60 protein-coding genes, 2 pseudogenes and 1 riboswitch (2 of these 63 running past the window's edge) are annotated in these 55,702 nt (G+C 70.9%); of the genes and pseudogenes, 20 read left to right on the plus strand and 42 right to left on the minus strand.

Annotation, left to right across the window (positions count from 1 at the left end; genetic code table 11):
* Nucleotides 1–531 carry the 3' portion of an Rv1352/Rv1906c domain-containing protein gene (locus tag LX16_RS09430; protein WP_147136149.1) on the plus strand. 426 nt of this gene lie to the left of the window's left edge, so only the last 531 of its 957 coding nucleotides appear in the window; its start codon lies off the left edge, out of view; its stop codon occupies nt 529–531.
* An 18-nt stretch (nt 532–549) separates the two neighbouring features.
* On the opposite strand, the gene LX16_RS09435 is transcribed toward LX16_RS09430, so the two are convergent.
* Nucleotides 550–1,098, minus strand: a complete 549-nt coding sequence (locus LX16_RS09435) for an HIT family protein (RefSeq protein WP_147136154.1) — start codon at nt 1,096–1,098, stop codon at nt 550–552.
* A 147-nt stretch (nt 1,099–1,245) separates the two neighbouring features.
* Here LX16_RS09435 and LX16_RS09440 point away from each other — a divergent pair, with 147 nt between their 5' ends.
* Nucleotides 1,246–2,751, plus strand: a complete 1,506-nt coding sequence (locus LX16_RS09440; RefSeq protein WP_147136156.1) for a potassium/proton antiporter — start codon at nt 1,246–1,248, stop codon at nt 2,749–2,751.
* 32 nt (nt 2,752–2,783) lie between these two features.
* On the opposite strand, the gene thrS is transcribed toward LX16_RS09440, so the two are convergent.
* The 3 genes from thrS to LX16_RS09455 form a co-directional block, all read right to left on the minus strand.
* Entirely contained in the window at nt 2,784–4,784 is a 2,001-nt protein-coding gene (thrS, locus tag LX16_RS09445; RefSeq protein ID WP_147136159.1) for a threonine--tRNA ligase, read from the minus strand.
* A gap of 112 nt (nt 4,785–4,896) precedes the next feature.
* Nucleotides 4,897–6,117: a GNAT family N-acetyltransferase gene (locus tag LX16_RS09450; protein WP_147136162.1), complete on the minus strand. Its 1,221-nt coding sequence runs from the start codon at nt 6,115–6,117 to the stop codon at nt 4,897–4,899.
* A 12-nt stretch (nt 6,118–6,129) separates the two neighbouring features.
* Complete coding sequence (locus LX16_RS09455) at nt 6,130–6,318, minus strand: hypothetical protein (RefSeq protein ID WP_147136165.1); 189 nt, start codon at nt 6,316–6,318, stop codon at nt 6,130–6,132.
* A 222-nt stretch (nt 6,319–6,540) separates the two neighbouring features.
* On the opposite strand from LX16_RS09455, the gene LX16_RS09460 reads away from it, so the two are divergent.
* A complete protein-coding gene (locus LX16_RS09460; RefSeq protein WP_147136168.1) occupies nt 6,541–7,161 on the plus strand; it encodes a GNAT family N-acetyltransferase in 621 nt (206 codons plus the stop codon).
* Here LX16_RS09460 and LX16_RS09465 read toward each other — a convergent pair.
* Nucleotides 7,069–7,440 (minus strand): YrdB family protein, encoded by a 372-nt coding sequence (locus LX16_RS09465; protein ID WP_211354369.1) that lies wholly within the window; start codon nt 7,438–7,440, stop codon nt 7,069–7,071. The two genes, LX16_RS09460 and LX16_RS09465, sit on opposite strands and share 93 nt — an antisense overlap.
* A gap of 161 nt (nt 7,441–7,601) precedes the next feature.
* Nucleotides 7,602–8,255, minus strand: a complete 654-nt coding sequence (locus tag LX16_RS09470) for a hypothetical protein (protein WP_147136171.1) — start codon at nt 8,253–8,255, stop codon at nt 7,602–7,604.
* Between the two features lie 128 nt (nt 8,256–8,383).
* Between LX16_RS09470 and LX16_RS27515 the strand changes: the two are divergent.
* Nucleotides 8,384–8,527: pseudogene (locus LX16_RS27515) on the plus strand (helix-turn-helix domain-containing protein); the annotation flags it as partial.
* Between the two features lie 433 nt (nt 8,528–8,960).
* Here the strand turns inward: LX16_RS27515 and LX16_RS09480 are convergent.
* Entirely contained in the window at nt 8,961–9,365 is a 405-nt protein-coding gene (locus tag LX16_RS09480) for a VOC family protein (RefSeq protein WP_147136174.1), read from the minus strand.
* 35 nt (nt 9,366–9,400) lie between these two features.
* Nucleotides 9,401–9,790: a RidA family protein gene (locus tag LX16_RS09485; protein ID WP_147136178.1), complete on the minus strand. Its 390-nt coding sequence runs from the start codon at nt 9,788–9,790 to the stop codon at nt 9,401–9,403.
* Between the two features lie 71 nt (nt 9,791–9,861).
* Between LX16_RS09485 and LX16_RS09490 the strand changes: the two genes are divergently transcribed.
* A complete protein-coding gene (locus LX16_RS09490) occupies nt 9,862–10,755 on the plus strand; it encodes a LysR family transcriptional regulator (RefSeq protein WP_147136181.1) in 894 nt (297 codons plus the stop codon).
* 26 nt (nt 10,756–10,781) lie between these two features.
* On the opposite strand, the gene LX16_RS09495 is transcribed toward LX16_RS09490, so the two are convergent.
* The 3 genes from LX16_RS09495 to LX16_RS09505 are packed head-to-tail and all read right to left on the minus strand — an operon-like array spanning nt 10,782 to nt 14,354.
* Entirely contained in the window at nt 10,782–13,244 is a 2,463-nt protein-coding gene (locus tag LX16_RS09495) for a VIT domain-containing protein (protein ID WP_147136184.1), read from the minus strand.
* Nucleotides 13,241–13,843, minus strand: a complete 603-nt coding sequence (locus LX16_RS09500) for a MerR family transcriptional regulator (RefSeq protein ID WP_147136187.1) — start codon at nt 13,841–13,843, stop codon at nt 13,241–13,243. Before LX16_RS09500 ends, LX16_RS09495 begins: the two co-directional genes overlap by 4 nt.
* Before the next feature lie 31 nt (nt 13,844–13,874).
* Entirely contained in the window at nt 13,875–14,354 is a 480-nt protein-coding gene (locus LX16_RS09505) for an SRPBCC domain-containing protein (RefSeq protein ID WP_158645541.1), read from the minus strand.
* A gap of 137 nt (nt 14,355–14,491) precedes the next feature.
* On the opposite strand from LX16_RS09505, the pseudogene LX16_RS27520 reads away from it, so the two are divergent.
* Nucleotides 14,492–15,052, plus strand: a pseudogene (locus LX16_RS27520) (TetR/AcrR family transcriptional regulator); the annotation flags it as partial.
* Nucleotides 15,053–15,105: 53 nt separating this feature from the next.
* Here LX16_RS27520 and LX16_RS27525 read toward each other — a convergent pair.
* The 8 genes from LX16_RS27525 to LX16_RS09550 form a co-directional block, all read right to left on the minus strand.
* A complete protein-coding gene (locus LX16_RS27525; protein ID WP_147136193.1) occupies nt 15,106–16,689 on the minus strand; it encodes an N-acyl-D-amino-acid deacylase family protein in 1,584 nt (527 codons plus the stop codon).
* 117 nt (nt 16,690–16,806) lie between these two features.
* On the minus strand, nt 16,807–18,573 hold the full coding sequence (gene aspS, locus LX16_RS09520; protein WP_147136196.1) for an aspartate--tRNA ligase: 1,767 nt from the start codon (nt 18,571–18,573) through the stop codon (nt 16,807–16,809).
* A 109-nt stretch (nt 18,574–18,682) separates the two neighbouring features.
* On the minus strand, nt 18,683–19,765 hold the full coding sequence (locus LX16_RS09525) for a peptidoglycan recognition protein family protein (RefSeq protein WP_147136199.1): 1,083 nt from the start codon (nt 19,763–19,765) through the stop codon (nt 18,683–18,685).
* A gap of 167 nt (nt 19,766–19,932) precedes the next feature.
* Nucleotides 19,933–21,132, minus strand: coding sequence for an MFS transporter (locus LX16_RS09530; RefSeq protein ID WP_147136202.1), 1,200 nt, complete (start codon nt 21,130–21,132; stop codon nt 19,933–19,935).
* A 121-nt stretch (nt 21,133–21,253) separates the two neighbouring features.
* Nucleotides 21,254–22,441 carry a MerR family transcriptional regulator gene (locus tag LX16_RS09535; protein WP_147136205.1) on the minus strand — a complete coding sequence of 396 codons (1,188 nt, stop codon included), beginning with the start codon at nt 22,439–22,441 and terminating at the stop codon, nt 21,254–21,256.
* 86 nt (nt 22,442–22,527) lie between these two features.
* Nucleotides 22,528–23,073: a TrmH family RNA methyltransferase gene (locus LX16_RS09540; protein ID WP_147136207.1), complete on the minus strand. Its 546-nt coding sequence runs from the start codon at nt 23,071–23,073 to the stop codon at nt 22,528–22,530.
* A gap of 70 nt (nt 23,074–23,143) precedes the next feature.
* Nucleotides 23,144–24,355, minus strand: a complete 1,212-nt coding sequence (locus LX16_RS09545; protein WP_147136211.1) for a hypothetical protein — start codon at nt 24,353–24,355, stop codon at nt 23,144–23,146.
* Nucleotides 24,356–24,370: 15 nt separating this feature from the next.
* Nucleotides 24,371–24,727 carry a hypothetical protein gene (locus tag LX16_RS09550; protein WP_147136214.1) on the minus strand — a complete coding sequence of 119 codons (357 nt, stop codon included), beginning with the start codon at nt 24,725–24,727 and terminating at the stop codon, nt 24,371–24,373.
* A gap of 232 nt (nt 24,728–24,959) precedes the next feature.
* Here LX16_RS09550 and LX16_RS09555 point away from each other — a divergent pair, with 232 nt between their 5' ends.
* Nucleotides 24,960–25,430, plus strand: coding sequence for a universal stress protein (locus tag LX16_RS09555; protein ID WP_147136217.1), 471 nt, complete (start codon nt 24,960–24,962; stop codon nt 25,428–25,430).
* Between the two features lie 16 nt (nt 25,431–25,446).
* On the opposite strand, the gene LX16_RS09560 is transcribed toward LX16_RS09555, so the two are convergent.
* The 7 genes from LX16_RS09560 to hisI form a co-directional block, all read right to left on the minus strand.
* Nucleotides 25,447–26,619 (minus strand): FAD-dependent oxidoreductase, encoded by a 1,173-nt coding sequence (locus LX16_RS09560; protein ID WP_147136220.1) that lies wholly within the window; start codon nt 26,617–26,619, stop codon nt 25,447–25,449.
* A gap of 6 nt (nt 26,620–26,625) precedes the next feature.
* Nucleotides 26,626–27,624 carry a prolipoprotein diacylglyceryl transferase gene (gene lgt, locus LX16_RS09565; RefSeq protein ID WP_147136223.1) on the minus strand — a complete coding sequence of 333 codons (999 nt, stop codon included), beginning with the start codon at nt 27,622–27,624 and terminating at the stop codon, nt 26,626–26,628.
* A gap of 17 nt (nt 27,625–27,641) precedes the next feature.
* Complete coding sequence (gene trpA / locus LX16_RS09570; protein ID WP_244615741.1) at nt 27,642–28,460, minus strand: tryptophan synthase subunit alpha; 819 nt, start codon at nt 28,458–28,460, stop codon at nt 27,642–27,644.
* Complete coding sequence (gene trpB / locus LX16_RS09575) at nt 28,457–29,671, minus strand: tryptophan synthase subunit beta (protein ID WP_147136226.1); 1,215 nt, start codon at nt 29,669–29,671, stop codon at nt 28,457–28,459. Before trpB ends, trpA begins: the two co-directional genes overlap by 4 nt.
* The gene (gene trpC, locus LX16_RS09580; protein WP_147137398.1) at nt 29,668–30,471 is read right to left on the minus strand and encodes an indole-3-glycerol phosphate synthase TrpC; all 804 of its coding nucleotides are present in this window, start codon (nt 30,469–30,471) and stop codon (nt 29,668–29,670) included. The genes trpB and trpC overlap by 4 nt, the downstream gene beginning before the upstream one ends.
* Nucleotides 30,472–30,696: 225 nt before the next feature.
* Nucleotides 30,697–31,215: a Trp biosynthesis-associated membrane protein gene (locus tag LX16_RS09585; protein WP_147136229.1), complete on the minus strand. Its 519-nt coding sequence runs from the start codon at nt 31,213–31,215 to the stop codon at nt 30,697–30,699.
* Nucleotides 31,212–31,574 carry a phosphoribosyl-AMP cyclohydrolase gene (gene hisI / locus LX16_RS09590; protein ID WP_244615742.1) on the minus strand — a complete coding sequence of 121 codons (363 nt, stop codon included), beginning with the start codon at nt 31,572–31,574 and terminating at the stop codon, nt 31,212–31,214. Before hisI ends, LX16_RS09585 begins: the two co-directional genes overlap by 4 nt.
* 122 nt (nt 31,575–31,696) lie before the next feature.
* On the opposite strand from hisI, the gene LX16_RS09595 reads away from it, so the two are divergent.
* The 5 genes from LX16_RS09595 (at nt 31,697) to LX16_RS09615 (ending at nt 35,966) form a co-directional block, all read left to right on the plus strand.
* On the plus strand, nt 31,697–32,323 hold the full coding sequence (locus LX16_RS09595; protein ID WP_147136235.1) for a TetR/AcrR family transcriptional regulator: 627 nt from the start codon (nt 31,697–31,699) through the stop codon (nt 32,321–32,323).
* Nucleotides 32,324–32,350: 27 nt separating this feature from the next.
* Nucleotides 32,351–33,085 carry a TIGR03089 family protein gene (locus LX16_RS09600; RefSeq protein WP_147136238.1) on the plus strand — a complete coding sequence of 245 codons (735 nt, stop codon included), beginning with the start codon at nt 32,351–32,353 and terminating at the stop codon, nt 33,083–33,085.
* Nucleotides 33,086–33,151: 66 nt separating this feature from the next.
* Entirely contained in the window at nt 33,152–33,943 is a 792-nt protein-coding gene (locus LX16_RS09605) for a response regulator transcription factor (protein ID WP_147136240.1), read from the plus strand.
* A gap of 1 nt (nt 33,944) precedes the next feature.
* Entirely contained in the window at nt 33,945–35,369 is a 1,425-nt protein-coding gene (locus LX16_RS09610) for a sensor histidine kinase (protein ID WP_147136244.1), read from the plus strand.
* A 39-nt stretch (nt 35,370–35,408) separates the two neighbouring features.
* The gene (locus LX16_RS09615; protein ID WP_147136246.1) at nt 35,409–35,966 is read left to right on the plus strand and encodes a DUF6886 family protein; all 558 of its coding nucleotides are present in this window, start codon (nt 35,409–35,411) and stop codon (nt 35,964–35,966) included.
* 56 nt (nt 35,967–36,022) lie between these two features.
* Here LX16_RS09615 and LX16_RS09620 read toward each other — a convergent pair whose 3' ends face one another.
* The 9 genes from LX16_RS09620 to LX16_RS09660 all read right to left on the minus strand — a co-directional run bounded on the left by LX16_RS09620 (nt 36,023) and on the right by LX16_RS09660 (nt 44,309).
* The gene (locus LX16_RS09620; RefSeq protein ID WP_147136249.1) at nt 36,023–37,219 is read right to left on the minus strand and encodes an SPFH domain-containing protein; all 1,197 of its coding nucleotides are present in this window, start codon (nt 37,217–37,219) and stop codon (nt 36,023–36,025) included.
* Nucleotides 37,219–37,653: an NfeD family protein gene (locus LX16_RS09625; RefSeq protein WP_147136252.1), complete on the minus strand. Its 435-nt coding sequence runs from the start codon at nt 37,651–37,653 to the stop codon at nt 37,219–37,221. The genes LX16_RS09620 and LX16_RS09625 overlap by 1 nt, the downstream gene beginning before the upstream one ends.
* Before the next feature lie 58 nt (nt 37,654–37,711).
* Entirely contained in the window at nt 37,712–38,491 is a 780-nt protein-coding gene (locus LX16_RS09630) for a hypothetical protein (RefSeq protein WP_147136255.1), read from the minus strand.
* Nucleotides 38,492–38,506: 15 nt separating this feature from the next.
* Nucleotides 38,507–39,538: a ferrochelatase gene (locus LX16_RS09635; protein ID WP_147136258.1), complete on the minus strand. Its 1,032-nt coding sequence runs from the start codon at nt 39,536–39,538 to the stop codon at nt 38,507–38,509.
* A 61-nt stretch (nt 39,539–39,599) separates the two neighbouring features.
* Complete coding sequence (gene fabI, locus LX16_RS09640) at nt 39,600–40,382, minus strand: enoyl-ACP reductase FabI (protein ID WP_147136261.1); 783 nt, start codon at nt 40,380–40,382, stop codon at nt 39,600–39,602.
* 41 nt (nt 40,383–40,423) lie between these two features.
* A complete protein-coding gene (locus LX16_RS09645) occupies nt 40,424–41,128 on the minus strand; it encodes a beta-ketoacyl-ACP reductase (protein WP_147136265.1) in 705 nt (234 codons plus the stop codon).
* A gap of 128 nt (nt 41,129–41,256) precedes the next feature.
* Nucleotides 41,257–42,207, minus strand: a complete 951-nt coding sequence (locus LX16_RS09650) for a VWA domain-containing protein (RefSeq protein ID WP_147136269.1) — start codon at nt 42,205–42,207, stop codon at nt 41,257–41,259.
* On the minus strand, nt 42,204–43,166 hold the full coding sequence (locus LX16_RS09655; protein WP_425304421.1) for a DUF58 domain-containing protein: 963 nt from the start codon (nt 43,164–43,166) through the stop codon (nt 42,204–42,206). Before LX16_RS09655 ends, LX16_RS09650 begins: the two co-directional genes overlap by 4 nt.
* Nucleotides 43,167–43,187: 21 nt before the next feature.
* Nucleotides 43,188–44,309: an AAA family ATPase gene (locus LX16_RS09660; RefSeq protein WP_147136275.1), complete on the minus strand. Its 1,122-nt coding sequence runs from the start codon at nt 44,307–44,309 to the stop codon at nt 43,188–43,190.
* Between the two features lie 198 nt (nt 44,310–44,507).
* Here LX16_RS09660 and LX16_RS09665 point away from each other — a divergent pair, with 198 nt between their 5' ends.
* From LX16_RS09665 to LX16_RS09690, 6 genes are all read left to right on the plus strand, one after another.
* Nucleotides 44,508–44,714 carry a hypothetical protein gene (locus LX16_RS09665; RefSeq protein WP_147136280.1) on the plus strand — a complete coding sequence of 69 codons (207 nt, stop codon included), beginning with the start codon at nt 44,508–44,510 and terminating at the stop codon, nt 44,712–44,714.
* Between the two features lie 38 nt (nt 44,715–44,752).
* Nucleotides 44,753–45,256: a PH domain-containing protein gene (locus LX16_RS09670; protein ID WP_147136283.1), complete on the plus strand. Its 504-nt coding sequence runs from the start codon at nt 44,753–44,755 to the stop codon at nt 45,254–45,256.
* On the plus strand, nt 45,253–46,611 hold the full coding sequence (locus LX16_RS09675; protein ID WP_147136286.1) for a PH domain-containing protein: 1,359 nt from the start codon (nt 45,253–45,255) through the stop codon (nt 46,609–46,611). Before LX16_RS09670 ends, LX16_RS09675 begins: the two co-directional genes overlap by 4 nt.
* Nucleotides 46,608–46,940: a hypothetical protein gene (locus LX16_RS09680; RefSeq protein ID WP_147136289.1), complete on the plus strand. Its 333-nt coding sequence runs from the start codon at nt 46,608–46,610 to the stop codon at nt 46,938–46,940. The genes LX16_RS09675 and LX16_RS09680 overlap by 4 nt, the downstream gene beginning before the upstream one ends.
* A 125-nt stretch (nt 46,941–47,065) precedes the next feature.
* On the plus strand, nt 47,066–47,911 hold the full coding sequence (locus LX16_RS09685; protein WP_147136292.1) for an alpha/beta hydrolase family protein: 846 nt from the start codon (nt 47,066–47,068) through the stop codon (nt 47,909–47,911).
* A gap of 53 nt (nt 47,912–47,964) precedes the next feature.
* On the plus strand, nt 47,965–48,174 hold the full coding sequence (locus LX16_RS09690) for a hypothetical protein (protein ID WP_147136295.1): 210 nt from the start codon (nt 47,965–47,967) through the stop codon (nt 48,172–48,174).
* A gap of 43 nt (nt 48,175–48,217) precedes the next feature.
* On the opposite strand, the gene LX16_RS09695 is transcribed toward LX16_RS09690, so the two are convergent.
* The 7 genes from LX16_RS09695 to LX16_RS09725 all read right to left on the minus strand — a co-directional run bounded on the left by LX16_RS09695 (nt 48,218) and on the right by LX16_RS09725 (nt 53,561).
* Entirely contained in the window at nt 48,218–48,961 is a 744-nt protein-coding gene (locus LX16_RS09695) for an SIR2 family NAD-dependent protein deacylase (protein WP_147136298.1), read from the minus strand.
* Nucleotides 48,939–49,943, minus strand: coding sequence for a DMT family transporter (locus tag LX16_RS09700; protein WP_147136302.1), 1,005 nt, complete (start codon nt 49,941–49,943; stop codon nt 48,939–48,941). The genes LX16_RS09695 and LX16_RS09700 overlap by 23 nt, the downstream gene beginning before the upstream one ends.
* Nucleotides 49,940–50,779 carry an ATP phosphoribosyltransferase gene (gene hisG, locus LX16_RS09705; protein ID WP_147136306.1) on the minus strand — a complete coding sequence of 280 codons (840 nt, stop codon included), beginning with the start codon at nt 50,777–50,779 and terminating at the stop codon, nt 49,940–49,942. The genes LX16_RS09700 and hisG overlap by 4 nt, the downstream gene beginning before the upstream one ends.
* 126 nt (nt 50,780–50,905) lie before the next feature.
* Nucleotides 50,906–51,169 (minus strand): phosphoribosyl-ATP diphosphatase, encoded by a 264-nt coding sequence (locus LX16_RS09710; protein ID WP_147136309.1) that lies wholly within the window; start codon nt 51,167–51,169, stop codon nt 50,906–50,908.
* Between the two features lie 59 nt (nt 51,170–51,228).
* Nucleotides 51,229–51,699 carry a 6,7-dimethyl-8-ribityllumazine synthase gene (gene ribH / locus LX16_RS09715; protein WP_147136312.1) on the minus strand — a complete coding sequence of 157 codons (471 nt, stop codon included), beginning with the start codon at nt 51,697–51,699 and terminating at the stop codon, nt 51,229–51,231.
* 36 nt (nt 51,700–51,735) lie between these two features.
* Nucleotides 51,736–52,968, minus strand: coding sequence for a bifunctional 3,4-dihydroxy-2-butanone-4-phosphate synthase/GTP cyclohydrolase II (locus LX16_RS09720; RefSeq protein ID WP_147136315.1), 1,233 nt, complete (start codon nt 52,966–52,968; stop codon nt 51,736–51,738).
* Nucleotides 52,965–53,561, minus strand: a complete 597-nt coding sequence (locus LX16_RS09725) for a riboflavin synthase (RefSeq protein WP_147136318.1) — start codon at nt 53,559–53,561, stop codon at nt 52,965–52,967. Before LX16_RS09725 ends, LX16_RS09720 begins: the two co-directional genes overlap by 4 nt.
* 87 nt (nt 53,562–53,648) lie before the next feature.
* Nucleotides 53,649–53,792, minus strand: a riboswitch (FMN riboswitch).
* A 447-nt stretch (nt 53,793–54,239) separates the two neighbouring features.
* Here LX16_RS09725 and erm point away from each other — a divergent pair.
* Both erm and LX16_RS09735 read left to right on the plus strand, forming a co-directional pair.
* A complete protein-coding gene (erm, locus tag LX16_RS09730) occupies nt 54,240–55,037 on the plus strand; it encodes an ErmE/ErmH/ErmO/ErmR family 23S rRNA (adenine(2058)-N(6))-methyltransferase (protein ID WP_147136321.1) in 798 nt (265 codons plus the stop codon).
* A gap of 57 nt (nt 55,038–55,094) precedes the next feature.
* Nucleotides 55,095–55,702, plus strand: the 5' portion of a protein-coding gene (locus tag LX16_RS09735; RefSeq protein ID WP_147136324.1) for an SDR family NAD(P)-dependent oxidoreductase. It continues 163 nt past the right edge of the window; only the first 608 of its 771 coding nucleotides appear in the window; the start codon lies at nt 55,095–55,097; its stop codon lies beyond the right edge, outside the window.

Consider the following 55,702-nt stretch of genomic DNA (forward strand, 5'->3'; position numbering starts at 1 on the left):
GCGGTGCCCGAGGCCGCACCGTCCTCGGCGCCCGGTGGGGGCGCACCGCCTCCACCGCCACCGGCACCTCCCGCCGCCTCCTCCCCGCGGCTGGAGCCGTCCGCCGTGGCGGGGCTGGTGTTCTGCGGTGTCATGTCGGCGATCCTGCTGGCGGTGGGGGTCGTCACGATCGCACAGTCGGACCATCAGCCGGTGATCGGCGCGGCACGACAGCAACCGGGGCTGCCGGTGCCCGTGCCGCAGCCCGGCGTGCCGTCGCAGGCCACCGACCCCGACACGACCGTCAGGACCGAGACCCGCGGCAACGGCACGTTCCTCATCGGGAACGACATCGAGCCCGGCGACTACCAGGCGACCGTCCCCGCCGACTCGCCGTTGTGCTACTGGGAACGGCTGTCCGCCATCAGCGGCGAGGTCGGCGACATCATCGCCAACGGCGTCGCCGAACCGGGCGACCACCTGACCGTGACACTCCTCGACTCCGACAAGGCGTTCTCAAGTTCAGGCTGCGGTCCGTGGCGGAAGGTCTGACGGCCGCCGGTCACGGGGTCACGCGGTGTCCCACGCCTCGGCGAACAGCCGGCGGGTGTCGGACAACAGTTCCGGCAACACCCGGGTACGGCCGATGATCGGCATGAAGTTCCCGTCCCCGCCCCAACGCGGCACGAGGTGCTGGTGCAGATGTCCCGCGATGCCCGCCCCGGCGACCTTGCCCTGGTTCATCCCGATGTTGAAGCCGTGCGCGCCGGAGATCCGCCGGACCACCCGCATGGCACGCTGGGTGAACGCCCCCAGTTCGGCCACCTCCGGCTCGTCGAGGTCGGTGTAGTCGGGAACGTGCCGGTACGGGCACACCATGAGGTGCCCGGCGTTGTACGGGTACAGGTTCAGCACGCAGTACACCAGGACGCCCCGGGCGACGATCAGACCCTCGTCGTCGGACAGCTTCGGCATCTCACAGAACGGGCAACCGACCGGGTCGTAGTCGGGCCCGGTCGGTTTGTTCTCACCCTGGATGTATGCCATCCGGTGTGGTGTCCACAATCGTTCGAGGCCGTCGGGGACCCCGGCACCACGCTGCGTCTGACTGTCATTCACGCGGTGATCCTATGCCGCGTGCTCGGGGATCGGCCACACGCGAGCCGTCGCGTGGCGCATCCGGCCGGTACACGGTCCGGTTGCCTGTTCGACATCCACACGAATCGCCGCTCTGACACGATGTCGTGCATGGGAGAGGGGTGACGGATGAGCCTGACACAGCTGTTCCTGGTGCTGCTCGCCGCTTCCCTCACCCTGCTGGCCAGCATCGCGGCGGTCCGCTTCGCCGACCGCATCGGGCTTCCCGCCCTGTTGGGGTTCCTCGCGCTGGGACTGCTACTGGGTGAGGACGCGCTCGGCATCAACTTCGACGACGCACAACTGACCCAGAACGTCGGGATGGTGGCGCTGGCGCTCATCCTGATCGACGGAGGACTGACCACTCGCTGGGCGGACGTGCGCGCGCTCATCCTGCCGGCGGGTGTGCTCGCCACGTTGGGTGTGCTGGTGAGCGCCGTCGTCGTGGCCGTCGGTGGTCACTTCCTCGTCGGCCTGGACTGGCGCAGCGCCATGCTGTTGGGCGCGATCGTCTCGTCGACGGACGCCGCGGCCGTCTTCTCGGTGCTCCGCCGGCTCCCCATTCCCGGCCGGGTCTCGGGGCTGCTCGAAGCGGAGTCCGGGTTCAACGACGCGCCGACCGTCATCCTGGTCCTGCTGCTCAGCGCCGCCCGGGTCCCGGACTCGCCGTGGGACGCCGCCCTCAACATCGGGTACGAGCTGTCGGTCGGGGCGGTACTGGGTCTGCTGGTGGGCATGGTCGGGGCGTGGTCGGCGCGCCGGATCGCGTTGCCCGCCTCCGGCCTGTACCCGCTGGTGGCGGTCGGTTTCGGAATGGTGTCGTTCGCGGCCGCCGGGACCATCCACGCCAGCGGCTTCCTGGCGGCCTATCTCACCGCCATGGTGATGGGCAACTCGCGGCTGCCGCACCGGGCGGCCACCCGCTCGTTCGCGGAGGGCGCGGCCTGGCTGAGCCAGATAGGACTGTTCGTGATGCTCGGTCTGCTGGTCGACCCCAGTGACCTGCCACCGGTGATGCTGCCGGCGATCTTCCTCGGCGCGATCCTCCTGCTGGTGGCCAGGCCGGTGTCGGTGGCGGCCTCACTGGTGTGGTTCCGGATCCCCTGGCGCGAACAGGTCCTGATATCCGTGGCGGGGCTGCGCGGCGCGGTGCCGATCGTGCTGGCGACCATCCCGGTGGTGGCGGAGGTGCCCGACAGTCTGCAACTGCTGAACATGGTGTTCGTACTGGTCGTGGTCTTCACCGTGGTGCAGGGGCCCAGCCTGGCGCCGACCGCGCGACTGTTGGGGCTCGCCAGTCCGGGCCAGGCCCGCGACGTCGAGATCGAGTCGGCGCCGTTGGACGTGCTCGGTGCGGCGCTGTTGACGGTGGTGGTCCCCGAACGGTCCCGGTTGCACGGCCTGTACCTCTACGAGCTGCGGCTGCCGAAACGATCGGTCATCAACAGCATCGTCCGGGACGGCAGGCTGTTCGTACCCAGCGAACACGATCGGCTGCGGGTGGGCGACGAGCTCATGATCGTCACTATGAACGACTCCCGGCTGGCCACCGAGGCGCGGCTACGGGCACTGGGCAGGCGCGGCAGGCTCGCGCGCTGGCTCGGCGAGACCGGGAGCGAACTACCGCACCGGTGACGGTGCCGTCGGGCGGCACCGTCACCGGTGCGTCACGCCGCGGACGGCCCCACGTTGGTGCGGGACCGCACCACGTCCACCACGTGCCGGACCGCCTCGCCCACCGGGACGCCGTTGCGTTGCGAGCCGTCGCGGTAGCGGAACGACACCGTCTGGTCGGCCTGGTCGGTGTCGCCGGCGAGCACCATGAACGGGATCTTCTGCAACTGGGCGTTGCGGACCTTCTTCTGCATCCGGTCGTCGGAGACGTCCACCTCGCCGCGGATGCCGTGGTCGGTGAGCTGCGCGAAGAAGTCCGTCAGGTAGGGCACGTTCTCGTCGCGGATCGGGATGCCGACCGCCTGTACGGGAGCCAGCCACGCCGGGAACGCCCCCGCGTAGTGCTCGGTCAGGACACCGAAGAACCGTTCGATGGAACCGAACAGTGCCCGGTGGATCATGACCGGTTGACGCCGGGTGCCGTCGTCGGCGGAGTACTCGAGCCCGAACCGGGCCGGCTGGTTGAAGTCCAACTGGATCGTCGACATCTGCCAGCTCCGCCCGATGGCGTCCTTGGCCTGCACGGAGATCTTGGGGCCGTAGAAGGCCGCGCCACCCGGGTCGGGGATCAGTTCGAGGCCGGACTCCTCGGCGGCCTCACGCAGCGCCGCCGTCGCCTCCTCCCACTGCGCCTCGTCTCCCATGAACTTCGGGGAGTCGTCGCGAGTGGACAGTTCGAGGTAGAAGTCGTCGAGTCCGTAGTCGCGCAGCAGCCGCAGGACGAACGCCAGGAGTTCCTTGATCTCCCCGGTCATCTGCTCCTTGGTGCAGTAGATGTGCGCGTCGTCCTGCGTCATCCCCCGCACGCGGGTGAGGCCGTGCACGACGCCCGACTTCTCGTACCGGTACACGGTCCCGAACTCCGACAGCCGCAACGGCAGCTCCCGGTAGGAACGTCCCCGCGACGCGAAGATCAGGTTGTGCATGGGGCAGTTCATGCTCTTGACGTAGTAGTCGGCGCCCTCCATCTGCATGGGAGGGAACATCGAGTCGGCGTAGTACGGGAGGTGGCCGGAGGTCTCGAACAGGGCGCCCTTGGTCAGGTGCGGAGTGTTGACGACCTGGTAACCGGCCTCGGCCTGCCGCTCCCGCAGGTACGACTCCATGATGTGCCGGACGATCGCGCCCTTGGGGTGGAACACCGGCAGACCCGAACCCAGCACCTCGGGGAAGCTGAACAGGTCCAACTGGGCGCCCAGCTTGCGGTGGTCGCGTTTGGCGGCCTCCTCCAGAAGGTGCAGGTACTCCTTCTGCGCGTCGCGTGACGGCCACGCCGTGCCGTAGATCCGCTGCAACTGCGGGTTCTTCTCCGAACCCATCCAGTACGCGGCGGCGCTGCGCATCAGTTTGAACGCCGGGATCATCCGGGTGCTGGGCAGGTGCGGGCCCCGGCACAGGTCGCCCCAGACCCGTTCGCCGGTCTTGCCGTCCACGTTGTCGTAGACGGTGAGGCCACCGCCGCCGACCTCCATCACCTCGGGGTCCTCGACGTCGCCCTTGACGTCCACCAGCAGCAGCTTGTACGGCTCGTCCGCCAGCTCGCGGCGGGCCTCGTCCCGGGACTCGTAGTCGCGTCGGCTGAACCGCTGCCCGGACTTGACGATCTCCTGCATCCGCTTCTCGAGCTTCTTCAGGTCCTCGGGCTGGAACGGGGTCTCGACGTCGAAGTCGTAGTAGAAGCCGTCCCGGATCGGCGGACCGATGCCGAGCCTGGCCTGCGGGTACAGGTCCTGCACGGCCTGGGCCAGCACGTGGGCGCAGGAGTGGCGCAGCACGTTGAGGCCGTCCGGGGAGTCCATCGGGACCGGTTCGACCTCGGCGGGGGCCTCCGGCGCCCAGGAGAGGTCACGCAGCCCGCCCTGTTCGTCCCGCACCACCACGATCGCGCGGGGTCCGGTGGTGGGCAGTCCCGCTTCGGCTATCGCGTCGGCGCACGTAGTCCCGGCCGCGACGACGATCGAGTCGAAAGCGGGAGACTTGTCGGGTGCGGACACGATGGCCCTCCTTCATCCGGTGACGACGGTGATCACGCCGCTTCGGGCGCGGAGACCATCGTAATAGGCGGCTCACCGCCGTCCGAGCCGCCGCCCTGCGAAGGGGTCGGGTTCAGAAGATCTCCACGGGACCGGGCGCGACCGGCCAGCCGAACGCGGCGGCGGTCGCGGCGAGCGCACCGGCGCGATGCTCGACGACCCTGCCGGTGCCGGCGAACTCGCCCAGGCCACGGCCACCCAGGTACACACCCGCCAGGACCGATTCGCGCATCGACAGGTCCGGCGCGGCGTCGGTCCGTTCACAGTGGACCTCGTCGGCGTCGGCGGTGAGCCGGAAGCGCCCGGAGTTGCCCGGCGTGAACTCGTCGGTGACGTCGAGCACGACGTCCACCGGCACCTGGTACCGGCGGCGAGTCAACGCACCCGGGACGTCCAGGATCCGCAACCACAGCGTGTCGTGCCAGGTGGCGGTCAGGGCCCGCGGGTTGCCCACCCGCTGCCACACCGGCTCGCCGGGGCTCAGGTGGTGGTAGCGCAGCCGGACGGCGAGGTCCATCGTGAGCAGATGGTGCCACAGCGACTCGTGGGCGGCGCCGTCCACGGCCACCAGCTCCTCCAGCTCCACCTCCGCCGCCGCGCCCGCGGCGTCGAATCCGCTCTTGCCCCGCCAGGCGGCGTAGCCGTCCACGCGACCGTCAGCGGCACGGTGCACCACCAGTTGCCGGGGTGTGCCGCCCGAACGCGCCTCGGGTGGGTCCGCCAGCCGAGCGGTCCAGTGCCGCTCCCCGCGTCCCGAGACGCCGGGCCGGGTGCGTTGGAACTCGGCGAGTACGGGCGGGAGCAGGTCGGCCGCCTCGGCGGCGGTGATCTCGTGAAGTGTTCCGGGGTCCTCCACCGGCAGCGGGCGCACCCGTGGCAGGTCCACCGTCGCGGCGAACCCGGTGCCGGCGTACTCGTATCCGTACCTGCGGTAGATGGCGGGATCGGAGGCCCACAACGCCGCGACCGGTTCGGTCGCCTCGTCGAGCTGGCGCCGCATCAACGCCGACAGGACGCCCCGCCGCCGGCTCGTCGGCGCGACTCCGACACCTGTCACGTGGGCCGCCGGAACGATCCCACCCGGCACCGACAGGGTCCTGGTGAGGGCCCTCGCGGTTCCGACCACCTCACCGCCGGACTCGGCCACCAGTGTCCGCTCCGGCTCGAATACGGCACGTTTCTCATCGGTCGGCGTGAAGGGGAACATCATCGCGGTGGCGAAGCGACCACTCACGACCTCGTAGTCCTCGGCGGTCGCGGACCGCACCACCGTCCCGGTCCCGGTTCCGGTCATCGACTGATCCTCTCACCCACGATGTACGGTCGCGCCGCCGGCGCAGGGCAGTGCCGCGGTGGCGCGCGCCGGGCCACCGCCCTTGCGGCGGTGCCTTCCGAGGTATCGCGGGCGGCGGCGCACCACCGAGAGCACTCCGGTCGTGGCGGGGCGCTCCGGTGTCTCGACGGCGGGGATGTCCCCGCCGGCCGGTTCGGTCATGTCGGGCGTCCTTTCAGGTCTGCGGCGCCGGGGGCGCGGCGCGTGGCCGAACTGTATGCGGGGCGACGCCATATTGGACAGGGATTTGCGAGCCTCGTCACGCCGGGAACAAAGCACCGACCGGACGTCACCGCAGTTGGCGCGGGAGCCGGCCCGCTCCGTCGAGACGGACGCCACCAATAGGAGTTGCCGGGTGATGCGCCGTTCGGCACGATATGGGCCATGCGTATACGTGTCGCCGTCGAAGCCGACGCGCTCGCGATCACCCGGGTCCGCACCGCCTCGTGGCGGGCCGGCTACGCGGGCGTGATGCCCGGCTCGGTGTTGGACGCCCTGCCGTCGGAACCCTCGGACGGATACCGGCGGTTCCTGGCGGCACCCGACCCGGGGCACGCGGTCCTGGTCGCCGAACAGGGTTCACGGGTGACGGGATTCGTCATGTGCGGGCCGTACCGGCGGCAGCCCGACTCCTCCCCCGCCGACACCGCCGAGGGCGGTGAGATCTACGCGGTGTACGTGGATCCCGGTGAGTGGGGCGGCGGTACCGGCAGGGCACTCATGACGGTGGCGATCGAGGAGCTGTCGCACCACGGGCTGCTCCCGGTGCGGCTGTGGGTACTGGTCGAGAATCCGCGTGCCCGTCGGTTCTACGAGCGGTTCGGTTTCACCGCCGACGGCGTCACCGCCGACTACCGCCCGGAGCCGGGCACGGCGGTTCCGGAGATGAGGTACCGGTTCGACGGGAACGGTTCACCTGCGCGACAGCAGCCAGGCGACCCGGTCGCGGGCGAGCAGCAGATAGGCCACGAGGACCACCGCGAAACCGAGACCCCACAGGGGTAGCCGGGCGGCCCACAGCGCCACCGGGCCGCCCGCCAACACGACGAGTTCCACGGCCAACCGGACCGCACCGGGCACCGGCACCGGTGCCCGGCCGGAACGGGACGGATCGTCCGGGACCGCGAAGGTCCCCCACACCACCGCCGCGGCGATCGGCAGACCGACCGCCACGACGAGGCTCCACGGCCCCGAGAGTCCACACAGCCCGTAGACGACGTAGGACGCGAACGCGGCCATTTCGAGCAGGAACCGCACGCCGAGCATGGCGGGGTGTAGCGACACTCGTCCTCCCATTCCCCCCGGCGGTGGGGCCACCGCCGGGCGGGGCGAATCGTATGCGGCGCAGTGGTCGCCCCGGTCACCGGCACCTCGTGTGGCCCGGTGCGGCACCGGCCGCGTTCACACGTGTCGGGGTCGTGCGATGTCTTCGGACGCTGCGGTACTCAACGGACGCCCACCGGGGTCGCGGGACGGTCCACGGCGACGGCGGGGTCCGCCGCCTCCCGCCACATCCGCCGCCCCACCGGCCAGAACGCCGCCGCGAGAAGCACGGCCGCGACCGCCTGCGGAAGCCGCAGTGGCACGTCGACGAGGCGTTCGCCTCCGGCGATCAGCACCGAGGTCGCCACCCCGGCAGTGAACCACCAGGACATCCGGCGTCGCACCCCGAGCTGGACTGCCTGCACCAGCAAGGCGACGAACAACATGACGGGACCGAGTACGTAGACCACCGGTTCCACGCCCGGCACATCGTGGATGGACTCGGACATCGCCTGCATCTCGGACCGGTCGGTGGTGGCGAAGCCGACGACCAGGTCGATGACCATCTGGGCCAGCATCGCGGCGGCTCCGGCGAGGCCGACGACCAATGTGGTGCCCGCGACCAGGCGGCCGCCGAGGCCGGCGGGGAGCGAGCGGCGGAAGAGCGTGATGACGACGACGGCCAGTCCGATGTTGTCGAGCACCCAGGCGACGTGCGCGACGGTCCAACCCGGCTCGGCGCCTCCGGCTCCTCCCAGGCGCATGACCGCCCAACCGATCAGGAGCAGCAGCGGCGCGGTCATGAAGGACAGGGCGGCGATTCTTCGATGAGTCATGGCGGAGAGCCTAGCCGTGCAGAGAAAATTCTGCAAGTAATTCTCTGCACAGCTTGTTCGGCATCACCGCCTCCAACCGGTATGCTCCCGACATGCCGGACAACCCCATTCCGATGTCGACCGCGGCCATGAAGGCACTCGCCAACCCCCTGCGGCGCCGGATCCTTCGGCGGCTCGGCAGCCACGGCCCGGCCAACTCCACGACCATCGCCCAAGCCCTCGGGGAGAACACCGGCACCACCAGCTACCACCTGCGGAAACTCGCCGAAGCAAGCTTCATCGCCGAGATCCCCGAACGCGCCAGGGGCCGGGAACGGTGGTGGCGGATCGCCCCCGCCGACCGCCGCGCCCCGAAGGACCTCACCGCCGAGGACGCCGCGCTCGCGGAGGACGTCCGGCGACAACGACTCGCCGAGGACGTCGCGTTGTTCGACGCGCACTTCGCCCGCGGAGAACCGGACAACGCCTGGAGCGAGGGCTCCCGCTCCACCAGCCACCTCACCAGGGAGGAACTCCGGCAGTTCCACGACGACTATCTCGCCCTGCTGCGGCGATACGGCCGCGACGCCGAGAACGCCGCCCCCGGCGCACGACCGATCCTGTTGCGCTGGTTCGCCTTCCCGGACCCGGAGGCCGACCGGTTACCGAGGCCGCGGGCCGCCGACCGCACCGGCTCCGGAACCACGGCGGACGGGACTGTGCCGGTCAGTCCTCCGTCGGTGAGGGGGCGACGATCTCCGCCTCGAAACCGTCCCTGTCCGACAGATACGCCGCATGGTGGGAATCGCCGCCCGCGAAGGGATACCGCTCCGGAAACAGTCGCGTCCAACCGTGGTGGCCCGCGTCCTCGTGGAGGCGATCCACCACCGAAGTGGACTCCGCGTGCAGCGCGACGTGGTTGAGCCCCGGTGCCGTCCGGACGTGCCGGTCACCGGTCAGCGCCGGCGACTGCTCCACCACCAGGTACGCGTCCCCGTGCCGCCATGACCGGCCCACCGGCCAGTCCTGGTAGCGCCGCCAGCCCAGCGATTCCAGCAACCAGCCCCAGCTCTCGGCGCTGCGCGCCAGATCCGGCACCCACAACTCCACATGGTGGAATCCACCGGCCATGCCGCGCCTCCTTCACGCCCACCGGGCCGTCCGAGTCAACTCCGGGGCAGCCGGGCGTACACCTCGATCTCGATCTTCATCCGGGGGTCGGCCAAGCCGCACTCCAACATGGTGGCGGCCGGCCGCACGTCACCGAACCGGTCCCGCAACTGCGGCCAACAGGCCGGGAAGTCGGCACGGTCGGGCAGCAGATAACGTACCCGCACCACGTCCTCGAAGCCGCATCCCGCCTCGGTGAGCGCCGACTCGATGTTCCGCAGACACCGCCCGGTCTGCTCCACCACGTCGTCGGAGATCGTCATCGTCGCGTAGTCGAACCCCGTGGTTCCCGACACGTGCACGTGATCCCCGTCGACCACCGCCCGGGCGTATCCGATCCGCTCCTCGAACTCCGAACCACTGAGAATCACGCGTCGCATCGTCATGCCGCCACGCTATGCGCGCGGCGGTGATACGTCCAATACCCACGATCCCGCCTTCTGATATCGATATGGATATGGACCGCCTCGATCTGTCACTCACTCAACTGCACGCGTTCACGGTGCTCGCCGAGGAACTGCACTTCGGGCGGGCGGCGGCCCGGCTGGGCATCGCGCAACCCCCGTTGAGCCAGCAGATCCAGCGACTCGAAACCAAGGTGGGACATCCGTTGTTCCACCGGACCGCGGCGGGGGTGACACTCACCGCCGCAGGCTCCACCCTCCTTCCGGCGGCCCGGGAGTCACTCGGCGCCCTGGCGAGCGGGCTGGCGGACGCGCGGACCGCGGCGGCGGGCCGGTCCGGGCGGTTGCGTATCGGTTTCGCCGCATCGCTCGCCTTGACCGTGCTGCCCCGTGTGCTGCGAGACCACCGCACGGCATACCCGGGGGTGACACTGGACATCCGGGAGATGACCACCGCCGACCAGCTCACCGCGCTCACCGAGCACCGGATCGACGTGGGGGTCATGCGGGAACCTCCCGACGTGATGACCGGCCTGCGTTTCACCACACTGTGGGACGAACCCCTCGTCGCGATCCTGCCGAAGGGGCATCCGCTGGCGGAACGGCGGACGGTGCGGACGGCGGACTTGGCGGGCTCGCCGTTCGTGCTGCTGCCCCGGACCGCCGGGCCGGGTCTGTACGACCGGATCGCCGGCCTGTGCACCGATGCGGGGTTCCAGCCGCGGATCGCCCAGTCGGCCGTGGAGTGGCTGACCGTCTGCGGACTGGTCGAGATCGGCGTCGGTGTCTCCATCGGACCGGCGTGCATCCGGCGGATCGCCATGAAGGGGATCGCCCTCCGCCGGATCGACCCGGCGGCACGGACCCGGGTCGCCCTCGGTTGGCGGGCGGGCGACCCGAATCCGTTGGTCGGCAATCTGCGCGGCACGTTCGGTGAGATGTCGTGACCTCTACCGCGACGCGCTGCGGACCGTCAGCGTCGCCGCTTCCAGAACGCGCCCCGAGCGGGCCGGGTGGCACGCGGTGCGTCCCCCGTGCCTCCGGCGTCGCCGGACGGCCGTTCAAGGGCGTCGATCAGTGCCCGCAACACCGCCACGGCCTCTCGTGCCAGTGCCTCCAGCTCGGTGCCGGCCGGTGGGTTGGGGCCGTCGCACCGGCCGAGTGCCGCCGTCAACCGATCGCACCGTTCGCGCAGGTCGTCCGGCAACGCACCGTCGCCGGCCAGCGCCGTGACGATCGGTCCGAGGCGGGAGGCCAGATCACTCAGCTCGGCCCGGCGGGCCCGTTCACCACCGGTCGCCGGCGACTCGGTGAGCAGCGAGACCTCCTGACGGAGCGCAGGCACCAGGGTGTCGGCGGGCGGTGCGGAGCGACGCGCGGACCGACTCGGTGCCGACCCGCCACGCAGCACCGCCGGGGCCCTGCCGAAGCCACGGGCCGCCTGCGGTGCGGGCGCCCCGAAAGTCATCGCCTGCATGCCGCCGCCGGCCGGGGCGGGCGGCGGCCCACCGCGCATGACCGCCGCCGCGGGCGCCATGGGCGCCGCCGCCATCGGGGGCGGCGCCTGCCAGCCGTCGGGCAACTCCACCGGTTGCACCACGCGCCGCGGCTCGCCGCCGCCGGTGACCCGCTCGACGTCCACCGCGACGAAGGCCGTGAACCGGGACATCACGCCGTTGTCCAAGGAGACGTCGACGATGGACTTCTCCAGGGAGTCGATGTCACCTCCGGCCGACGCGCTGACGTACTCGTCCTCCAGATCGCGGATCCGGTCTCGCGCCCAGGAGCGGCGGAGCAGCGTGTCGTCGGTCTCCGCGCGTTCGGGGGTGACCCGCCAGGGCCGTCCGTCGGCGTCGACGCCCGACACCGTCAGGCTGGGTGCGGCGCCGCGGTAACGGCCGTGCCAGACCACGGGAACCCCGGTGAAGAGATCGGTGATTCGTGCCGGTGCCAGGTCGGTGAGCGCGCCCTCGCTGGCCTCGACCTTCAGGTCGGTCACGACGGGCGCCACGATGCGACGGTGGATGTGTGCGGTGGCGGCGTCCAACCGGTCCTCCGACTCCACCAACTCGCAACGGCCGCGTCCCAGTAGCGCGAGCCGGTACAGGAATCCCGCGTTGACGGCGCGGTCGATCCCGACCACGTGGATGCGGGCACCGGCGAGCCGGTCGCTCACCGCCGCGAGGATCTGGTCCTCGTTGCCGACCTGCCCGTCGGTGACGAGGATGACGACCCGGTCGCGATCCGGTGCGGGCGACAACAGGTCGGCGGCCGCACGCAGCGGCCCCAGCAGCTCGGTACCGCCCCTGGCGTCGGCGCGGCCGAGGTGTTCGACGGCCCGGTAACGGTTGCGGTCGGTCGCGGCCACCAGGCCGTCCCCGAGGTCGTCCGGGGCGGTGATGACGTGGTCGAAACAGCGCACCGCGAACCTGTCGGCGTCCGACAGCGTGTCGACGATCCGGGCGGCGGCGCGGCGGGCCGCGACCATCTTCCAGCCGTTCATACTGCCGGATCTGTCCAGCAGCACGACGACGTCCTTGGGGCGGCCGGCGTCGGTGTGGCGGGGCGGTACGAGGGTGATGCGGACGGTGCCGCCCTCCCCGTCCTCGTCGGGTGCGACGGTGACGGCGTCGGTGACGGTGCCGTCCTCGCCGTAGTCGAAGCGCAGGATGAAGTCCCGGTTGACACGTTCGCCCGGCTCCACGCGCACGACGGTGCGGCCCTGAGACTCCTCGGTCACGATGCCGTGCAGACTCGACGCCAACCCGGTCAGCGGCAGGCCGCCCGGATCGATGGTGACGCCGATGGCCAGCGCGACCGGATCGGGGGCCCCCGGCAACAGGACCGGTGGCGTGATGCGGGAGGCGTCGGGGACCGCGTCGGTGTCGGGCGCGTGCCCGTCTCCCGCCGAGGGACCGTCGAGCGGTGTACCGGGGATGTAGCGCGGCGCCACGACAAGCGGAAGCCGCAACGTCGCCTGGCCGTCGACGAGGGCCAACGGCCCGACCATCGTCAACCGCACGGTCGCCTCCTCGCCCGCCGGGATGTTCCCGACGCGCATGGTGAACACGTCGGCGCGTTCGGCCTCGGCGATCGCGGCCCGCCTGCCCTCCGACACCGCTCGCGCGTAGTCGGCCCTCGCCTGGCCGCGCTCCCGCAGTTCGGCGGAGACCTCGCGGTCGGCGACCGACAGGACCATGCCGGTGACCGCGGCCCGTTCCGGGACCGGGAAGACGTAGACGGCCTCGATCGCCTCGTCGTGGGGGTTGTGGAAGCGCTGGGTGAGGACGGTCGTGGCGGCGAGCCCCGACACCTCCGTCCGGTACTCCAGGCCGCGAAGCGGCAGGTTGCCGCGCTCGGTGCGTAGGGCACCCGGGCCTCTACCGGGCGCGTCGTCCCGGACCGGTGGCGGCAGTGTCGCGATACGCAAGGTCATCGATGTACTCCTGTTCGGTGCAGGCCGCGCTCCCGCAGCACCCTCAACAGCGGCTCCGCCGCCTGCCGGAGTGCCGCCACGTCGGCGGGATCGGGGACCGCGTCGGCCGCCAGCAGCAGGGAGGCGCCGGGGCCGAGCGGTACACAGTAGGACACGTCGGTGTCCTCTTCCGGCGGGTCGGGGGTGTGCCCCTTCAGCTTCACCGTGGGCCGCCGGGCCCAGAAACGCGAATCCGGCGGCGACTCCGGCCGGGTGTCCTCCGATTCGGTCGCGGCTTCGGCGGGGAGGCCGGCGATCTCCGCGAGCCGGGCGTCGCCCACGCCCGCCAGTTCCGCCTGGATCTCGGCGAGCGACAGTCCGGCCGCCTGACGTCGTTTGACGGCGACCAGTTGCCGCAGGTGGCGCTCCCCGTAGAGGGCGGTGCGGCCGCGGTGGGCGGCCGGTTTGTCCAGGAGGCCGATCGTCGCGTACCAGCGGATCGCACGCACGTCCGGCACACCGCGGACCCGGCCGCTGGGCGGGCCGGGATAGTCGTCGGCCAACGCGGCCGCGACCCGATCGGCGAGTTCACCGATCGACCAGCGTGCTGTCTCTGACATGTCTCGAATCTAACACTGTCATATGACAGTGTCAAACCGGCGTGGCGCCACCCCGGTCCGGCAGGGCCGACTCGGCGTACCCCTCCAGGTACTGCTTGAGCGACATGAGCCCGCCGACCCACCCGGCGAGGTTGTCGTTCACCGCGTCGGCACGCTGCCCGGGAGTCTCGTCCAGCGTGGTGAAACCGGTCTCGGTGACCTCGACGCGGGTGAGTCCGCCGGTCTCGGCCAGCACGAAGTCCACGTGGGTGGAGTTGCCGCGTCGAGGCTGCTCGTCGGGCCGCAACGCCCACCGCCAGGCGAACCGGTGCGGGGCCTCCTCGCGCTCGATGTGCGCGATGAAGGTGCCGTGCTCCTCCCAGCGCAGCCGGAGCTCCTGCCCGTCACCCCGCGCGAACTCCCCCGCCGAACCGAACCACCTGCTCAGTTCCTCCGGCCGGGTCAAGGCCTCCCACACCCGTGCGATCGGGGCGTCGATCACGATGTCATGCGAGATGCGATCGGTGTCCATATGCCCTCCTTCCCTAACTTCTACCCAGTGACGGCCCCCGGCATGTCGGATTCGGACCATCCCCTCGGCCGGAGTGCGACACTGTCACATCCCGGCCCTCCCGGTTACACTCCCCGCGTGTGCCAGCAGGGCGTCTCATGACCGGCCGACCGCGCGGCGACGCGCCTCCCAAACGCGACGTGATCCTCCGGGCGGCCCGGCGCGTGTTCCTCGCCGAGGGCTACGCCCGCGCCGGAGTCGATGCCATTGCCGCCGAGGCGGGTGTGTCCAAACGCACCGTCTACCACCACTTCGGCGACAAGGAGGGCCTGTTCACCGCGGTCGTCGAGGAGTCCAGCACCGCGATCGCCGCGCGGCAGATCGCCCTCGCGGACCGGTGCCTGAACGATCCGCCCGACGTGCGCGCCGGCCTGGTCGCGTTCGGTGTCGGATGGCAGGCGCCCACCGACGACTACACCGACCACAACGCACTGGTCAGGCTGCTGACGGCGGAGGCGGGCCATTTCCCGGAGGTGGTGCGGCTGTGGCTGGCGACCGGACCGGAACCCGTGGCCACGCACCTCGCCGCGCTGCTGGCCCGGCTGTCACGGGCGGGACGGTTGCGGGTGGACGACCCCGCGACCGCCGCGTCGCACTTCGTCGCCCTGGTCCTGACCCCGGTCACCAACCGGACGTTCTTCCGGGCCCTGCCCCTGCCCGAGGACGAGGTGCGCCGCGCGGTCGAGTCCGGCGTGACGGCGTTCCTGCGCATCTACGGCTTAGAGCGGCGCCGTACCGCCCTGCCGGCGAGCGCGGAGGTCCGGGTTCCGTCGTCGACGGCCAACCGGCCGTTGACGACGACGTACGGGATCCCGGTCGGCAGCGAACGCGGCCGCGCGAACGTGGCGGTGTCGGCGACCGTCTCGGGGTCGAACAGCACGAGGTCCGCGACCATCCCCTCCCTGACGACCCCCCTGTCGGTCAGGCCGAGGCGACCGGCCGGTCGTGCCGTCATGTGCCTCACGCACTCCTCCAGCGACAGCACGCCCAACTCCCGCACGTAGTGCCCGAGGTAACGCGGGAAGGTGCCCCAGGCGCGCGGGTGCGGCCGGTCCCCGACGAGGAGGCCGTCACTGCCGACGGTGTGACCGGCGTGGCCCATGATGAGCCGGACGTTCTCCTCGTGGCCGACGTGCATGATGCAGGCGGTCCCGAACTGCTCGTCCAGCAACAGGTCGAGGTAGAAGCCCGAGGCCGGTCGTTCCCCGGCGGCCGCCGCCACCGACAGACCGACGAGTCCGCGGTTGCGTTCGTTGACCACCCCGCTGATCTCGATGGCGTGCCAGTCCACCGGAACGCCGTGCGCCCCGTCGGTGCCCAGTTCGTCGAGTTCCCGGGTGATCCGTGCGCGGTCCGCCGGGTCGCGCAGCCGGATCGCGCACTCGGCCGGTCCCCCCGCCATCGTCCAACTCGGTAGCAGCGCGGCCAACGACGTGGCACCCGGCAGGTACGGATAGCTGTCGAGCGTGACCACGACGTCCTCGGTGGCGTCGATGAGCGCCAACAGTTCCGCGCCGCGGCCGCGGTTGACCTCGAAGTTCATGGTGGCGTGCGCGAGGTGTACCGGGCAGCCGCCGCGACGACCGATGTCGATCATCTCGGCGTAGCCCTCCAGTGCCCCCGCGCCGTAGCTGCGCTGGTGGGGGCTGAAGTAGCCGCCGTGGGATCCGACGACGCGGCACAGTTCGGCCAGCTCACCGGCGTCGGCGTACATGCCGGGCGGGTAACTGAGGCCGGCGGACATGCCCAGCGCGCCCTCGGCCATCCCGGTGTCGACGAGTCCGCGCATGACGTCGAGTTCCGAGGGGGTGGGCGGCCGGTCGTCCCAGCCCATGGCCGCCATCCGGACGGTTCCGTGCGGCAACAGGTATCCCGCGTTGACGGCGCACCCGCGGTCGAGCCGGTCCAGGTAGTCGGCCACCGACCGCCAGTCCATCGCGATGTCCGGCTTGCCGTTCCACGCCGCCAACTGTTCCCACAGCAACGCCATTCCGGAGTCGTCGCACGGCACGTAGCTCAACCCGTCCTGCCCGACGACCTCCAGGGTGCAGCCCTGCGACACCTTGGCGAGGTGTTCCGGATCGGACAGCAGCGCCAGGTCGGAGTGCGCGTGCATGTCGATGAATCCCGGTGCCAGCACCAGTCCGGAGGCGTCGACGACGCGACGGCCGGACAGCTTGTCCTCCCCGTCGGCGTCGATGACCGCGATCCGGCCCGACATGATCCCGACGTCGGCGCGATACCGGTCGGCACCGGTCCCGTCGATCACATCGGCGTTGCGAAACACCACATCCATTGCGACCTCATCGGCTGTCGGGCTGAACCGCCGCACTCTGACTCGACCGGCGCGGCGGCACCGTCGGGCGATCCGGGAGGAACGCCGACCGGTGCTCCGCACCGGTCGGCGTTTCGGTCAGGCGGTCGGGGGCGCGACGACGGCGTCGACGCCCGCCTCCTTGCGCTGCTGCGGGGTGATCGGCGTGGGCGCTCCGGTGAGCGGGTCGTGTCCGCCACGGCTCTTGGGGAACGCGATGACCTCGCGGATGGAGTCGGCGCCGGTCAACAGGGCGCAGATGCGGTCCCACCCGAAGGCGATCCCGCCGTGCGGCGGCGGGCCGTACTGGAACGCCTCCAACAGGAAGCCGAACTTGTCCTCCGCCTCGGCGTCGTCGATGCCGAGGACGTCGAACACCCGCCGCTGCATGGCGGCGTCGTGGATACGGATCGATCCACCGCCGATCTCGTTGCCGTTGCAGACGATGTCGTACGCGTAGGCAAGCGCCGCCTCCGGGTCGTCGCCGAACCGGTCGGCCCAGTCGGCGTTGGGCGCGGTGAACGGGTGGTGCAGTGAGGTCCAGCCGTCGTCGGTGCGGCCGAACATCGGCGCGTCGACCACCCAGCAGAACGCCCATGCGGACTCGTCGATCAGGCCGCAGCGGCGGCCGATCTCCAGGCGCGCCGCGCCGAGCAGTTCCTGTGCCGCGATCCGGTCGGCGCCGGCGGCGAAGAACACCGCGTCACCGGGCTTGGCGCCGACGGCGTCGGCCAGGCCGGCCAGGTGCTCGGCCGAGAGGTTCTTCGCGACGGGGCCGCGTGGTTCTCCGGTCGCCTCGTCGAACAGGACGTAGGCGAGTCCCTTGGCGCCCCGGGCCTTCGCCCAGTCCTGCCAGCCGTCGAGCTGTTTGCGGGTCTGTGAGGCACCGCCGGGCATGACGACGGCGCCGACGTAACCGCCGGACTCCAACGCCTGCGCGAACACGCGGAACGCGGTTCCGGCCAGATAGTCCGACAGGTCGACCAGTTCGGTGCCGAACCGCAGGTCCGGCTTGTCCGATCCGTAGCGGTTCATGGCGTCGTGCCAGGTGATCCGGTCGATCGGTCCGGTGATCTCGTGGTCGGCCAGTTCACGCCACAGGGCGGTGACGATGCGCTCCCCGATCGCCATGACGTCGGATTCGGTGACGAAGGACGCCTCGATGTCGAGCTGGGTGAACTCGGGCTGCCGGTCGGCCCGGAAGTCCTCGTCGCGGTAGCAGCGGGCGATCTGGTAGTACCTCTCGAAACCGCTCACCATCAGCAGCTGCTTGAACAGCTGTGGGGACTGCGGGAGGGCGTACCAGGTGCCGGGCTGGAGCCGGACCGGGACCAGGAAGTCGCGGGCGCCCTCGGGGGTGGAGCGGGTGAGCGTCGGCGTCTCGATCTCGACGAAGTCCTCGTCGTGGAGCAGTTGCCGGGCGATCCGGTTGGCCTCGCTGCGCAGCCGCAGGGCGCGGGCGGGGCCGGTGCGCCGGAGGTCGAGGTAGCGGTGCCGGAGCCGGACGTCCTCTCCGACGTCCACGTTGTCGTCCACCGGCAGCGGCAGCGGGGCCGACTCCGACAGGACGGTGAGGCCGTCCGCGACGATCTCGACGTCACCGGTGGGCAGGTCGGGGTTCTCGTTGCCGCCGGGGCGCCGCGACACCACACCGCTGATCTGGACGCAGAACTCGTTGCGCAGTTCGTGCGCGGCCTCGGCGGCCTCCCCCTCCCGGAAGACCACCTGCACGACTCCGGAGGCGTCTCGCAGGTCGATGAACTCCACACCGCCGTGGTCGCGCCGCCTGGCCACCCATCCGGCGAGCCGGACGCGTTCGTCGATGTCGGTGGCACGGATCTGTCCGGCCCTGAAGGTGCGGTACACGGCTGGTTGTCTCCTGGTGTCGCTGTTGTCGGCCACCGGGAATTCTCGCATTCCGGCTCGGCGGCGGGTGCCGCACCCGTCCCGGTCGGACGGGTGCGGCACCGGTCACTCAGCCGACCAGGTGCAACCAGCTCTGTGGTCCGACCACTCCGTCGACGCTGATCCGTTGCGCGGTCTGGAATTGCCGCACGCCGGTCTCGGTCGCCGGGCCGAACTGGCCGTCCACGGTCATCGGGATGCCGTGTACCGCGTCGAGGCGCCGCTGGATGGCGCGCACCGCCTCTCCGCTGTCGCCCCGCCGGCGCGAGAGGATCAACTCCGGCCACGTCTTGGGGCCGACGACACCGTCGGCGACGAGTCCGTTGTCGCCCTGGAACGTCTTGACCGCCGTCTCGGTGGCCGGGCCGAACTGGCCGTCCACGGTGATGGTCGCGCCGTGCTGTCGGAGCAGGTACTGCACGGTGCGGACGTTCTCGTTGGCGGCGCCGCGCCGCACCGTCGGCCAGACCGGTCCCGGGTCCGTGCCGAGCAGGTCGGCGACGTCGGCGCGGAGCTGCGGGAGCATCGCGTAGAGCCGGTCCCCGGGGCACGCGGTCGACATGTAGTCGCGGTGGCCGAAGATCTGGCTCGCGGCGATGCCGTACTGGTGGCAGGCGTGGGCGCAGAAGGCCACCAGCGAGTCGTACAGCGCCGCCGGAGGTGCGACCGAGGTGTAGGTGCCCTCGTTCTCGATGCCGATCGAGTACGGGTTGGCGGAGCCGCCGGCGTGGGAGCCGTAGACGAACCGGGTGCCGCCTCGCAGTGTCTCCAGGCTGCGGGAACGACCCTCCAGGATGTGTCCTCCCCGGCTGATCGTGAACTGCTGCCCACTGTCGATCCAGCCCTTGACGTCCATGTGGTGGTTCTGGATGGCACGGGCGAGGGTGTAGGCGCGGGACACGGTGTCCGACACCGAGTTGGAGGTGGCGGTGTGATGGACGACGATGAACGTGGGCCGGTATCCGTTGAGCTGCACGGGCGACGACGGCGGCCGGGCACCCCACTCCGACGTGGAGTGGATACGGGGTGTCGCCGGTGCGGCGGCGGCGACGGACGGCAGGGCGCCGCCGATCGCCGCTCCCGCGGCGACGGTGAGGCCGCCGTACAGGACGGTGCGTCGGGTCACTGCGTGTTCGGGGGTGTTCTCGGGCATGGTGTCTCCTGGCGAGCGATGGGGGCATCGCCGGCCGGCCCGGCCGGGGTCCTGCCGGGCGCGGCGCGGTGTCCGACAGCTTGGCCCATCGCGTCAAGCACGACAACCAAATGCATTCATAAATATGGATGCATTATGCATATCCGCCGGTGGTCTCCACCGCGCGGTCACGCCGACGCGGGTTGCGGCACCGGTTCGGGTGACCGGCCGCTCCTCGGCCTGACCAGCCACGCGGCCACGATCGCCGCCAGTACCGCTCCGGCACCGGCCGCCACGAACCCCCACTGCACGCCCACGTTGTCGACGACCCAACCGGTCAGCGGCGCACCGACCGCACCGCCCAGGGTGATGGCCGAACCGTGCATCCCCATGGCCTCGCCACGCACCGACGGCGGCGCCAGCCGGGACACCGTGTCGACGCTGGCGGCGATGGTGGGAGCGCAGACCGCTCCCGCCGGGATCAGCGCCAGCGCCAACAACCACCACTCGCCGGTCAACCCGAGCGGCACCGTCGTCACGCCGAGCGCCACGACCAGCCACAACGGGGACACAGGTCGCTGTGAGGCTCCGAGGATCAGACCGCCGATCATGGAGTACAGCGCCCACGCGGCCAGGACGACCCACGCCCAGTCGAGCTGGCCGTACCCCTCCAGCAGGGAGATCACGGCCATGTCGGTCCCACCCAGGGCCACCATGGCGCCCGCGCCGATCACGAACATCGCCAGCATCGGGCCGGAGAGCCACTGCCGCCGTGGCACCGTGCCGCCGGCCGGGGTCTCCTCCCCTTCGGCCCGGGTGCGCGGGTTCAACCACCACAGGAACATCCCGGCCAGTGGCGCCCAGACGCCGATCGCGAACGGGATCACGGTGGGCGCCGCCATCGCCGCCATGGTGGTGGCCAGGGCCGGACCGATCATGAAGGTGATCTCCACGAGGGTGGAGTCGAGGGCGAAGGCGGTGCGCCGGTTGCCCTCCGGGATCAGCGCCGCCATCGGCTGCCGCACCACGACGAAGACCGGCAGGTTCAACGCCCCCGCGGGAAGCGCGGCCAGCAGCAGGACCGGATAGGACATGGCGCCCACCGAGAGCCAGAACGCCCCCATGGCCACCGAGGTCACGACCAGCACCGGGCGGATGCCGAACCTGTCGGCGATACGTCCGTGCACCGTCGATCCGATCGCCGAGCCGACGACGAAGGCCGCGCCGACGACACCGGCCTCGAAGTAGCCGAGATCCAGTCCGAACCGGACGTACAACGTCAGGGACAGGCCCATCGCGGCGTATGGGACACGCGCCAGGAACCCTCCCAGCAGGAGCGGTTTGACACCGGGCACCTGAAGCACGGCACGGTAAGGGGCGAACGACATCTCGCGGGTGACACCTCCGGTGCCATTGTCGCCGCAGCGGCCCCGGAGACGGCCACTCCCGGACCGGTGACAATGGTCTCAGCGGGGCGTCCCGGCCGGCGCCGGCCCCGGCCGGGACCTCTCACTCGGGCGCCCGGTACACCAGGAGACTCGCGTCGCCCAACCGTCGCCTGGCCTCGGCCCGCTCGTCCAACGGGGACTCGCCGTGGGACAGCCGTCGCCGCAGCGTCGCCAGTCCCTCGGCGAGCTCGGCCGGGTTGTCGCGCTCCAGTCGTTCGAAGAAGCTGGTCTGCCGCCGCAGCCGTTCGTCGAGCACCGCGGCCGGGTCGGCGCACAGCGCCGCGATGGACGCGTCCGACAGGTCGGTGAACCACATCGGTACGACGCGTCCGCCCGGCAGCGCCCTGGTCAGGTCGGCGACCGAGGGCCGGCGTGACGCGGCGAAGTCGCGCATGCTGGGGAACAGGTCGAACGCCCAGGTCACCTCCCCGAGGTGATCGGAGGTGAGCATCATGACGACCAGCGTCCCGCCCGGCCGCAGGATTCGCGCGGCCTCGGCCAGCGCCGTGCGCCAGTCCTCGACCTGGTGCAGCATCGAGATCATCATGACGGCGTCGACGGACGCGGCAGCGGCGGGCAGGTCGGTGGCGTCGGCGGCGATCACCGGCAGTCCCTTGGCGGTGGCCTGGCGGCGCATCTGCGGGCTGAGGTCCACGACGGTGACCCGCCATCCGTCGTCGCGCATCGCGGCGGCGTAGTTGCCGGTACCGCCTCCGACGTCCCACAGTTCACGACCGGGCGCGTCGGCCAGGAGTTCACGCAGGGGATCGAGGATCGAGGGACTGGCGCCCCTGGTGGAGTCGTACCGGTCGGCCTGTGCGGAGTAGTCGTGGCGCAGTTCGGGGTTCAACATGGCGGTGCTCGCGATCACTGACAGTAGGTCGGCGCGGTCCGGCGCCCGGTCTCGGTGCAACCCGTCGCCCAGTCGTTCGAGGCGTTCGGCCAGTACCCGGCGCGCCGCGATCTCCTCGCGCACCTGGGCCAGTTGGGCGGCGACGAGCTCGCCCAGTGACCGGTCGGCCCGCCCGGCGAGGAGCCCACGCACGTCACGGAGTGTGAAGCCGAGTCCTCGCAACGCCTGGATCCGGTAGATCCGCTCGATGTCGGCCGCCGAGTAGACGCGGTGACCGGTGTCGGCCCGCCGGCGCGGCACGACCAGGCCGAGCCGGTCGTAGTGGTGCAGCGTGCGCACGGTCAGGCCGGTGGCCGCCGCCACGTCACCCACCTTGAGCGGTTTCGAGTCGTCCATGACGTCATCCTGACGACCTGACACCGGGTCAGGTCAAGTTCCGCCGGCGCGGACATGACACGGCTCACCCGAATCCGGTGTCCCGGTCACATCAGCCCCGCCAACCGGTAGAGGACGAGCGAACCGGCGACTGCCACGTTGAGGCTCGCGCCGCTTCCGATCATCGGTATCTCGACGACCTCGTCCAGCAGGTCCAGGGTCTCCGGGGGTATCCCGGTGCGTTCGTGTCCCAGGACCGCGACGGTCGGCACCCGCGCCATCGGGAGGTCGGCGAGCCGGGTCGCGCCCTCGGCGAGTTCCACCCCCAGTACCCGCCATCCGGTGGCACGGCGCCGCTCCAGCCAGGTCTCCGGGCCGTGGACCCAGTGCACGCACGACCTGACGGGAAGGGTGTTGCCCCGTTCCAGGGCCTCGGGCACCCACGGGTGACGCGGGACCGCGAGGCAGGCGCCCGTGGCGTCGCACGTGCGCAGCAGGGTCCCGAGGTTGGCACCGTGTTGCGGCCACAGTGGTGCGACGGTCAGATGTCCCCAGCAGCGGTGTGCGCGACGGCGGCGCACGGCACGGAGTTCGGCGGGTTTACGCACCCGCACCGGTGGGCGGCTCACCGCCTCGTGCGGGCTCTCCCGCATGTCGTGTACGTCATGAGATGGGCGTTTGGCGGCACGCCCGGGCCATCGACGGATGTGCGTTCATTATGCCTTACGCGCGTTCCCCGCCGATGACGCCCGGCAGTGGTTCCTCCGTGGACTGCCAGAACACCGTGTCCTCGTCCGTCTCGGGGCGTCGCCGCTGCCGGGCCCGCTCGGGGTCGGCACCGCGGCGCCTGTCGCGCGCCGTCCCGCCTTCGGCCCGGATGACGCCGTGCCTGGCGGAGGTGTCGGCTGCCGGCGGCGTCCTGGTGATGACCACCGCGCGTCGTGGCTTCACACCGTCGCGCCGGGGGAGGCCGGTCGGGTTGACGCGGCGGTCGCGGTACGGGGACCGGGTGATGCCGACCGTGGTCCGGCCGCCCGGCGCCGGGGTCACCGCCGGTACGCGTCTGAGGACGGGTGCGGTGAAGCCTCCCGAGGCCACCCGGGCGGTGACCGTCATGGGGGACGAACCGGGCCGGGGCGCGGCGGTCCCCGACAGCATCGGTCCCCCGTATCCGCCGCCCGTGGTGGTGGACGCACCCGGACCGCCACCGGTCATGCCGGTGACGGGGTTGCCGGGGAGTCCGTGCAGGGCCTGGAGTTCGGCGTCCTCCTCGTCGCCGGGCGCGGTCCCGCCGACGGGCGCGGTGTCGCCCGGCAGGGTGGCCCCGGGTGCCGAGGCCCCCTGCCCGGGGGGCACGCCGAGCCCCGGTCCCAGCGCCGGAGGCCGGTACCCCGACCGCCCAGGTGGCGTGTACTCGGGAAGGGGCCGAAGGCTCCGGGCCAGCTCGGTCGTCTCGGCCGCGACCAGTTCCATGACGTCGCGGGCGGCCTGATCGTAGGGCTGCCGGTAGGGGGTCTCGTCCACCTGGTCGCCGACCTGGACGGTTATCCCCGTCGGCACGTACCGGTCGTCGTGGCGGGGGTTCAGGGCGGCTCGGGCGTTCGTCCACTGGGTGCGAAGGCTGTGGACCTGGTCGCGGGCGTACTCGGCGTAGTGCGCGACGTGGTGCCACACCGTGCCGTTGTCGGCGGCGATTCCCGCGGCCTCCCGCAGCAACGCCACGATCGCGTCCAGTTCGGACAACTGCGCGGCGCCGGTGTCGCCGCGCCACTCGTCGTCCGCCGCGCCGCGCAACCGGGCGACGGCCTCGGCCCGGCCCTCCAGGACGCCGGACAGCGACAGCCACGCCTGCGCCTGTTCCCGCATCCGGTCGGGGCGGTCGGACTCCACGATGTCGCACAGCTCCGCCAGGTCGTACCGGTCGAAATCACCCATCTGCGCCTCCTTCGATCAGGCCGCCGGACCGGCGGGGTCCGAATCCGAGACCGCCCGGCCGGTGTCACCGTCGGCCGCGGCGACGTCGGCATTGAACCCCAGCGCGAGGGTCCCCATCACCGCGAAGCCCTCCGTCAGCGACTCAAGGAGGTCCTGCGCGGAGGCGACGGCACGGTCGTGACCGGCGGTCACCGCCCGGCCGGGGAGGTTGCGGGGGTCGGCGGCGTACGGCGGCACCGGGTCGCCCGGCCGGGTGAGTTCGGGGATCAGCCGCGCCGCCGTGTCCCGGAGGTCTTCGCTCAGCGTCACGAACCGCCCGGCGACGGCGCTGACGTCGCCGGGGTCCACCTCGAAGGTGTCGATGTGCGGCATGTCCGGTTTCCATTTCGGAGTGGGGCACCGGTCCCGGCCGGTCCGGCGCGGCCGGGGAGTCGTCGGCCCGACACGGTCGTCGCCGGTGCTACGCGCTCACCGGCAACATACCGCATCGCCACCAGATCTCGACGCATGCACATCTCTCGGGGGACGTGCCGTACGGCGTTTCACGTCACGCCGCGGGGGTAATCGTCATGGAAACACTAAATCGACCGCGAGGTGATCAGTCATGACCGGTACCCAGATCGTCGTGGGTGTGGACGGGTCCGAGGGTGGCCGCAGGGCTCTGCGTTGGGCCATCACGGCGGCCGACCGCACCAGCGCCTCGGTGGAGGCCGTGATGGCGTGGCAACGCGAGATCAACGACGCCGCCATGATCGGGGCGACCATCGCCATGAGCGACCCCGAGGAGGAGCGCAAGCGCGCCGAGGTGATCCTGGCCAACGAGATAGAGGACGCCGTCACCACCACGGGAACCGGCCTGCACGTCACCGGCCGCGTGATACACGGCATCCCCGGCGTCGTGCTCACCGAGGCCGCCGCCGACGCGTATCTACTGGTGCTCGGCAGCCACGGCCACGGCCGGTTGCGTCACGCGCTGCTCGGTTCGGTCACCGAGGAGTGCATCCGGCAAGCGAGGTGCCCGGTACTGGTGATCCCCGTTCCCGCCGAGGAGGACACCGCCGAGGCCGCCGCCTGACCGGCCCGCCGCACGCTCAATCGGGTGTAGGAGGTGACCAGTCGGAGGCGGCCGTGGTCCCCCGGTTCAACCAACTGTCCGGCACGGCCCGCAACAAGCCGTCCCGCATCGTCGTACTGAATCTCCCCCGGGTGGTCAGCAGCGCGGCGAGACGCCGGGAGGCCCGTGCGAGCCGTGCCGTACGGGCGCGCCGCAACCGCTCGTACTCGCGGAGTCCGTCCGGGATCGACTCCCGGGTGAGGCAGACGCCCAGGGTCACGCCGTCCTCCAGCGCGAGCCCCGCGCCCTGTCCCAGATCCGGCGTCATGGCGTGGGCGGCGTCGCCCACCAGCACCGCCCCGCCACTCTCGGTCAGGTGCGTGTAGCGACGGGGCAGCGGCCGCAGGAACGAGATCTGCTGCTGGCTGATCTCCTCGGCGCGGGTGGCGGCGATCAGTTGCGGCACGGGGTCGTGCCAGCCCTCGAACCACTCGGCGACCAACCGGTGCCGCACCTCCACGGGTTCCGGGCGCAGTCCGCCGCGCACGACGGCGGCCCAGTACGCGCCGCGCGCCCGCAGTGGCGCGTAGAGGAACCGGCGCCCGTCGGCGCCGTGGCTCTCGCCGCCGCCGTCCAGGCCGTCGGGGACCCGGTGGGGCGGGATGACCGCCCGGAAGGCGACCGTCCCCACCGTGGCGACCTTCGCGAGCGGATCGATACCGGCGCGGACCGCGCTGCCGACCCCGTCGGCGCCCACGACCAGGTCCGCGGGCCAGCGGCGACTGTTGTCGCCCGCGGCGGTCTGCACCAGGTCGATGTGCGTGGCGGTGACACCGGTGTGGACCTCCACCCGGTCGCCCAACGCCGACATCAACGCCTCGAACAGGTCGCCACGGTGCAGCACCACCGTGTTGCCGCCCGGTCTGGAGGCGCCGTCCTCTCCGGCGAGCCGGATGAGCGGGCGCCCGTCGGAGCGGCGGAACCGCCCGGCGTCGAAGGGAGACGCGATCGCGTCGATGGCGACTCCGAGTCCCAGTGCCCGCAACGCCCGTATCGCATTCGGCTGCACCAGCAACGCCGTCCCGTCGTCACGCAGGCGGTCGCCGCGTTCCAGCACGGCGACACGCCATCCCGCCTGGGCCAACGCGATGGCCGAGGAGAGTCCCGCGATTCCGGCGCCGACGATGACGGCGCGCCGCTGTTTCGCCATCGCGGGTCACGACTTCGACGAGTCGGAGGAATCCCTCTTCGAGGCGGTGTCCGCCTGTGGCGGTTCGTCGCCCTCCGCCGTCTCGTCGTCGTCGGCGGACTCGTCCTCGTCCGTGGCGGGCCGAGTGTCTCGCGTGGCCTCCGGCGAGTCCCAGGCGACCTCGTGGAGCGCACCCGAGGAGTCGGCCACCAGTACGGTCTGTTTCCCGCTGACGCGCAACAGGTACATCACCGCACCGACGATCATCGCCAGCGCCATCCACTCGTTGACCCGCAGGCCCATGAACGCGTGCGCCGGATCGATGCGCATCCCCTCGATCCAGAACCGGCCGACACCGTAGAGCAACACGTAGATCGCGAATGCGCGGCCACGTCCGAACCGGAAACGCCTGTCGAGTTGCCACACGACCAGCGCGATGCCGAGGTTCCACAGCAGCTCGTACAGGAAGGTGGGGTGGTAGGCGGCGGCGCCGACGAACTCCGGCGGGATGACGTCGATCTGGTATTCGCGGTCGATCTGCACGCCCCACGGAAGGTCGGTCGGGCGGCCGTAGAGTTCCTGGTTGAACCAGTTGCCCAACCTGCCGATCGCCTGCGCGACCGGAATGGCCGGGGCGGCGGCGTCGGCGACCATGCTGAACGAGACGGCATGGCGGCGACAGGCGATCCACACTCCGACCCCGCCCAGGACGATCGCGCCGGGGATTCCCAGGCCGCCCTCCCAGATGTACAGGGCCTTGACGGGGTCGCCGTTGACACCGAAGTACGCGTCCGGTGAGGTGATGACGTGGTATATCCGGCCGCCGATGATGCCGAACGGGACGGCCCACACCGCCAGGTCGATGACGGTGCCCGAGGGGGCACCTCGTCTCCGCAACCGGTATTCGGTGATCACGCAGGCGGCGACGATACCCGCGATGATGCACATCGCGTAGGCCCGAAGCGGTACGAGTCCGAACAGGTACCAGACGCTCTCGGGGGGACTGGGAATGTAGGCGAGGTCCACGACGCTACGCTACCGCCTCAGTCCGTGGGGTGCGACACGCCGTCCGCCAGTTCGGTCGTGAGGCTCCGCAGCGCGGCCAGGCCCTCCGACTCCGACGCCGCGTCCAGCAGACACGACACCATCGCCGAGCCGACGATCACGGCGTCCGCGTAGCCCGCCACCTCGGCGGCCTGCGCCCCACTGCGCACGCCCAGCCCGACGCCCACCGGCAGCGTGGTGGCCTCCCGGGTGCGCGCGACCAGCCCCGGGGCGGCCGTCGAGGTGCTGTCCCTGACTCCGGTGACGCCCATGATCGACTGGGCGTAGACGAAGCCGCTGGTGACCTCGACGGTGCGGGCGATGCGTTCGGGCGTGGAGCTCGGGGCAACCAGGAAAACCCGGTCGAGCCCGTGCCGTTCGGAGGCCGCCAGCCACTCGTCGGCCTCGTCGGGGATGAGGTCCGGGGTGATGAGGCCCGCCCCTCCCGCCGCGGCGAAGTCACGTGAGAAGGCGTCGACGCCGTACTTCTCGATCGGGTTCCAGTACGTCATGACCAGGACCGGTACGCCGTGCCCGGACACCGCCTCGATCACCCGCAGCAGGTCGCGGGTGCGCATGCCGCCGGCGAGGGCCGCCGCGGCGGCCCGTTGGATGGCCGGCCCGTCCATCACGGGATCGGAGTAGGGCAGGCCCACCTCGACCAGGTCGCACCCGGCGTCGATCATGGTGCGTATCGCGGTGATGGAGGCGTCGACCGTGGGGTAGCCGGCGGGGAGGTAACCCACCAGGCCGGCACGGCCGTCGGCGCGGGTCTTCTCCAGCACGGAGGTGACGCTCACCGCTCCGTTCCCGCTCACGTGCTCTCCCCCGTCAGTCCGAAGTACCGCGCCGCGGTCTCCATGTCCTTGTCGCCGCGACCGGACAGGCACACGATGATCGTGGCGGCCGGTCCGTGCAGTTCACGCAGTCGCGGCGCCAGCCGCAGGGCCCCGGCGACCGCGTGTGAGCTCTCCACGGCCGGGATGATGCCCTCGGTCCGGCACAGGAGTGCGAACGCCTCCATCGCCTCGACGTCGGTGACCGCCTCGTACCGCGCGCGGCCGGTCTCCATGAGCCAGGCGTGTTCGGGACCGACCGACGGGTAGTCCAGGCCCGCCGAGATGGAGTACGACTCGATGATCTGGCCGTCGTCGTCCTGCATGATGTAGCTGCGCGCGCCGTGCAGTACGCCGACGCTTCCGCCGACGAGGGTCGCGCCGTGCCGCCCGGTCTCGATCCCCTCGCCGCCGGCCTCGAAGCCGTACAGTGCGACATCCTCGTCGGGGACGAAGGCGTGGAACAGGCCCATCGCGTTGGACCCGCCGCCCACGCATGCGGCCACCGCGTGCGGCAGCCTCCCGTACCGTTCGAGGCACTGGGCACGGGCCTCGGTCCCGATGCCGGCGACGAGGTCGCGGACCAGGGTCGGGAAGGGGTGTGGTCCCGCCACGGTTCCGAGCAGGTAGTGGGTCGTGTCCACGCTCGACACCCAGTCGCGCAGCGCCTCGTTGATGGAGTCCTTGAGGGTTCGGGAACCCGTCTCCACCGAGACGACCTCGGCGCCCAGCATCCGCATCCGCGCCACGTTGAGCGCCTGGCGCCGGACGTCCTCCGCTCCCATGTAGACGGTGCATTCGAGGTCGAGGTAGGCCGCCGCGGTCGCGCTGGCCACGCCGTGCTGCCCCGCGCCGGTCTCGGCTATCACCCTGGGCTTGCCGAGCCGCTTGGCCAGCAGCGCCTGTCCCAGCACGTTGCGGATCTTGTGGGCTCCGGTGTGGTTGAGGTCCTCGCGCTTGAGCAGGATCCGGATGCCCGCGTGCTCCGACAACCGCCGCGCCTCGTACAACATCGACGGCAGGCCGGCGTACTCACGCAGCATCCGGTCCAGTTCGGACCGGAACTCCTCGTCGGCGCATGCCTTGCGCCACCCGGTCTCCAGCTCGTCGAGTGCGGCGATCAGCGCCTCGGGCACGAACCGTCCGCCGAACCTCCCCCAGTGTCCCAGGCGGTCGGCCTGCCCGGCGCTCATCGCACCGGCCTCGGTGTGGAGGGGTGGCTTCCCGCCGTCACCATCGCGGCGACCGCCTCACGCGGGCTCTTGTCCGTCACCAGGCCCTCGCCGATGAGGACCGCGTCGGCACCCACGGAGGCGTAACGGAGCAGGTCACGGGTCTCCCGGACCCCGGACTCGGCGATCTTGACGACGTCGGCGGGCAGACCGGGCGCGATGCGCTCGAACACCGACCTGTCGACCTTCAGCGTCCGCAGATCACGCGCGTTGACGCCGATGACCTTGGCCCCGGCGGCGAGCGCCCGGTCGGCCTCCTCCTCGTCGTGGATCTCCACCAACGCGGTCATGCCGAGCGACTCGATACGTTCGTGCAGCGCGACCAGGGCGTTCTGCTCCAGGGCCGCGACTATCAGCAGCACCAGGTCGGCACCGTGGGCGCGGGCCTCGTGAACCTGGTAACTGGATATGATGAAATCCTTGCGCAGCACCGGAATCCGCACCGCGGCGCGTACCGCGTCGAGGTCGTCCAGGCTGCCGCGGAAGTAGTTCTCCTCGGTCAGTACGCTGATCGCCCGCGCTCCGCCGGCGGCGTACTCGCCCGCCAGCTGCGCCGGGTCGGGGATCTCCGCGAGGGAGCCCTTCGACGGCGACGACCGCTTCACCTCGGCGATGACACCGACGCCCGGCTGTCGCAGGGCGCCGAAGGCGTCCAGGGCCGGAGGCGTCTTCTCCGCGATGGACCGAATCTGTTCAATAGGGATCCGCTGTTGCCGTTTCGCCACGTCGGCGGCGACTCCGGCGACTATTTCGTCGAGCACACTCAACGCGCGCACTCCTCTCCCGGCGCCGTTTTCGCGATACTAGGCCAACTCTCCACCTGCTACCCAGGCGAGTCCCAGACCCGCCTAGTACCGTGTCGGCAGCCTAGCGCGTGGGTCCGACGGCTCCGGTGGCGACCCGCTGTGAAGCGGATCTTCACTCACCGCACCGGTATCGGTGGAGGCGTGACCGGCGTGCCCGGTGTGACGTTCGGGAATGGAGGGTCAGGTGGGCCGGGTCGGGTCGCCGCCCCGGTCCAGGGCGTCCCACAGCGCCGCCGGGTCGGCGGGATCTGCGGGGCCGGCGTCCCGACGCCCGGGCGCGTCGTAGCGCGCCGACATCCCCGGCCAGTCGCGGTGGCGCCGCCACGCCCACCCGGCGACGACCACGACCGCCACACCGGCGCCCGCCACGACCGCGGGCCAGACGCCCGGGGCCTCGACCACACCGACCACGCCGGCCGCCGCCGAGGCGAGCCCGGCCGCCGCCCACACCACGGTGACCACCCGCCGGGCGACACCACCGGTGGCCACCAGTGCCACGGCCGCCGCCAACGCCACCAGCGCCGCCGGTACCGCCCACGGCGCGATCGCGCCGCCGGTCTGCGCGACGACCTCGTCCGGGAGCGGGAACGGGCGATCACGGACGACCTCCCGCCAGGTGCGGGTGGCGGCGTACCAGCCGACACCGGCGGCGGCCATCCCGGACACCACCGCCGACGCCATACCGCGCCGGTCGGTCACGACTCGACCTCCACGGGCAGTTCATGGCCGGTGAAGCAGGTGGCGGTGCCGGTGTGGCACGCGGGCCCGTGCTGGTCGACACGGACCAGCAGGGCGTCACCGTCGCAGTCGAGCGCGACCGACACGACCCGCTGCACGTTCCCCGAGGTCTCGCCCTTGACCCAGTACCGTTGTCGGCTGCGCGAGTAGTAGGTGGCCCTGCCGGTCGTCAGGGTGCGGTGCAGTGCCTCGTCGTCCATCCACGCCAGCATCAGCACCTCCCCGGTGTCGTGTCGCTGGACGATCGCGGCGACCAGCCCCGCGGCGTCGCGTTTGAGCCGGTCGGCGATGCCGGGGGAAAGTGACGACTGTGCTCCCACGGCTCGATTCTGACCGACCGGCACGGCCTCGGCGACACGGGGCCGGACGAGAGCATGATCCGTCACGCGCCCCGACCGGCCCCGCATCACGCGACCACGGCCGGTGGCTAGGGTTTCGTGTCGTGGCGAACGCACCGAAACGCAGTGGCCGCCGGCCCGGCAGCCCCGACACCCGCGAGGAGATCCTCGCCGCCGCACGCGACGTCTTCGCCGCGGACGGGTTCGAGCGGGGCTCGCTGCGCCGGATCGCCGCCGCCGCCGGGGTCGACCCGGCGCTGATCCACCACTACTTCGGTACCAAGGACCGCTTGTTCCTGGCCGCGGTCGAGGCGCCGTTCGACCCAGCCGACCTGGTGCCCACGGTCTTCGGCCCGGGTGTGGAGGGCGTGGGTGAGCGACTGGTCCGCACCTTCATCGGGATCTGGGACTCCCCCGGCGGCAACCGCGCGGCGGCGTTCCTGCGTTCGGCGATCAACCACCGCACGATGTCCACCCTCGTGGAACAGTTCGTGATCAATCACATCATCAAGAACGCGGTGCGGCATCTGGACGTGCCGGTGGACCACGTGGAGACCCGCGGCAGCATGATCGCCTCCCAGTTGCTGGGGCTGGCGCTGACCCGCAACCTCATGGGTTTCCGGGCGCTACGCGCGATGGACGCCGACGCGCTCGCGGTGATGTACGGGCCGACGATCCAGCGGTACCTCACGGCCGACCCGGCCGAGTTGGGCCTGCCCCACGACGCCTGAGGCGACACGGCGGGCACAATCGCGGGCATGGACATCGCCACGCTGTTCGATCGGGCGGCCGCCGCCGACCCGGCCCGCCCGTTCATCACCTACTACGACGACGCCACCGGCGAACGCACCGAACTCTCCTACCTGACGTTCGACAACTGGGTGGCCAAGACCGCGAACCTGCTGGTGGACGAGGCCGGCCTGGACGCCGGCGCGGTCGGGGTGCTGCGCCTGCCGCCGCACTGGCTCGCCGGGGCGATCATGGTCGCGCACTGGCGCGCCGGGTTGGCGGTGGGACACCTCGCCGAGGGCCCCGCCGACATCGCGTTCGTCTCCGAGGACCTGATGGACGAACCGGAGAACGCCGACCAGGTCTACGTCGTCTCGACGGCTCCCCTGGCGGTGGGTCTGCGTGGTGAGGCGGCGGAGACGGCGAAGACCGGCGGCATGGTGGACTTCCTGGCCGAGGTCCGTGGCCACGGTGACCGGTTCACGCCGCCCACGCCGGTGGGCGCCGACACGACCGCCTTGACGGGGCTGCCCGGCGGGGCGTCCCGGACTCACGGCGAGTTGGTCGAGGCCGCCGAGGCGCGGGCCGTCGAACTGGGCGTCACCGAGGGGGAACGGCTCATGTTCGCGGGTGAACGGTTGCGGCCGCTGGACTGGCTGCTGCTGCCGCTGGCCGTCGGGGGTTCGGTGGTGTTGAGCCGCAACTCCGAGGACTCCGACCTGGAGAAGCGTGCCGCCACCGAGCGCGCCAGGCGGGTCGGCTGACCGCATGTGGGTGGCCTCTCATGATCACGATGTGGCGGCCTCGGTCGGGTAGGTGACAATGGGCTGATGCCGCACCAGCACTTTGAGCGTGACGTGACGGGAAGTCCCGGTCCCAGGGTCGATCAGCCGGCCTCGGGCCGTCCCTCGGCTCCGCGACACGAGGACGGGACCCCGGCGAGACTGTTGGTCGTCGACGACGAACCGGTCCTGGCGGAGTTGCTGCTGGACTCGTTGACCTTCGCCGGTTACCAGGTGCAGGTGGCCAGATCGGGGTCGGAGGCCATGCAGGTCGCCACGCAGGCCCGGCCGGACCTGATGGTGCTGGACGTGAACCTGCCCGACTTCAACGGTTTCGTCGTGGCGGCGCGGCTGCGGGCGGCGGGACATCAGGTGCCCATCGTGTTCCTGACCGCGCGGGACGCCCCCACCGACCTGCGAGACGGATTCGGCGCGGGCGGCGACGACTACCTGACGAAACCGTTCAGGCTGGAGGAGTTGTGCCTGCGCGTGGAGGCGGTACTGCGCCGCACCATGGACAGGACCGGCTCCTTCGGTAACACCGTCGCGGTGGCCGACATCGTCCTGGACATGGACTCCCGGCAGGTGTGGCGGGGAAGCCGCCCCATCGACCTGTCCCCCACCGAGTTCCGGCTGCTGCACCATCTGGCGGTCAACAGCAACAAGGTGCTGTCCCGCGCCGACCTGTTGCGGCACGTGTGGGGCTACGAGACCGAGGCCGACAGCTCCATAGTGGAGACCTATATCTCGTACCTGCGCCGCAAGGTGGACTCCACCGATCCCGCGCTCATCCACACGGTCCGGGGAGCCGGGTACATCCTGCGGGTGCCCCGGCCCTGACATGGCGATCAAGACCCGACTGATCCTGGCGATGGCGGCGCTGCTGTGCGCGGCGACGTTCGTCATCGGTTCGGTCGCCATCGGGGCCGTCACCAGGGTCATGACCAGCCGGATCGACGCCCAGTTGTCGGAGTTCATGCACCAGGCGTCCGACATCATCAGCACCGATGACATCACCACCGCCAGCGACACCGAACCGGCCGCGTACCAGCCGATCGCGGTGATGTTCTTCGGACCCGACGGGAAGCTGCTACACGCCGTCCCGGCCGGCTACCCCGATCAGCCGCTGGCACTTCCGGCACTGCAGGAGGACCCGGGAACCGTCCTCGACCCGGTCAGGGTCGGCTCCTTCGACCACGGGGTCGACTACCGGATGCGGTCGCAGCCGATATCCCCGCTGTTCGCGCCCCGGCTCCGTGCGATACCGGTGACCATGGTCGCGGCCATGCCGATGGTCGAGGTCGACGCGGTCCAGCAGGATCTCATGTTCGTCATGATCGTGACGGTCACCTCCGTCCTGGTCGTCGGCATCGGCGCCGCCTGGTGGATCACCCGGCGCGGCCTGCGGCCGGTGACCGACATGATCGACGCCGCAGTCGGCGTCGCCGACGGCGACCTGACCCGGCGGCTCCCCTCCCACAGCGAACGCACCGAGATCGGCAAACTCGCGACCGCGCTCAACATCATGGTGTCCAAACTCGTGGACGCGATCACGCAACGCGACACCCAACAGGCCCGGTTGCGCCGATTCGTCGCCGACGCCTCCCACGAGCTGCGCACCCCGCTGGCGGCGATCAGCGGCTACGCCGAACTGTACGAGTCGGGCGGCGCGCCTCCGGGGCCGACGCTCGACCGCGCCATGGGACGCATCCGGGGCGAGAGCCACCGCATGGCCGCGCTGGTCGACGACCTGCTGTTGCTGGCGCGACTCGACCAGGAGACGTCGCCGACCCTGCGGCGCCTGGACCTGCGGCAACTGGCCTACGACGCCGTGGACGACGCGCGCGCCACCGACGACGGCCACGACATCGCGGTACGCGCACCGGCGCCGCTGATCGTGATGGGCCACGACGCCCGGCTGCGGCAGGTCGTCGGGAACCTGCTGACCAACGCCCGCACCCACACTCCGCCGGGCACCAGCGTGTGGGTCGTGGCCGAACAGCACGGCCCCGTGGCCGTGGTGTCGGTCGCCGACAACGGGCCCGGCATCGCCCCCGAGCACCGGCCGCGCGTGTTCGACAGGTTCTATCGCGCCGACGACTCCCGGTCGCGGGACACCGGCGGCACCGGGCTGGGCCTGTCGATCGTGAAGTCGATAGTGGAGTCACACGGCGGACGTGTCGAACTCGACAGCGAGCCCGGCGCCGGCACCGTGTTCAGGTTCGTCCTGCCGTTGGCACCGCCCGGAGAACCCCCGACCGGATAAGAGTTCGGGTCTTGAGGAGGCGTGTCGTAGCCTGACGTCATGCGCCCCCGTCCAGGCGAACTCCTGCACTTCTCCGAGGACCCGCACATCGACCGGTTCACGCCGCGCCGGGCCGCGACCCAGCGCGTCGAACCGGCGTACGTGTGGGCCGTGGACCACGCCCGGTCCTGCGACTACTGGTTCCCGAGGCACTGCCCGCGCGCGATGGCGTGGGCCGAACCCGACACCACCCCCGCCGACCGGGACCGGCTGCTGGGCCCCGGCGCGCCACGAGTCCACACCGTCGAATACGGATGGCTCGCCGCCATGGCCGACCACCGCCTGTTCGCGTACCGGATGCCCGCCGAGGCGTTCCGTCCGCTCGGGCCCGCCGAGTCGGCCGTCTACGGTGCCGCCGCCTGGGTCAGCACCTCACCGGTCACACCGCTCGGGCCCGCAGAACCGGTCGGCGACCTGTTCGCGCTGCACGCCGAGGCGGACATCCAACTGCGGGTGGTGGACCGGCTGTGGCCGTGGTGGGACGAGGTGGTGGGGTCGACCGCCGGATTCTCCGGCATCCGGTTGCGCAACGCGCTCCCCCGCCGCGACGGGACCTGACCCACACGGCGACGGCCCCGCCCCGGTGAACCGGGACGGGGCCGTCGAATCGTCGGTCAGACCGGCGGCGGCTGGTCGGGCCGCGGCGGTGCCGGCGGCGGAGGCGGCGGCAGCGGCGCGGTGCCACCCACCGGAGGCGGCGGCGGAACCGGCATCGTCCCGGTCGGCGGGATCGGCGGGGTGTCGAGCACCTGACGGGCCGCGTCACCGGCGGTGAAGTCGGGCGCCGACACGTGCGGCGAGGCGGGCAGCCTGCGGGTCTCGGCGGAGTCCGGCTCCGGCTCGGTGTCGGATTCCTCCACCTCCTCGTCCTCGACGTCCTCGACGTCGTCCCGGTCGGAGTCGGCACGGGAGGCGAATCCGCCGCCGATGCCGCCGGTGACCCCACCCATGGCGTTGCCGAACGCGTCCAGCGCCCGGGTCAGCTCGGCCGGGACCACCCACACCTTGTTCGAGGCACCCGCGGCGATCTGCGGCAGCGTCTGGAGGTACTGGTAGGCGAGCAGCTTCTCGTCGGGGTTGGAGCGGTGGATCGCCGAGAACACCGTCTCGATCGCCTTGCTCTGACCCTCCGCCTGCAGGATCCGGGCCTGCCGGTCACCCTGGGCGCGCAGGATCGCGGCCTGCTGCTCACCCTCGGCCGACAGGATCTGCGACTGCCGGTTCCCTTCGGCGGTCAGGATCGCGGCGCGCTTGTCGCGTTCGGCGCGCATCTGCTTCTCCATCGAGTCACGCACGCTCGGCGGCGGGTCGATCGCCTTGATCTCCACCCGGGTCACCTTGATGCCCCACTTGCCGGTGGCCTCGTCGAGCACGACGCGAAGCGCACTGTTGATGGTGTCGCGGCTGGTCAGCGCCGTCTCCAGGTCCATGGAACCGACGACGTTACGCAGCGTCGTCACCGTCAACTGCTCCACACCCTGCAGGTAGTTGGCGATGGCGTAGGTGGCGCGCACCGAGTCGGTCACCATGTAGTAGATGACGGTGTCGATCGAGACCACGAGGTTGTCGGAGGTGATCACCGGCTGCGGCGGGAAGCTGACGACCTGCTCGCGCTTGTCGATGCGGCCGCGGACCGCGTCCAGGAACGGCACCAGGAAGTTCATTCCGGGCGTGAGGGTCCGGGTGTACTTCCCGAGCCGTTCGACGATGAACTCCTGCTGCTGCGGCACGATCTTGACCATCTTGAAGAACGCGATGATCACCAGTAGGGCCACCAGGCCCACGAAGAGCAGACCGATCGGATTGTCCATTACGGTTGCCTCCACACCATCGCGGTCGCGCCGCGGATTTCCACTATCTTCACTTCTTCTCCCGGTTCCAGTACCTGGTCGCCGTCGAACGAACGGGCGGTCCACGTCTCCCCGTCGATCTTGATCAAACCGTTATGGTTGTCGGTGCGTTCCAGCACGAGCGCGCTGCCGCCCTCCAACGCCTGAAGGCCGATGCCCGCGGCCGGGTCGGTGCGGTTCTCCCGCATCCGGCGCGCCACCGGGCGGACCACCACCAGCGCCAGGATCGACACCACGGTGAACACCAGTGCCTGGATCTCCACCGGGGCACCCAGGGCCGCCGCGATGGCCGCGGCCACCGCACCGCCGCCCAGCATCAACAGGACGAAGCTGAGGGTGAACAGTTCGGCGATTCCCAAACCGATGGCCACCAACAGCCAGATAATCCACTCCACCTATATAGCCTGTCATGAATCGAAGAGATCCGCATGTGTCGCCTGGTCGGGCGACAGGTCACCAACCTATCCGAGCGTGGCAAGCCGCCCCGATGGCCTGTCGGCACGCGGCGGCCAGCGGACGCAACGCCTCCGACCTGGCCTGGGCCTCGGCGGCGGTGACCGCACCCCCCATGCCGTCGCGCCGCGCGACCTCCAGGGCGTGGTCCAGGAACAGCGAGCGCGCGTACAGCAGCCGGGCGCGCGAGTCGAAACCGGTGGGCAACTGACGTTCGGCGAAGTCACGCAGGCCGGCCAGCTCGCCGCCGCCCCCGTTCCACGCCGCCACGTCCAGGGCGGTGAGCCTGCGGGTGCACTCGCGCAGCGCCTCGGACAGCGCCAGGTCGGCCTCACCGACCGGGACGACCTCCACCGGCGGCAGCTCATCCGGCAGCTCGCACCGCCACCACGTCAGTGTCGACCAGCTGTCACCGGACCCGGACGTGTGGTGCCGCCACTGCGGCACCAGCCCGACCCTCCCGGCTCGGACGGCCTCACCCGAGGCGAGGGCCAGTTCGGTGAACCGTCCGGCCCGGGGCAGCCCCCGGACGTCGCCGGGGACCGGCAACACCAGCCGGATGTCGTCGGCGGGGACCGCCGACAACACCGCCAACCCGTTCATCAACGACTGCGGGACCTCCGGCGCCGCGGTGTCGACGACGTGCTGGTCGACTCCCGACAGGCCCCCACCGGTGATCGCGGTGACCACGTCGTCCAGTGAGACCCCGCCCGCACGCCAGGCCCGCAGCCACGGCACCAACCGCACCGCGGGTCCGATGAGCGCCGCCTTGTCGTTCATCGCCGGCGTCCGCGGTCAGCGGCCCATGCCCGGCGGGCGGCGCGCGGGACAGCAGCCGTCGTCGTTGGGGTTCCACAACGGCAGTTTCCCGAGCCGCTTCACCGCGACACCGTCGGTGCGTTCGGCGACCAACTCCCGCACCATCGTCACCACCCTGGCGTCCAGGCCCGGCGTTCCCGCCCGGTGGTAGGACATGCCGAGTCGGCGCGCGGTCTCGGCCGCCTCGTTGTCGAGGTCCCACAGCACCTCGAGGTGGTCGCTGAGGAAACCGATCGGTGACACCACGACCGCCTTGACACCCTCGGCGGCCAGCCGCTCCAGGTGGTCGTTGACGTCGGGTTCCAGCCACTTCGACTCCGGCGGCCCGGACCGTGACTGCCACACCACGTCGTAGGGCAGCCGTGACCGGGCGGCCTCCATCACCAGCGACGCGGTCTCGGCGACCTGGTCGGTGTAACGCGCGCCCTCCGGACCCGACACGTCGTTCATCGCGAGCGGGATCGAGTGGGCCGTGAACAGCACGCGGGTGTGGCCCTCGGCCTCGGCCGGCACCTGGTCGATGGAGTGCCGCAGGTGGTCGGCGAAGGGCTGCACGAACCCGGGGTGGTCGAAGAAGTGCCGGATCTTGTCGATCACCGGCGCCCGGCTCCCGACCGCCGCCCGGGCGGCCGCCAGATCCTCCAGGTACTGGCGGCACGAGGAGTACGAGCCGTAGGCGCTCGTGGTGAACGCCAACGCCCGTTTGACGCCGTCACCGGTCATGCGCTGCACCGCGTCGACGAGCATGGGCGGCCAGTTGCGGTTGCCCCAGTAGATCGGCAGGTTCACTCCGTTGGCGGCGAAGTCGGCCTGCAGTGCCTGGATCAGCGAACGGCACCACTGGTTGATCGGTGAGACACCGCCGAAGTGGTAGTAGTGTTCGGCGACCTCGGCGAGCCGCTCCTCGGGGATGCCTCTCCCCCGGGTGACGTTCCGCAGGAACGGCAGCACGTCGGCGGTGCTCTCGGGTCCGCCGAAAGAGACGATCAGCAATGCGTCGTAGGTCATGAGGTCGAAGAATTCCCGGAACTCGTGTAGTGGTCTCCCGAAAGCGCGGCGCGACGGTACATCACGCGTCGCCGACCGGCACGCCCACGGCGTGGAAACCGCCGTCGACGTGAACGATCTCACCGGTGGTGGCCGGGAACCAGTCCGACATCAACATCAGCGCCGCCTTGGCGACCGGCGTCGAGTCGGTGAGGCTCCACCCCAATGGTGCCCGCTCCTGCCAGGCACGCTCGAACTGCTCGAATCCGGGGATCGACTTGGCGGCCATGGTGCGCTGGGGTCCGGCGGCGACCAGGTTGACCCGGATGCCCTTGGGTCCGAGGTCGCGGGCCAGGTACCGCGTCACCGACTCCAGGCCGGCCTTGGCGACGCCCATCCAGTCGTAGACCGGCCACGCCTGCCTGGCGTCGAAGTCCATGCCGACGATGCCGGCGCCGGGCGTCAGCAGCGGCAGTGTGGCGACCGCCAGCGACTTGAACGAGAACGCCGACACCTGCAGTGCCGTCGCCACGTCCTCCCACGGGGCCGTCAGGAAACCGCCGCCGAGCGCCGACGGCGGCGCGAAGGCGATGGAGTGCAGCACGCCGTCGAGGCCGTCGGTGTGTTCCCGTACCTGCGCGGCGAGGCCGTCCAGCTGCGCGGTGTCGGTCACGTCCAGCTCGATCACCGGGGCGGGTTTGGGAAGGCGCGCGGCGATCCGGTTGACCAGCGACAGTCTCCCGAAACCGGTGAGTACGACCTCGGCGCCCTCCTCCTGGGCGAGTCTCGCGACGCCGAACGCCAAAGACTGCTCGGTGATCAGACCGGTGATCAGCAAACGCTTCCCATTCAGCAAACCGGGCACATGCACTCCTTCAGCTCAGACTTCCGTTGCCACACCACTCGTCAGTGGCCCATTCCGAGGCCGCCGTCGACCGGGATCACCGCGCCGCTGACGTAACCGGCCCCGTCCGACGCCAACCAGCACACCGCGTTGGCGATCTCCTCACCGGTGGCGAAACGCCCCGCCGGTATCGCCTTAGCGTATGCATCACGCTGCGCGACCGGCAGCTCGGCGGTCATGTCGGTCTCGACGTAGCCCGGCGCCACCACGTTCGCCGTGATGTTGCGGCTGCCCAGCTCCCGGGTGATGGAACGGGCCACCCCCACCAGCCCCGCCTTGCTGGCGGCGTAGTTGACCTGCCCGGGGTTGCCGTACAACCCCACGACCGAGGAGATGAATATCATCCTGCCGAACTTCGCGCGCAGCATCTTGGCCGAGGCGCGGCGCGCACACCGGAACGCCCCCGCCAGGTTCGTGTCGATCACCCGGTCGAACTGCTCGTCCTTCATGCGCAACAGGAGCGTGTCGTCGGTGATCCCGGCGTTGGCCACCAGGACCTCCACCGGCCCCAACTCGTTCTCCACCTCGGTGAACGCGGCATCGACCTCGGCGGTGTCGGTGATGTCGCACCGCACACCGAACAGGCCGTCCGGAGCGCCGCTGCCGCGGTGTGTCACCGCCACCCGATCGCCCTGTTTGGCGAACGCCTGCGCGATCGACAAACCGATTCCACGATTTCCGCCAGTGACAAGCACGGTCCGAGGCACGGCCCGAACCTCCTTCGGTAACGCACGGTCAACGACGCCTCAGATCGTACGCGGAGCCAGGTGACGGCTGTCCCGGTGCCCTGCGCCGACGCCGCCGACCGTCCCGGATGCACACCCGCGGGCCGCCGTCAAGGCACCCGAGAAGTCCACATGAGACTCATGACGACCGCCGCGAACGCCAACACCAACGCCACCCCGATGAACCACTGCGCGATCTCCACCGCGATCGTGCGATGCCCGATGGACGAACCCATGTCGGCGTAGACGTCCTTGAGCTCCTCCACCGACGCCGCCTCGTAGAAGGTGCCCCCGGTCAACTCCGCCACGTCCGCCAGCGTCTGCCGGTCCACCGGAACCGGAGTCACCTGACCGTCGATCTCCACCGTCCCGGCGTCGGTCCCGAACGCGATCGTCGACACCGGCACGTTCGCCGCCTCCGCGGCCTCCGCGCCGTCCTCCACCAACCGGCCCGCCGTGCGGTACCCGTCCGACAGCAACAGGATCCGCGCCGGCGCCAACTCCTGCGTACCGTCCGGCGGCACCGACTGGATCGCCTGCAACGACGAGAAGATCGCCTCACCCAGCGCCGTCGCCCTGTCCAGCGACAACCCCTCGATCGCCGACTTGATCTGGTTGCGGTCCTTCGTCGGCGACACCACCACGTTCGCCGACTTCGCGAACGACACCAACCCCACGTTGTACTGCGGCGGCAACTCCGTCACGAACTCGCCCGCCGCCTCCTTCATCGCCTCGAACCGGGTCGGAGAGACGTCCTCGGCCTCCATCGACAACGACACGTCCAACGCCAGGATGATCGTCGCCCGCTCCGTGGGCTCCTGTGTGTCCACCGACGGCCGCGCCATCCCCGTCGACATCACCAGCAGCGCACCCAGCAACACCGCTGCCGGCAGGTGCTTACGCCACCCGGGTCCCTTCGCCGCGATCCGGCTCAACAACTCCACGTTGCTGAACCGCACCGCGTAGGACTTCCGCCGCAACTGCGCGTACACGTACAGGCCGATCAGCGCCAACACCGGCAAGACCGCCAGCAGCCACCACGGTTCAAGAAACCGGATCAACGGGTCGTTCCTCTCGTACGAGCGTGACGCTGCGAAGCGACGAACCGGACGATGTCGCGCAACCAGTCCGAATCGGTGGACAACCGCAACCGGGCGGCCCCGGCCCTGCGCAACGACGCCGCGATCTGCTCGCGCTGCCGGGCCGCCGCCTCCGCGTATCTACGGCGAAACTCTGCATCACCGGTCTGGATCTCTTGCACCACACCGGTCTCGGGATCGATCAACTCAATGATCCCCACGTCCGGAAGCGACAGTTCACGGGGATCGACGATCTCGATCGCCAACACGTCGTGCCGCACCGACAACTTCCTGATCGGACGCTCCCAACCGTCCTCCGCCAGGAAGTCCGAGATCACCACCGCGAACCCCCGCCGCCGAGGCGGCCGGTGCAGCCTGTCCACCAACACCGACAGATCGGTCCGGCCCGGAGCCACCACCTTCCGCCGCCCCCACCGGCCACTCGTCGACGGCAGCTCCGGCCGCATCGCCGCGACCTTCCGCAGCAACAACTGTGCACCCGAGTGCCCCGGCGCCGCCGGCACCACCGAAGGCGGCCCACCCGAACCCAGCACCGCACCGATCCGGTTCCCACCGCGCACCGTCAGATGCGCGATCGCCGCGGTCGCCGCCACCGCCAGGTCCCGCTTCAGGCACCTGGCGGTACCGAAGTCCAGACTCGCCGACAGGTCCACCGCCATCCACGTCTCCAACTCCCGGTCGGCGATCGTGGTACGCACGTGAGGGGTCGTCGTACGGGCCGTCACCGGCCAGTCCATGTGCCGGACGTCGTCGCCGGGGCGGTACTCCCTCGACTCACCCGGCTCGGTTCCCGGACCGGGCAGCAACCCCAGATAGTCGCCGTGCAGCAGCCCGTCCAACTTGTTGTTGATCAACAACTGGAGGTGGTTGAGCTGCTCGACGGCGTTCTTCCCCCGCCCGGCACCCCGGCTCAACGCCAGGAGTTCGGCGTCCCGCACGGCTTACCGGCTCTCCGGCGCCGGCCAACCCGACCCCGCCGGCCTCGACGGCGACTGGCCGCCGGGAGACTGATGGGTCGTCACACCACCGTGCGGCGGCACGTGATGCTGCTGCCGCGCGTCGGCGTCCTGCCGCGGCGTCACCGTCGGCGGCGGCACCGCCGCCATCACCCGCTCCACGATGTCCTCCGCCGGAACCCCGTCGGCCAAGGCGTCATAGGACAACACCAACCGGTGCCGCAGCACGTCGGCGGCGATGTCCTGGAGATCCTGCGGCAACGCGTAGTCGCGACCCCGCAGCACCGCCAACGCCCGGGTCGCCCGGATCAGCCCCAGCGACGCGCGCGGACTCGCACCATACTGGATCAGCCCCGCCACGTCGCCCGCCCCGAAGTCCGCCGGACGACGGGTCGCCAACACCAGCCGCACCGCGTAGTCCACCAGGGCGTTGTGGATGAAGATGCCGTCGGCCTTCGCCTGCAACCGCAGGATGTCGTCGGCCTGGAACACCGGCTCCGGCCGCGGCGGCGCCACACCCATCCGGTAGACGATCTCCCGCTCCTCGGCGTCGGTCGGGTAACCCACCACGATCTTCAACAGGAACCGGTCACGCTGCGCCTCCGGCAGCGGATACACACCCTCCTGCTCGATCGGGTTCTGAGTCGCCATGACGAGGAAGGGATCGGGCACCTTGTGGGTCTCGCCCCCGATCGACACCTGCTTCTCGCTCATGACCTCCAACATCGCCGACTGCACCTTCGCGGGCGCACGGTTGATCTCGTCGGCCAGCAGGAAGTTGACGAAGACCGGCCCCAGTTCGACGTCGAACTTCTCACTCGACTGCCGGTAGATCCGGGTACCGATGATGTCGGCCGGAACCAGGTCGGGGGTGAACTGCATCCGGGCGAAGTTGCCGCCGACCACCCGCGCAAGCGTCTCCACCGCCAGGGTCTTGGCCACACCCGGCACACCCTCCAGCAGACAGTGGCCACGCGCCAGCAACGCCACGAACATCCGCTCGATCATGCGATCCTGACCGACGATGACCCGCTTGATCTCGAACAACGCCTTTTCGAGCAGCTCGGCGTCCTGCGCCGGAGTGCGGGTCGGCTCGGTGTCGGTCATGCGGTGGCCTCCAGTCGCGTCGAGCTGTCCCGACGATCTTAGTTAAGCGGCGGTCGCCCGCCCTGCCCGGTCGTGACGCCGGCGCACCCGGCCCCACCGCCCCATTATTCAGCGATCCCGCCAACCGCGTGGCGGGGTCGCCGTTCCCGCCGCCACCGGCCACCGCACCACCCCGCGGCCGTCGGTCACACTGGTCGGGTGACCGACACCGACCGGATCTGCTCCGCCCGACGCTGCCGCAACACCGCCACCCGGCAGCTCCGCTGGCGCAACCCCGCCATCCACACCGGCGACCGGCACAAGACGTGGCTCGCGTGTGACGACCATCATGAATTCCTCAGCGACTTCCTCACCCGCCGCGGATTCCCACTCCAGACCACCGCGCTCCCGGTCGACCCACCGTGACCGCGTCCGGTCCCACCCCGCCGCCCTAAGCTTGACGGATGTCAGCACAGCACCCCGTATGGGAGACCTGGCCCGGCGACGTCGACTGGCGGCCGGTGTCCCCCCGGCTGGTGCCGGTACGGATCCTCGGCCTGCTCGCCGTGGGAGTCCCCCTCGCCGCCGGTGCCACCCTGGCGGCCTGGCTGTGGTGGCCCGGCCCGTGGCCGCAACTCGTCGCCGGTACCGCCGCCGCGATCCTGCTCGTACGCGCGCTGCTCACCCGCCGCGCGGTCAGGTCCTGGGGCTACGCCGAACGGGAGGACGACCTGCTGATCAGGCACGGCGTATGGACGAAACGGCTGTCGATCGTGCCCTACAACCGCATGCAGTTCATCGACGTCAGCGCCAACCCCTTCCAGCGCATGTTCGATCTGGCGACCGTCAAACTGCACACCGCGGCGGCCACCAGCGACTCCACGGTCCCCGGTCTCCCGCCGGACGACGCGGCGGGTCTGCGGGACCGGCTCGCCGCGCGCGCCGAACGGGAACGTGAGGGACTGTGACGGCCGACGATCCCGCCCCCGGCACCGAGACCGACACCGAGGCACCCGCCGAGGCCGCCGGCGTCGAGGAAACACCCAGGCACCGCCTCCACCCGTTCTCACCCGTACTACACGGTGTGAAGACGCTGTGGGTGGTCATCGCGGCCATCTCATGGCAGGGCTTCGCCCGGTTCGGCGTGGACGTGGGCGCCCTGATCGTGCTGGGTGTGGGTGTACTGGGACTCGTCTGGGCGACCCTGACCTGGTTCTACACCGGATACCAGCTCCACGACGGCCAACTGCGCATCACCACCGGCGTACTGATCCGCAGCCACCGCACCATCCCCCTGGAACGTCTCCAGTCGGTGGAGGTACGCCAACCGCTGCTGGCCCGCCTGGTGGGATTGGCGGACCTGCGCATGGAGGTCACCGGCGGCACCAAGACCGAGGCGCCGCTGGCCTACCTCCCGCTCCCGGCCGCCGAACGACTCCGCACCACACTGCTGAACCTGTCACGCCGCCTCCCCGAGGCCACCACCGAAGACGACGAGGCGCAGGACACCCCCACCGAGCCGGACGACCCCGCGCTGGTGGTCGCGACCCGCGACCTCGTGGTCAGCCAGATGCTCAGCTCACAACTCGTCGTGGTGCCGGTCGCGGCGGCGGTGACCGTGGCCCTGTTCGTGTGGGAACCCGACATGAGCTTCTTCGGCCTGGCCGGCCTGATCACCGCCACCGCCGGGACGCTGCTCCAGCCGATCGCCCGCGCGGCGGGCAACTACGACTTCCGGCTGTACCCGTCGGCGGACTCGTTGCGGATCCGCCGGGGCCTGACCGAACGTCGCACCCAGACCGTGCCGTTGCACCGGATCACGGCGGTGGTCGTCCGCTGGCCGCGGCTGTGGCGCTGGAAGGGCTGGGTCCAGGTCCGGGCGGCCAACGCGGGACATTCTGGCGACGGACCCGAGGAGAAGACCTCCGGGGCGTTCCTGCTGCCGGTCGGGGACCTGGCGCAGGCCCGTGGTGTCGCGTCCACGGCCCTCTCCGGCCCGGACGTCCTCGCCGTGCCGTTGGCGCCGGCGCCGAAGCGGGCGTCGTGGTGTGCGCCGGTGGGACGGCCCGCGTTGGGCATGGGGTTGACGGAGGACCTGTTCGTCTGCCGGTCCGGCCGCATCTCCCCCACCCTGGTCGCGGTCCCGCTCGCCCGGATCCAGAGCGTGCGCGTGACTCAGGGGCGCCGGCAGCGGTGGTTGCGCCTGGCGACCGTCCACGTGGACATCGCGGGTGGCCTCACACTGCCGACCCGTGCCAAGCACCGCGACGTCGGCGAGGCGTTGACCACGGCGCGACGGATCCGGGAGGCGACGCGGCGGTGACCGACGTCGTGATCGGTGAGTGGTCGGCGGAGGGCTCGGGGCTGTACTACAGCGCGTTCGAGGACGAGGTGCTGTGCTTCCACGAGGACGGCACCGGCAGTCACGAGTTCGCCAGGCCGGGAACCTCCCAGGTGGAGGCGTTGCGGTGGCGTCGCGTCGATGAGGAGCACCTGTCGATCACGTTGGAGGGACGCGCGGCGGTGGTCACCCGCGTGACGGTCGCGGTGGAGGACACTCCGCTGGCCGGACGGGTGGAGGTGTTGCGCATGTCGCCCGCCGTCCTGTCGGCCACCGAGTTCGGCCGCGGCGCGCCGTCCGGGCGCGCCTGACCGGGGCCTCCGGCAGGTCGCCGCGGGTCGGGTGTGCGCCTCCACGCGGATGCCTCGGGTTCGATATATCACGTGTTGCGCGCCGCCACGCTCCACAGTTCATTACCGTCGAGTAACATTGCCGCGTGACCGGCTTCCAGCAGCACTTCCTCCACCGCGATGGCCAACGGCTCGGCTACCACCGCTACCCCGCCGCGGGCCGCCACGCCGTAGTCCTGCTGCCCGCCATGGGCGTCCCCGCCGGTTACTACCGCCGGATGGCGACCGCCCTCCACGACCTCGGATACGACGTCACCGTCGCCGACCTGCGCGGCACCGGGACCAGCACCCCCAAGGCCACCCGCACCGTCGACTACGGATACGCCGAACTGGTCGACGACGCCGAGGAACTGCTTCACGTACTGCGCCCCGACCTCGGCGACCGGACCGTGCTGCTCATGGGCCACAGTCTCGGCGGCCACATCGCGAGCCTGCTACTGGCGCGGCGCCGGCACACCGGCGACGACCCGGGCGGAATACACGGGCTGGCACTCGTCGCCTGCGGTATCCCCTACCACGCGCTGTACGGCCGGCGCGCGCCCGTCCTGTACACCCTGGCGCACGGCATGCGGATCGCCAGCCGGGTACGCGGCCACTGGCCCGGTCACGGCTTCGCGGGGCGCCAGACCCGCGGCGTCATCCGGGACTGGGCACACACCGTCCGGTTCGGACGGTTCGTGCCGATCGGCGGCGAGGACCTCGACCCGGCGCTCGGACTGATAGGGCTGCCCCTGTTGGCGGTCACCGTGGACGGCGACCGGTTCACACCGCCCGCGACGTCGCGCCATCTCACCGCGAAACTCACCGGGACACGACTGACCGAGCACCACTACACGCACGCCGAGGCCGGAGCCAGGCTCGACCACTTCAGCTGGGCGCGGGCGTCCGAACCACTGCTGAAACACGTGACGGACTTCGCCGGCACCCTGTGACCGATTCGGCGGAACCGCCCCCGGCCGACCGGAGCCTGCATACCGTGGAACCCATGGAACACCACGAGAAGGCACCCGACCCCGACGAGGAACGCCACCGCTCCGAACCCGCCCGGGAGTCCGACCGGCGCGCCGACGCGCTTCGCGACGACCTGGTCGAGGAGGACAAGTCGATCCCGCTGCCCGAGGACGAGCGACCGGGATACCCCGACCCAGACCGGCGGCAGCCCAACCCCGAGACCCACCGGACACCCCGCCGCTAGGACTCCCGAATCATCGGCGCCCGACCGGGGATAGACGCGGGCCTCAGACCAGGATCGCCGGCAGGCTCTCCCCGATCGGTTCCCGCACCACCGCCGTCGCCTTGCGGTCGTATGGCGTCGGTTCGGCGTTGCACACCACCAGTCGTGCCCCCGACTGCACCGCGACGTCGACCAGTCCGGCCGCCGGGAACACGGTCAGCGAGGTGCCCACCGCGACGAACACGTCGCAGTCGGCCGCCGCCTCGGCACTGGCCCGCAACACCTCCGGCTTGAGGTTCTGTCCGAAGAAGATGGTCGTCGACTTCAACATGCCGCCGCAGTCGAGGCAGTGCGGATCCGGCTCGCCCGCCTCCACGCGGTCCAGGGCCGCCCGCATCGTGGTCAACGCGTCGCACTCCATGCACTCGACGCCGAAGATGTTGCCGTGTATCTCCAGCACCGCCTCGGGACTGGAACCCGCCTTCTGGTGCAGACCGTCGATGTTCTGGGTGATGAGTGCCCGTAGGCGGCCGGTCTTCTCCAGCTCCACGAGGGCGTGGTGGGCGGGGTTGGGCTCCACCGTCCACGCCGGATGCTCGCCCCGGCGCAGCCACGACCGGCGGCGGATCTCCGGATCCCGGACGTAGTACTCGATGTCGACGTACTTCGCCGAATCGGGGTCGGTGGTCCAGGCGCCCTTCGGCCCGCGGTAGTCCGGGATGCCCGACTCGGTCGAGACACCGGCACCGGTGAGCACGGTGACCGAGTCGGCTCCGGTGATCAGATCACGAACGTCTGACAGATTCATGCTTCGAGGCTACGGGCTGTCCCGGTGAGGTACCAGTCTGCGCCGCACGCGACATGCTCGCCAGCGCCACGGCGCCCGCCGTCAACAGGACCCCCGCCGCCACCCACGGCGAGGGCGGGTGTCCCAGCACGACGTCCAGCACCAGTGCGCCCGCGAGCTGCCCCGCCAGGATGCCCAGGGCCATGCGCAGCACCCCGATCACCCGTACCGCGATCATCGAGAACACGACCAGTGCCGCCCCGAAGACCCCGCCCAGGTACAGCCACGGTTCGGCGGGGAGCGTGACACCGGGGACGCCGCCCAGCACCGCGATGACGGCGGTGACCACGTACAGCACACCGGTACCGGACACGAAGTTGACGAACCCGGTCGACACGGGGTTCCCGGTGATCTCGTTGACCCGCCCGTTGAACGCGCCCTGCAACGCCAGGGACGCGCCGATCACCATGATCACCGGCACCAGCCACCACATCCGGCCGGTCACGTCCCGGCCCGCCTGGGCCACCGCCACCGCGCCGATCGCCGACAACGCCGCCAACAGGCGCGCCGGGGTCACCCGCAACCGGCCGCCGGGTCCCAGTCCGGCGGCGTCGGTCGCCAGTGCTCCCAGCGAGTTCCCACAGACCTGCGCCACCGTGAACACGGCGACGCCCACGAGCGGCCCGGCGTAGGCGCCCGCGAACACGAAGACGGCCCCGAACATCCCGCCGGTGTAGAGCCACCACGGCAACCGGTCGCGCCAGGCCCTCGCGACGCCCTCCCGTACCCGGGGGAACACGCACAACGCCACGACGAAGATCGCCCCGCCGACCGTGTTGCTGACGACCGTCGCCGACAGTGGCGAGTCGAGCCGGGTGCCCAGCTCGGCGTTGACGGCGACCTGGGCCGCCGCCCCCGCTCCGCCGATCACGACCAGTGCGAGCGCCAACCAGGGCGGCACGCCACGGCGTTCGGCGCCGCGTGGCAGGGGGACGGCGGTCATATCCGGCACGCGAGGATGTCGGTGACGAGGATGCCGCGCGCGCCGATGGCGTACAGCTCGTCCATGATCCGGTGCACCTCGGCGCGCGGTGTCATCGACTGGACGGCCACCCAGCCCTCCCGGTGCAGCGGCGACACCGTGGGCGACTCGATGCCGGGGGTGAGACTCACCGCCCTCTCCATCGACTCGGCGCGCACGTCGTAGGCCAACATGACGTAGCTGCGCGCCACCAGGACGCCCTGCAGCCGGCGCAACACCGGTTGGACGCGGGGGTCGTCGTCCGCGCCGGTGCGCCGGATCAGGACCGCCTCCGACGCCATTATCGGCTCACCGAAGACCTCCAGCCCGGCCTGCCGCAACGTCGCGCCGGTCTCGACGACGTCGGCCACGACGTCGGCTACGCCGAGGCTCACCGCGTTCTCCACCGCGCCGTCGAGGCGGATCACCGAGGCGGTACGTCCGGCGGCCCTCAGGTCACGCTCCACGATGCCCGGGAAGGAGGTGGCGATCCGGCTGCCCGCCAGGTCCTCGACGGTCGTGCCGGGCCGCCCGGCGTAGCGGAAGGTGGAGGCGCCGAACCCGAGGGCGAGCAGTTCCTCGGCGTCGGCGCCGGAGTCCACCAGCAGGTCGCGACCGGTGATGCCCAGGTCCAGGTCGCCGGATGCCACATAGGTGGCGATGTCCCGTGGCCGCAGGTAGAAGAACTGCACACGGTTGGCGGAGTCGGTGGCGGTCAGGTCCTTCGTCACCCGGCGCTGCCGGTATCCGGCCTCGACGAGCATGCGGCCGGCGGCCTCCGACAGGGCCCCCTTGTTTGGCAGTGCGATGCGCAGCATGTGATCCGCGTCCTTCCCGATCGACGTGGTGGGCCATACGACCGCGACGGCCGCGTTGTCCGGTGGGTCTCCCCGCTCGGGCCAGGGCGCCGGCCGGGGCGGACGGCGGCGTGACCGGGGCGGATGTCAGAGGTGACGGTAGACGTCTTCGAGGTCGAGGCCAGCGGCCAACATGAGTACCTGCAGGTGGTACAGCAGTTGGGAGATCTCCTCGGCGGTGCGCGCCGCGCCTTCGTGCTCGGCGGCCATCCACACCTCGGCGGCCTCCTCGACGATCTTCTTCCCGATCGCGTGGACGCCGGAATCCAGCTCCGCCACCGTCGCGGAACCGGCGGGCCGGGTGGCGGCCTTGTCGGTGAGTTCGGCGAAGAGCTCTTCGAACGTTTTCACGTCCGGCCATTCTGCCAAGTCCACCGGTTGGGACACCACCCGGACCACCGGTTTTCGGGTCAGCCGATCGCCCGGATCGCCAACGCCGCGTCGAGGGCGGCGACGGTGGCGCCCCAGCCCTTGTCCTCGGCGGAGTCGGGATACCCGGCGCGGTCGACGGCCTGTGCGTCGTTCTCGACGGTCAGCACGCCGTGCGCGACCGGTGTGCCCTCGTCCAGCGCCACGCGGGTGAGGCCGTCGGTCACCGACCGGCACACGTAGTCGAAGTGCGCCGTCTCGCCGCGCACGACCACGCCCAACGCCACCACCGCGTCGCGGCGGCGGGCGAGGGCCTGGGCGACCACGGGGAGTTCGACGGAACCGGCCACCCGGTGGACGTCCACCGCCTCGACCCCGCAGGCCTTCGCCGCGGCGGTCGCGCGGTCGATCATCTGGTCCACCAGTTCGGCGTGCCAGCGGGTGGCGACGATCCCCAGTCGCAGTCCGGTGGCGTCCACGACGCCCGGTTCCGGTGTTCCGTGCCCTGCCATGTCATGTCTCCGTTCGGTGTCGGTGGGTCGCCGTGGTCAGGACGCGGCGGCGACGGTGTCGGGCAGGTCCTCCAACAGGTGGCCCATCCGGTCGCGTTTGGTGCGCAGGTACGCGATGTTGTCGGCACCGACCGCGCTGGGAAGTCGCACCCTGCCGGTCACCGACAGGCCGAAACCCTCCAGTCCGGCGCGTTTGGCCGGGTTGTTGGTCAGCAGTCGCATGGAGCGAACCCCCAGGTCCGACAGGATCTGGGCTCCGGTGCCGTAGTCCCGCGCGTCGGCGGGCAGTCCGAGGTCGAGGTTGGCGTCCACGGTGTCGCGGCCGTCGTCCTGCAGTTGGTACGCCTGCAGCTTGTGGAGCAGGCCGATGCCCCGGCCCTCGTGGCCGCGCATGTACAGGATCACGCCCCGGCCCTCCTCCGCCACGGCTCGCATCGCCGCCCGCAGCTGCGGCCCGCAGTCGCAGCGCAGTGAGCCGAAGGCGTCGCCGGTCAGGCATTCGGAGTGCACCCGGACCAGGACGTCGGCGCCGGCACCGATGTCGCCGTGGACCAGCGCGATGTGTTCGGCTCCGTCCGTTCGCGACCGGTATCCCACGGCCGTGAACTCGCCGTGCTCGGTGGGCAGGCGGGTGCCGACGACCCGTTCGACCTGGAGTTCGGTCCGGCGGCGATGGGCGATCAGGTCGGCGATGCTGATCAGCGCGAGGTCGTGTGCGGTCGCGAACTCCCGCAGGTCGGGGAGGCGCATCATGGTGCCGTCGTCGTTGACCAGTTCGCACAGCGCGCCCGCCGGCCGCAGTCCCGCCAGGACCGCCAGGTCGATGGCGGCCTCGGTGTGTCCGGGACGGCGCAGCACCCCGCCGTCGACGGCCCGCAGCGGCACCATGTGACCCGGCCGGGACAGGTCGGTCGGGCGGGTCTCCGGGTCGGCCAACAGCCGCAGGGTGCGCGCCCGGTCGGCGGCCGAGATCCCCGTGCTGACGCCGTTCCGCGCGTCCACCGACACCGTGTAGGCGGTGCCGCGCGGGTCCTGATTGGTGTGGTGCGCCGGTGGGAGTTCGAGCCGGTCGGCGTCGGTCGCCGTCAGAGGCGCGCAGATGTAACCCGACGTGTGGCGGACCGTGAACGCCAACAGTTCCGGCGTCGCCTTCTCTGCGGCGAAGATCAGGTCGCCCTCGTTCTCCCGGTTCTCGTCGTCGACGACCACGACCGGACGGCCCGCCGCGACGTCGGCGATCGCCCGTTCGATGGAGTCCAGAGTGGTCATACCGTCACCGCCTCGGAACGGTGCGCCAGCAGTCGCTCCACGTGCTTGGCCAGCACGTCCACCTCCAGGTGCACCGTGGCGCCGACCGGTTTGCGGCCCAGCGTGGTCTCGGTGAGCGTCGTAGGGATCAGGCCGACGGTGAACTCGTCCGCGGACACCGCCGCGACCGTCAGCGACACGCCGTCCACCGCGATCGAGCCCTTCTCGACGACGTAACGGGACAGGTCGGCGGGAAGACGGAACGTCACCGACTCCCACTCCTCGGCGGGCTCCCGCCGCAGGACCTCCGCGACACCGTCCACGTGCCCCTGGACGATGTGGCCCCCGAGCCTGCCCCCGACCGCGACGGCGCGTTCGAGGTTGACCCGGTCTCCCGGCCGCAACCCCGACAGGGCGGTGCGGCGGTAGGTCTCCCCCATGACGTCGACGCGGAACCGGTCCCCGTCGGTCTCGGTGACGGTCAGACAGACGCCGTCCACCGCTATGGAGTCGCCGTGACGGGCGTCGGACACCACCAGCGGCCCTCGGATGAGCAGACCGCCGGGTGATACGTCGGCGATCTCGCCGACCTCTTCGACTATGCCAGTGAACATGTAACCTCGTGTTCCCTCTACCTGCGGTAATGGGCACACGGCAGGCGGGGACAGCGAGTTGCGCGCCGCCCGGGGGACGGCGCACTCGCGCGCCAACTTCCATCCGGACTCTGACCGTCGGCTCCGGGCTCTCACCGGATCAACCGTCCACTGGTGGTGGACGGGTCGCGGGCTCGCGGAGACGTGCTCCGTTACCGCCGGTTCGGAATTTCACCGACCCCGCCAGCGCGCATGCTGGTCGCCGACAAGTCTGCCACGCCTCCCGGAACGCGACGGCGACCGGTGGGCAAGGTCACAACACGGCGACACCCCGTCACCGGAAATCGGGTTGCGACGGCGACGACGGGAACGTACCGTGTCCGGCATGTGTGGAATGACCGACGACGCGGCCATCGTCGTCGCCTCGTCGCGGACGCCCTTCCTGGTGATCCGCCCCCGTGCGGCGGCGTGAGGTCCGCGTCACCGCCGTTCACGGACGGCACTCCCTCGGAGTGACCCTCCCTTCTCACCGCTGACCGCCTTCCGGCGGCCCGCCGCCACCTCGGGTGGCCGGTGCGTGACCGTGCCTCGTTTCGACGTCAACCGACCGTCCAGACGGGTGCCGATCCACATGCTCAGACGACCGTTCCTCCACGGTGCCCGTCAGTCTCAGGCCCTCACGGGCCGCGAAGGACCGACATGGCACGCCGAACCCGAACCACCCATGCTCCCCGCCGCACCGGAACGCGGCGGAGCCTGTCCCAGAACTTCCTGACCGATCCCGCCACCGCCGCGTTCATCGTACGGTTGTCGAAGGTCGGGCGCGACGACCTCGTCGTCGAACCCGGCCCCGGCCGGGGCATCCTGACCCGTGCCCTGCTGCGCAAGTGCGGCCGGGTCGACGCGTACGAGCTCGACGGGCGCTACGCGGCACGGCTCTCACGCCTGTTCGGCACCGATCCCCGGATGCGGTGCATGCACCAGGACTTCCTGACCGCGCATCCACCGCGAGAGCCGTTCAGCGTCGTGGCGAACATCCCGTACTCCCGCACCAGCGCCATAGTGGACTGGTGCCTGTCGGCCGAGCGACTGCGGTCGGCGACCCTGGTCACCCAGTGGGAGTTCGCGCGCAAACGCACCGGCGACTACGGACGGTGGAGCCGTCTCACGGTGCTGCACTGGCCGCGGTTCGACTGGCGGCTGGAGGCCCGCATCGACCGTCACCGGTTCGACCCGGTCCCGAGGGTGGACTCCGGGGTGCTGCGACTGGTGCGGCGGCCGACGCCGCTGCTGACCGGGGCGGCACTGGCCGACTACCGTGCCCTGGTCACCCGGGGCTTCACCGGGGTCGGCGGCGACCTGTTCAAGTCGCTGCGTCCGATGGTCCCGACCCGCCTGCTGGCCACGGGGTTCCGGGCGGCGGGCATCTCGCCGCGCGCACTGGTGTCCGAGGTCCGCCCGGACCAGTGGGTGGACCTGGTGACCGCCGTGCGGTGAACCACCCGGATCGAGGCCGGCGGGCGGTGAACGTCCGTCGGCCGTTAGCATCCGGCGATGTCACGTTATCTGACCGACCTGTTCGGAACGTCCGGCCGCCGGGCGGTGGTCACCGGCGGCTCCTCCGGGATCGGCTACGCCATGGCGGAGGCGTTGGGTCGCGGTGGCGCCGCCATGACACTGGTGGCGAGGTCCCCGGAACGGTTGGCCGACGCGGCGTCCCGGCTGCGCGCCCACGATGTCGAGGTGGACACGGTGGCGGCCGACCTGTCCGACCGGGCCGCGCTCGCCGGGGCCGCCGAGCGGATCGCCGAACACGGTGAGCCGGACATCCTGGTCAACGCGGCCGGGGTCAACCCCAGGCCGCCCATGGCGGAACTGTCCGAACGAGAGTGGGACGTGACCATGGCGGTGAACCTGACCGCGCCGTGGCTGCTGGGGCAGCGCTTCGGTCCCGGGATGGCACGTCGCGGGTTCGGCAGGATCGTGAACATCGCCTCCCAGCAGTCGATCCGGGCGTTCGGCAACAGCGGTGTGTACGGAGTGAGCAAGACCGCGATATGCGGCCTCACCCGGTCACAGGCGGAGGCGTGGTCGGCGCACGGGGTGTGCTGCAACGCAGTGGCGCCCGGTTTCGTGCACACGCCGTTGACCGAACCGGTCTT

Origin of the sequence: Stackebrandtia albiflava (genome assembly GCF_007994225.1) — a bacterium.
Lineage (GTDB): Bacteria > Actinomycetota > Actinomycetes > Mycobacteriales > Micromonosporaceae > Stackebrandtia > Stackebrandtia albiflava.

What these genes read in the sequence shown, in the direction of transcription:
- LX16_RS09440 (WP_147136156.1), top strand. Translation starts at nt 1,246, where the DNA reads ATGAGCCTGACACAGCTGTTCCTGGTGCTGCTCGCCGCTTCCCTCACC.
- LX16_RS09450 (WP_147136162.1), bottom strand. Translation starts at nt 6,117, where the DNA reads ATGACCGGAACCGGGACCGGGACGGTGGTGCGGTCCGCGACCGCCGAG.
- LX16_RS09455 (WP_147136165.1), bottom strand. Translation starts at nt 6,318, where the DNA reads ATGACCGAACCGGCCGGCGGGGACATCCCCGCCGTCGAGACACCGGAG.
- LX16_RS09460 (WP_147136168.1), top strand. Translation starts at nt 6,541, where the DNA reads ATGCGTATACGTGTCGCCGTCGAAGCCGACGCGCTCGCGATCACCCGG.
- LX16_RS09470 (WP_147136171.1), bottom strand. Translation starts at nt 8,255, where the DNA reads ATGACTCATCGAAGAATCGCCGCCCTGTCCTTCATGACCGCGCCGCTG.
- LX16_RS09480 (WP_147136174.1), bottom strand. Translation starts at nt 9,365, where the DNA reads ATGGCCGGTGGATTCCACCATGTGGAGTTGTGGGTGCCGGATCTGGCG.
- LX16_RS09485 (WP_147136178.1), bottom strand. Translation starts at nt 9,790, where the DNA reads ATGACGATGCGACGCGTGATTCTCAGTGGTTCGGAGTTCGAGGAGCGG.
- LX16_RS09490 (WP_147136181.1), top strand. Translation starts at nt 9,862, where the DNA reads ATGGACCGCCTCGATCTGTCACTCACTCAACTGCACGCGTTCACGGTG.
- LX16_RS09495 (WP_147136184.1), bottom strand. Translation starts at nt 13,244, where the DNA reads ATGACCTTGCGTATCGCGACACTGCCGCCACCGGTCCGGGACGACGCG.
- LX16_RS09500 (WP_147136187.1), bottom strand. Translation starts at nt 13,843, where the DNA reads ATGTCAGAGACAGCACGCTGGTCGATCGGTGAACTCGCCGATCGGGTC.
- LX16_RS09505 (WP_158645541.1), bottom strand. Translation starts at nt 14,354, where the DNA reads ATGGACACCGATCGCATCTCGCATGACATCGTGATCGACGCCCCGATC.
- LX16_RS27525 (WP_147136193.1), bottom strand. Translation starts at nt 16,689, where the DNA reads ATGGATGTGGTGTTTCGCAACGCCGATGTGATCGACGGGACCGGTGCC.
- LX16_RS09525 (WP_147136199.1), bottom strand. Translation starts at nt 19,765, where the DNA reads ATGCCCGAGAACACCCCCGAACACGCAGTGACCCGACGCACCGTCCTG.
- LX16_RS09530 (WP_147136202.1), bottom strand. Translation starts at nt 21,132, where the DNA reads ATGTCGTTCGCCCCTTACCGTGCCGTGCTTCAGGTGCCCGGTGTCAAA.
- LX16_RS09535 (WP_147136205.1), bottom strand. Translation starts at nt 22,441, where the DNA reads ATGGACGACTCGAAACCGCTCAAGGTGGGTGACGTGGCGGCGGCCACC.
- LX16_RS09540 (WP_147136207.1), bottom strand. Translation starts at nt 23,073, where the DNA reads ATGCGGGAGAGCCCGCACGAGGCGGTGAGCCGCCCACCGGTGCGGGTG.
- LX16_RS09545 (WP_147136211.1), bottom strand. Translation starts at nt 24,355, where the DNA reads ATGGGTGATTTCGACCGGTACGACCTGGCGGAGCTGTGCGACATCGTG.
- LX16_RS09550 (WP_147136214.1), bottom strand. Translation starts at nt 24,727, where the DNA reads ATGCCGCACATCGACACCTTCGAGGTGGACCCCGGCGACGTCAGCGCC.
- LX16_RS09555 (WP_147136217.1), top strand. Translation starts at nt 24,960, where the DNA reads ATGACCGGTACCCAGATCGTCGTGGGTGTGGACGGGTCCGAGGGTGGC.
- LX16_RS09560 (WP_147136220.1), bottom strand. Translation starts at nt 26,619, where the DNA reads ATGGCGAAACAGCGGCGCGCCGTCATCGTCGGCGCCGGAATCGCGGGA.
- trpB (WP_147136226.1), bottom strand. Translation starts at nt 29,671, where the DNA reads ATGAGCGCCGGGCAGGCCGACCGCCTGGGACACTGGGGGAGGTTCGGC.
- LX16_RS09600 (WP_147136238.1), top strand. Translation starts at nt 32,351, where the DNA reads ATGGACATCGCCACGCTGTTCGATCGGGCGGCCGCCGCCGACCCGGCC.
- LX16_RS09605 (WP_147136240.1), top strand. Translation starts at nt 33,152, where the DNA reads ATGCCGCACCAGCACTTTGAGCGTGACGTGACGGGAAGTCCCGGTCCC.
- LX16_RS09610 (WP_147136244.1), top strand. Translation starts at nt 33,945, where the DNA reads ATGGCGATCAAGACCCGACTGATCCTGGCGATGGCGGCGCTGCTGTGC.
- LX16_RS09615 (WP_147136246.1), top strand. Translation starts at nt 35,409, where the DNA reads ATGCGCCCCCGTCCAGGCGAACTCCTGCACTTCTCCGAGGACCCGCAC.
- LX16_RS09620 (WP_147136249.1), bottom strand. Translation starts at nt 37,219, where the DNA reads ATGGACAATCCGATCGGTCTGCTCTTCGTGGGCCTGGTGGCCCTACTG.
- LX16_RS09630 (WP_147136255.1), bottom strand. Translation starts at nt 38,491, where the DNA reads ATGAACGACAAGGCGGCGCTCATCGGACCCGCGGTGCGGTTGGTGCCG.
- LX16_RS09635 (WP_147136258.1), bottom strand. Translation starts at nt 39,538, where the DNA reads ATGACCTACGACGCATTGCTGATCGTCTCTTTCGGCGGACCCGAGAGC.
- LX16_RS09660 (WP_147136275.1), bottom strand. Translation starts at nt 44,309, where the DNA reads ATGACCGACACCGAGCCGACCCGCACTCCGGCGCAGGACGCCGAGCTG.
- LX16_RS09670 (WP_147136283.1), top strand. Translation starts at nt 44,753, where the DNA reads ATGTCAGCACAGCACCCCGTATGGGAGACCTGGCCCGGCGACGTCGAC.
- LX16_RS09690 (WP_147136295.1), top strand. Translation starts at nt 47,965, where the DNA reads ATGGAACACCACGAGAAGGCACCCGACCCCGACGAGGAACGCCACCGC.
- LX16_RS09695 (WP_147136298.1), bottom strand. Translation starts at nt 48,961, where the DNA reads ATGAATCTGTCAGACGTTCGTGATCTGATCACCGGAGCCGACTCGGTC.
- LX16_RS09700 (WP_147136302.1), bottom strand. Translation starts at nt 49,943, where the DNA reads ATGACCGCCGTCCCCCTGCCACGCGGCGCCGAACGCCGTGGCGTGCCG.
- hisG (WP_147136306.1), bottom strand. Translation starts at nt 50,779, where the DNA reads ATGCTGCGCATCGCACTGCCAAACAAGGGGGCCCTGTCGGAGGCCGCC.
- ribH (WP_147136312.1), bottom strand. Translation starts at nt 51,699, where the DNA reads ATGGCAGGGCACGGAACACCGGAACCGGGCGTCGTGGACGCCACCGGA.
- LX16_RS09720 (WP_147136315.1), bottom strand. Translation starts at nt 52,968, where the DNA reads ATGACCACTCTGGACTCCATCGAACGGGCGATCGCCGACGTCGCGGCG.
- LX16_RS09725 (WP_147136318.1), bottom strand. Translation starts at nt 53,561, where the DNA reads ATGTTCACTGGCATAGTCGAAGAGGTCGGCGAGATCGCCGACGTATCA.
- erm (WP_147136321.1), top strand. Translation starts at nt 54,240, where the DNA reads ATGGCACGCCGAACCCGAACCACCCATGCTCCCCGCCGCACCGGAACG.